General features: G+C 64.2%; 47 protein-coding genes, 2 tRNA genes and 5 pseudogenes (2 of these 54 cut by a window edge). 28 read left to right on the forward strand and 26 right to left on the reverse strand.

All coding sequences use genetic code 11. The features are described from left to right. From ACVWW1_RS30880 to ggt, 10 genes are all read right to left on the reverse strand, one after another. Window positions 1-131 carry the 5' portion of a hypothetical protein gene (locus ACVWW1_RS30880; RefSeq protein ID WP_456658482.1) on the reverse strand. It extends 664 nt beyond the left edge of the window, so only the first 131 of its 795 coding nucleotides appear in the window; its start codon is at window positions 129-131; its stop codon lies off the left edge, out of view. A 154-nt stretch (window positions 132-285) separates the two neighbouring features. Further along, window positions 286-1,200, reverse strand: coding sequence for a hypothetical protein (locus ACVWW1_RS30885; protein ID WP_456658483.1), 915 nt, complete (start codon window positions 1,198-1,200; stop codon window positions 286-288). 4 nt (window positions 1,201-1,204) lie between these two features. Continuing rightward, window positions 1,205-1,858 carry a hypothetical protein gene (locus ACVWW1_RS30890; RefSeq protein ID WP_456658484.1) on the reverse strand — a complete coding sequence of 218 codons (654 nt, stop codon included), beginning with the start codon at window positions 1,856-1,858 and terminating at the stop codon, window positions 1,205-1,207. A 43-nt stretch (window positions 1,859-1,901) separates the two neighbouring features. Next, window positions 1,902-2,561, reverse strand: coding sequence for a hypothetical protein (locus tag ACVWW1_RS30895; protein ID WP_456658485.1), 660 nt, complete (start codon window positions 2,559-2,561; stop codon window positions 1,902-1,904). Between the two features lie 46 nt (window positions 2,562-2,607). Further along, window positions 2,608-3,174: a hypothetical protein gene (locus ACVWW1_RS30900; RefSeq protein ID WP_456658486.1), complete on the reverse strand. Its 567-nt coding sequence runs from the start codon at window positions 3,172-3,174 to the stop codon at window positions 2,608-2,610. 142 nt (window positions 3,175-3,316) lie between these two features. Beyond that, entirely contained in the window at window positions 3,317-4,135 is an 819-nt protein-coding gene (locus ACVWW1_RS30905) for a hypothetical protein (RefSeq protein ID WP_456658487.1), read from the reverse strand. 18 nt (window positions 4,136-4,153) lie between these two features. Further along, complete coding sequence (locus ACVWW1_RS30910; protein ID WP_456658488.1) at window positions 4,154-5,164, reverse strand: hypothetical protein; 1,011 nt, start codon at window positions 5,162-5,164, stop codon at window positions 4,154-4,156. A gap of 123 nt (window positions 5,165-5,287) precedes the next feature. Further along, complete coding sequence (locus tag ACVWW1_RS30915) at window positions 5,288-5,575, reverse strand: hypothetical protein (RefSeq protein WP_456658489.1); 288 nt, start codon at window positions 5,573-5,575, stop codon at window positions 5,288-5,290. A gap of 341 nt (window positions 5,576-5,916) precedes the next feature. Further along, window positions 5,917-7,215 carry an MFS transporter gene (locus tag ACVWW1_RS30920; RefSeq protein ID WP_456658490.1) on the reverse strand — a complete coding sequence of 433 codons (1,299 nt, stop codon included), beginning with the start codon at window positions 7,213-7,215 and terminating at the stop codon, window positions 5,917-5,919. Window positions 7,216-7,388: 173 nt separating this feature from the next. Then, window positions 7,389-9,128, reverse strand: a complete 1,740-nt coding sequence (gene ggt / locus ACVWW1_RS30925; RefSeq protein WP_456658491.1) for a gamma-glutamyltransferase — start codon at window positions 9,126-9,128, stop codon at window positions 7,389-7,391. 126 nt (window positions 9,129-9,254) lie between these two features. Here ggt and ACVWW1_RS30930 point away from each other — a divergent pair, with 126 nt between their 5' ends. Beyond that, window positions 9,255-10,634 (forward strand): MFS transporter, encoded by a 1,380-nt coding sequence (locus tag ACVWW1_RS30930; protein ID WP_456658492.1) that lies wholly within the window; start codon window positions 9,255-9,257, stop codon window positions 10,632-10,634. A 47-nt stretch (window positions 10,635-10,681) separates the two neighbouring features. Here ACVWW1_RS30930 and purH read toward each other — a convergent pair whose 3' ends face one another. The 3 genes from purH to ACVWW1_RS30945 all read right to left on the reverse strand — a co-directional run bounded on the left by purH (window position 10,682) and on the right by ACVWW1_RS30945 (window position 15,749). Further along, window positions 10,682-12,274 (reverse strand): bifunctional phosphoribosylaminoimidazolecarboxamide formyltransferase/IMP cyclohydrolase, encoded by a 1,593-nt coding sequence (gene purH / locus ACVWW1_RS30935; protein WP_456658493.1) that lies wholly within the window; start codon window positions 12,272-12,274, stop codon window positions 10,682-10,684. Between the two features lie 239 nt (window positions 12,275-12,513). Continuing rightward, on the reverse strand, window positions 12,514-14,265 hold the full coding sequence (locus tag ACVWW1_RS30940) for a heparinase II/III family protein (protein ID WP_456658494.1): 1,752 nt from the start codon (window positions 14,263-14,265) through the stop codon (window positions 12,514-12,516). A gap of 137 nt (window positions 14,266-14,402) precedes the next feature. After that, window positions 14,403-15,749 (reverse strand): RsmB/NOP family class I SAM-dependent RNA methyltransferase, encoded by a 1,347-nt coding sequence (locus ACVWW1_RS30945; RefSeq protein ID WP_456658495.1) that lies wholly within the window; start codon window positions 15,747-15,749, stop codon window positions 14,403-14,405. Between ACVWW1_RS30945 and ACVWW1_RS30950 the strand changes: the two genes are divergently transcribed. The 3 genes from ACVWW1_RS30950 to ACVWW1_RS30960 are packed head-to-tail and all read left to right on the forward strand — an operon-like array spanning window position 15,748 to window position 16,811. Further along, entirely contained in the window at window positions 15,748-15,936 is a 189-nt protein-coding gene (locus ACVWW1_RS30950) for a hypothetical protein (RefSeq protein WP_456658496.1), read from the forward strand. The two genes, ACVWW1_RS30945 and ACVWW1_RS30950, sit on opposite strands and share 2 nt — an antisense overlap. Beyond that, window positions 15,929-16,162, forward strand: a complete 234-nt coding sequence (locus ACVWW1_RS30955; protein WP_456658497.1) for a DUF1674 domain-containing protein — start codon at window positions 15,929-15,931, stop codon at window positions 16,160-16,162. The genes ACVWW1_RS30950 and ACVWW1_RS30955 overlap by 8 nt, the downstream gene beginning before the upstream one ends. A gap of 40 nt (window positions 16,163-16,202) precedes the next feature. Further along, window positions 16,203-16,811, forward strand: a complete 609-nt coding sequence (locus ACVWW1_RS30960; RefSeq protein WP_456658498.1) for a thermonuclease family protein — start codon at window positions 16,203-16,205, stop codon at window positions 16,809-16,811. Between the two features lie 328 nt (window positions 16,812-17,139). Here ACVWW1_RS30960 and ACVWW1_RS30965 read toward each other — a convergent pair whose 3' ends face one another. Together ACVWW1_RS30965 and acs are read right to left on the reverse strand one after the other, a co-directional pair. Then, window positions 17,140-17,655 (reverse strand): L,D-transpeptidase, encoded by a 516-nt coding sequence (locus ACVWW1_RS30965; protein WP_097677248.1) that lies wholly within the window; start codon window positions 17,653-17,655, stop codon window positions 17,140-17,142. A 421-nt stretch (window positions 17,656-18,076) separates the two neighbouring features. Beyond that, on the reverse strand, window positions 18,077-20,023 hold the full coding sequence (gene acs, locus ACVWW1_RS30970) for an acetate--CoA ligase (RefSeq protein WP_456658499.1): 1,947 nt from the start codon (window positions 20,021-20,023) through the stop codon (window positions 18,077-18,079). An 816-nt stretch (window positions 20,024-20,839) separates the two neighbouring features. Here acs and ACVWW1_RS30975 point away from each other — a divergent pair. Beyond that, window positions 20,840-22,018, forward strand: coding sequence for a DNA topoisomerase IB (locus ACVWW1_RS30975; RefSeq protein ID WP_207834105.1), 1,179 nt, complete (start codon window positions 20,840-20,842; stop codon window positions 22,016-22,018). Window positions 22,019-22,192: 174 nt separating this feature from the next. On the opposite strand, the gene ACVWW1_RS30980 is transcribed toward ACVWW1_RS30975, so the two are convergent. The 3 genes from ACVWW1_RS30980 to ACVWW1_RS30990 all read right to left on the reverse strand — a co-directional run bounded on the left by ACVWW1_RS30980 (window position 22,193) and on the right by ACVWW1_RS30990 (window position 24,844). Then, the gene (locus tag ACVWW1_RS30980) at window positions 22,193-22,606 is read right to left on the reverse strand and encodes an EVE domain-containing protein (protein ID WP_456658500.1); all 414 of its coding nucleotides are present in this window, start codon (window positions 22,604-22,606) and stop codon (window positions 22,193-22,195) included. A gap of 96 nt (window positions 22,607-22,702) precedes the next feature. Further along, on the reverse strand, window positions 22,703-23,815 hold the full coding sequence (locus ACVWW1_RS30985) for an alpha/beta hydrolase (protein ID WP_176534464.1): 1,113 nt from the start codon (window positions 23,813-23,815) through the stop codon (window positions 22,703-22,705). 123 nt (window positions 23,816-23,938) lie between these two features. Beyond that, window positions 23,939-24,844, reverse strand: a complete 906-nt coding sequence (locus tag ACVWW1_RS30990; protein WP_456658501.1) for a LysR family transcriptional regulator — start codon at window positions 24,842-24,844, stop codon at window positions 23,939-23,941. Window positions 24,845-24,958: 114 nt separating this feature from the next. On the opposite strand from ACVWW1_RS30990, the gene ACVWW1_RS30995 reads away from it, so the two are divergent. Next, complete coding sequence (locus tag ACVWW1_RS30995; RefSeq protein ID WP_456658502.1) at window positions 24,959-25,723, forward strand: haloacid dehalogenase type II; 765 nt, start codon at window positions 24,959-24,961, stop codon at window positions 25,721-25,723. 65 nt (window positions 25,724-25,788) lie between these two features. Here ACVWW1_RS30995 and ACVWW1_RS31000 read toward each other — a convergent pair. Together ACVWW1_RS31000 and tsaD are read right to left on the reverse strand one after the other, a co-directional pair. Beyond that, window positions 25,789-26,777 (reverse strand): annotated as a pseudogene (locus tag ACVWW1_RS31000) (NAD(P)H-dependent glycerol-3-phosphate dehydrogenase). Between the two features lie 13 nt (window positions 26,778-26,790). Next, window positions 26,791-27,864, reverse strand: a complete 1,074-nt coding sequence (tsaD, locus tag ACVWW1_RS31005) for a tRNA (adenosine(37)-N6)-threonylcarbamoyltransferase complex transferase subunit TsaD (protein WP_456658503.1) — start codon at window positions 27,862-27,864, stop codon at window positions 26,791-26,793. 173 nt (window positions 27,865-28,037) lie between these two features. On the opposite strand from tsaD, the gene ACVWW1_RS31010 reads away from it, so the two are divergent. The 5 genes and pseudogenes from ACVWW1_RS31010 (at window position 28,038) to ACVWW1_RS31030 (ending at window position 34,992) form a co-directional block, all read left to right on the forward strand. Beyond that, window positions 28,038-28,766 carry a uroporphyrinogen-III synthase gene (locus ACVWW1_RS31010; RefSeq protein WP_456658504.1) on the forward strand — a complete coding sequence of 243 codons (729 nt, stop codon included), beginning with the start codon at window positions 28,038-28,040 and terminating at the stop codon, window positions 28,764-28,766. Between the two features lie 218 nt (window positions 28,767-28,984). Beyond that, entirely contained in the window at window positions 28,985-30,244 is a 1,260-nt protein-coding gene (locus ACVWW1_RS31015; protein ID WP_456658505.1) for a COG4223 family protein, read from the forward strand. Window positions 30,245-30,264: 20 nt separating this feature from the next. Then, a pseudogene (locus tag ACVWW1_RS31020) lies at window positions 30,265-32,032 on the forward strand (heme biosynthesis HemY N-terminal domain-containing protein). A gap of 107 nt (window positions 32,033-32,139) precedes the next feature. Continuing rightward, a tRNA-Thr gene (locus tag ACVWW1_RS31025) sits at window positions 32,140-32,215 on the forward strand. Window positions 32,216-32,691: 476 nt separating this feature from the next. Further along, window positions 32,692-34,992, forward strand: a complete 2,301-nt coding sequence (locus tag ACVWW1_RS31030) for a glycosyltransferase family 4 protein (protein WP_456658506.1) — start codon at window positions 32,692-32,694, stop codon at window positions 34,990-34,992. Here the strand turns inward: ACVWW1_RS31030 and ACVWW1_RS31035 are convergent. Beyond that, complete coding sequence (locus ACVWW1_RS31035; protein WP_456658507.1) at window positions 34,989-36,056, reverse strand: hypothetical protein; 1,068 nt, start codon at window positions 36,054-36,056, stop codon at window positions 34,989-34,991. The genes ACVWW1_RS31030 and ACVWW1_RS31035 overlap by 4 nt on opposite strands. Window positions 36,057-36,312: 256 nt before the next feature. Here ACVWW1_RS31035 and pdxR point away from each other — a divergent pair, with 256 nt between their 5' ends. Continuing rightward, a complete protein-coding gene (gene pdxR / locus ACVWW1_RS31040) occupies window positions 36,313-37,707 on the forward strand; it encodes a MocR-like pyridoxine biosynthesis transcription factor PdxR (RefSeq protein ID WP_456660715.1) in 1,395 nt (464 codons plus the stop codon). An 87-nt stretch (window positions 37,708-37,794) separates the two neighbouring features. Continuing rightward, on the forward strand, window positions 37,795-38,202 hold the full coding sequence (locus ACVWW1_RS31045; RefSeq protein WP_456658508.1) for a hypothetical protein: 408 nt from the start codon (window positions 37,795-37,797) through the stop codon (window positions 38,200-38,202). A gap of 269 nt (window positions 38,203-38,471) precedes the next feature. On the opposite strand, the gene ACVWW1_RS31050 is transcribed toward ACVWW1_RS31045, so the two are convergent. Next, window positions 38,472-39,533, reverse strand: a complete 1,062-nt coding sequence (locus ACVWW1_RS31050) for a polysaccharide deacetylase family protein (RefSeq protein ID WP_456658509.1) — start codon at window positions 39,531-39,533, stop codon at window positions 38,472-38,474. Between the two features lie 217 nt (window positions 39,534-39,750). Here ACVWW1_RS31050 and ACVWW1_RS31055 point away from each other — a divergent pair, with 217 nt between their 5' ends. After that, on the forward strand, window positions 39,751-40,041 hold the full coding sequence (locus ACVWW1_RS31055) for a hypothetical protein (RefSeq protein WP_207834091.1): 291 nt from the start codon (window positions 39,751-39,753) through the stop codon (window positions 40,039-40,041). Window positions 40,042-40,206: 165 nt separating this feature from the next. Next, a complete protein-coding gene (locus ACVWW1_RS31060) occupies window positions 40,207-40,422 on the forward strand; it encodes a cysteine rich repeat-containing protein (RefSeq protein WP_456658510.1) in 216 nt (71 codons plus the stop codon). 59 nt (window positions 40,423-40,481) lie between these two features. Here the strand turns inward: ACVWW1_RS31060 and ACVWW1_RS31065 are convergent, their stop codons facing one another. Continuing rightward, complete coding sequence (locus ACVWW1_RS31065) at window positions 40,482-42,161, reverse strand: MFS transporter (protein WP_456658511.1); 1,680 nt, start codon at window positions 42,159-42,161, stop codon at window positions 40,482-40,484. Between the two features lie 163 nt (window positions 42,162-42,324). On the opposite strand from ACVWW1_RS31065, the pseudogene ACVWW1_RS31070 reads away from it, so the two are divergent. The 7 genes and pseudogenes from ACVWW1_RS31070 (at window position 42,325) to ACVWW1_RS31100 (ending at window position 50,423) form a co-directional block, all read left to right on the forward strand. Further along, window positions 42,325-43,717 (forward strand): annotated as a pseudogene (locus tag ACVWW1_RS31070) (hydrolase). Between the two features lie 83 nt (window positions 43,718-43,800). Beyond that, on the forward strand, window positions 43,801-45,186 hold the full coding sequence (locus tag ACVWW1_RS31075) for a cytochrome P450 (RefSeq protein ID WP_207834086.1): 1,386 nt from the start codon (window positions 43,801-43,803) through the stop codon (window positions 45,184-45,186). 143 nt (window positions 45,187-45,329) lie between these two features. Next, window positions 45,330-46,739 (forward strand): adenylate/guanylate cyclase domain-containing protein, encoded by a 1,410-nt coding sequence (locus tag ACVWW1_RS31080; protein WP_176534446.1) that lies wholly within the window; start codon window positions 45,330-45,332, stop codon window positions 46,737-46,739. A gap of 170 nt (window positions 46,740-46,909) precedes the next feature. Beyond that, a pseudogene (locus tag ACVWW1_RS31085) lies at window positions 46,910-47,415 on the forward strand (tellurite resistance TerB family protein). A 227-nt stretch (window positions 47,416-47,642) separates the two neighbouring features. Beyond that, a pseudogene (locus ACVWW1_RS31090) lies at window positions 47,643-48,423 on the forward strand (SDR family NAD(P)-dependent oxidoreductase). 144 nt (window positions 48,424-48,567) lie between these two features. Beyond that, window positions 48,568-49,371 carry a glutamine amidotransferase gene (locus ACVWW1_RS31095; RefSeq protein ID WP_456658512.1) on the forward strand — a complete coding sequence of 268 codons (804 nt, stop codon included), beginning with the start codon at window positions 48,568-48,570 and terminating at the stop codon, window positions 49,369-49,371. A 242-nt stretch (window positions 49,372-49,613) separates the two neighbouring features. Continuing rightward, entirely contained in the window at window positions 49,614-50,423 is an 810-nt protein-coding gene (locus ACVWW1_RS31100; protein WP_456658513.1) for an enoyl-CoA hydratase, read from the forward strand. A gap of 113 nt (window positions 50,424-50,536) precedes the next feature. On the opposite strand, the gene ACVWW1_RS31105 is transcribed toward ACVWW1_RS31100, so the two are convergent. Next, a tRNA-Ala gene (locus ACVWW1_RS31105) sits at window positions 50,537-50,612 on the reverse strand. Between the two features lie 297 nt (window positions 50,613-50,909). Here ACVWW1_RS31105 and ACVWW1_RS31110 point away from each other — a divergent pair. From ACVWW1_RS31110 to ACVWW1_RS31125, 4 genes are all read left to right on the forward strand, one after another. Then, window positions 50,910-51,200: a YggT family protein gene (locus tag ACVWW1_RS31110; protein WP_021078230.1), complete on the forward strand. Its 291-nt coding sequence runs from the start codon at window positions 50,910-50,912 to the stop codon at window positions 51,198-51,200. Window positions 51,201-51,233: 33 nt separating this feature from the next. Next, window positions 51,234-51,557, forward strand: coding sequence for a DUF167 domain-containing protein (locus ACVWW1_RS31115; protein WP_092121274.1), 324 nt, complete (start codon window positions 51,234-51,236; stop codon window positions 51,555-51,557). 1 nt (window position 51,558) lies between these two features. Next, window positions 51,559-52,443: a bifunctional methylenetetrahydrofolate dehydrogenase/methenyltetrahydrofolate cyclohydrolase FolD gene (gene folD / locus ACVWW1_RS31120; protein ID WP_456658514.1), complete on the forward strand. Its 885-nt coding sequence runs from the start codon at window positions 51,559-51,561 to the stop codon at window positions 52,441-52,443. 237 nt (window positions 52,444-52,680) lie between these two features. Beyond that, window positions 52,681-53,982, forward strand: a complete 1,302-nt coding sequence (locus tag ACVWW1_RS31125) for an IS4 family transposase (protein WP_456658515.1) — start codon at window positions 52,681-52,683, stop codon at window positions 53,980-53,982. A 78-nt stretch (window positions 53,983-54,060) separates the two neighbouring features. Here ACVWW1_RS31125 and ppa read toward each other — a convergent pair whose 3' ends face one another. Both ppa and ACVWW1_RS31135 read right to left on the reverse strand, forming a co-directional pair. Next, a complete protein-coding gene (ppa, locus tag ACVWW1_RS31130; RefSeq protein ID WP_028343771.1) occupies window positions 54,061-54,591 on the reverse strand; it encodes an inorganic diphosphatase in 531 nt (176 codons plus the stop codon). Between the two features lie 165 nt (window positions 54,592-54,756). After that, the gene (locus ACVWW1_RS31135; RefSeq protein ID WP_176534441.1) at window positions 54,757-55,266 is read right to left on the reverse strand and encodes a GNAT family N-acetyltransferase; all 510 of its coding nucleotides are present in this window, start codon (window positions 55,264-55,266) and stop codon (window positions 54,757-54,759) included. Window positions 55,267-55,627: 361 nt separating this feature from the next. On the opposite strand from ACVWW1_RS31135, the gene ACVWW1_RS31140 reads away from it, so the two are divergent. Together ACVWW1_RS31140 and ACVWW1_RS31145 are read left to right on the forward strand one after the other, a co-directional pair. Continuing rightward, window positions 55,628-56,095: a DUF2269 family protein gene (locus tag ACVWW1_RS31140; RefSeq protein ID WP_176534440.1), complete on the forward strand. Its 468-nt coding sequence runs from the start codon at window positions 55,628-55,630 to the stop codon at window positions 56,093-56,095. Window positions 56,096-56,112: 17 nt separating this feature from the next. Continuing rightward, a protein-coding gene (locus tag ACVWW1_RS31145; RefSeq protein ID WP_456658516.1) for an SDR family oxidoreductase crosses the window boundary here: on the forward strand, window positions 56,113-56,959 show its 5' portion. The gene runs 482 nt beyond the window's last position; 847 of the gene's 1,329 nt are visible here — the first part of the coding sequence; its start codon is at window positions 56,113-56,115; its stop codon lies beyond the right edge, outside the window.

The following is a 56,959-nucleotide window of genomic DNA, read 5'->3' on the forward strand; positions in this document are numbered from 1 at the left end:
TTATCGACCCGTCGCCGCAGTTCCGGCCAGAACCAAAGTTCGAAGGCGTGGTTCCCTGTTACTTCGAAACCAGGAGCTTCGCCCTCGTTTGCTTCGAAGGGCGATATCGCATCCATATCCTTGATTAGCAAAGCGAAGCTCCCTGTTGAACCAATCGCGTCAGCGCAGCGAAGACGAGTAGCAGATGTCTGCAACTGGCGGACCGCGTGGGCCTAACCGTTGACGATGCGGACGGCGTCTACCGGCTTGGCTGGCGGTGATGCCGGAGAGATCGCACTCAGCGTTCTACTTGGTCTGTTTGCTTGACCTGAACCAAGCCCATACCCGTTGCCCTCGCGTAAGGCGAGGCTGAAAGCCACGGAGCCAATCGCCGTAGTCGTCGTCCTTAGGCATCAACCCCAACTTCTCGGGGTACGACCAATCCGTCTTATCTATCTTGGGTACTCTCAGGCGGTAGAACCATGAATGCTTCCATCTGAGCTTGTTTGCGTAGTCGGCCAAATCGTTGGCCAACACTTTTGCATAAAAGATACAAAAATCAGTCTGCAATGTAATGCCTGCGATGTTGGATGGAAAGCGTTCGTCGATCACGCCATTGGCCGTCTTCAGGCCAAGGAAGAATTCCAACCTCTCTTGATCATTCCATTTTGCAGTTCGGCGATCCTCTATCATCTCGTTTCGAGCGTTGATTGAAATGGCAAGGCCATCAATTGATCCAACCAGAGTAACCAATGCGGCGAGCGCACGGCCTCTAGCCAACGTTTTTTCGAAGATCATTCTCTCCAACGCCACATGTGGCGTTGCGGGGAGAGTTAGAGACCGCATATCCGCAATAAACTGGAACGGTGAAAGTTGCGTTCCAGCCTTGCGCATCGCTTTGTGGTTTGCATACGAAGTTCTTATGCGCTCGAAATCTTCGTTGAGTGGCACAATATGTTGCCGCTTGAGCGCCAGAATAACGTTGGCCGTGGCCACAGCTAACTCGTGCGCGGCATTTAGGGCATTCAACTCAGCAACGACGGTCCTTTTGTTATGCGCGCGGCTAGCAGCGACGGCACCAGCGAACGCACCGAATGCCGCAGTGAAAAACGTTCCCCAACCATTTTGAGGCGTATAGTTGCGCAGGAACTCAGAAAGAATTGACATCGTCCCACCCGAGATGGCTTTCGCCGCTCGCCCGGCCACCACCTTGGCGGCCATCAACCTATCGCGTAAGCCGTTTGCTCACTATCTCCACTAGTCGGTCATTTGCCGCGCTGTTCCTTGCGAGATAACCTCTCTGCACGTTCACAACAGGCGCGAACAACGTGCCGCGATATTTCCTACCCGTCTCCAATCCCCAAGAAGTCGCCGCGCGCATGCAGATGACGACGATCTCACCGCTTTCGGCTCGCGGAAACAATACGGTTTGTGCCCAGTTCAAAGATGCTCGGCTTGACGGCAGAGACATCAGCGCGCGCCAATCCTTCACTCGCGGAGAGTGGTATGCGCCGATGTTGAGCACAGCAATTCTTTGACGAATATCGTCGTAGTCGCCAAAACGCTTAGTAATGCTCCTAAGCCACTTACTTCCGTCGCCCACCGAGCGAAAAGGCTCCCGTCCTTTCCAGCGACGCATGTAGTAGTCTTTACCCTCGTTGGTCTTGGCGTCCGTGAGGTCAAGCTTGCTGCTCAATCCCGGTGACGCGAATAGCAAAACTACCTTTGCTGTCTTCAAGGGTCCGCCAAATGCCGCTGGCAGGCACCGCAGATCGAAACCGTGCTTCTGAGCATTGAGACGACTGAAAACCAGCTCGTCATCGGGATGAACGTGAGCGCCTCGCTCAATTCGCGACCAAAATTTGAAAATGTCGGTCATGATCGCTTCATCGGTTTACCCCGCCTCCACGTTTCGCTTCTGGTCAGCTCCCGTCCATCCGGTCTTGTATCCCACCCGGTGGCAACAAATCCAAAGTACGCAGAACTGCGCGACCGAGCGAGGTCAGCTCGGTGAATTCTCGTCCCGGCCGTCTTCCTGGGTGAACTCTAAGCAAATCTAATCGATGCAACCGATTGTGGGCCCATTCGAACAGCGCTGAACGTTCCCTAACATCGGGTGGAGAACTCATCGCTGGGGGTGGCGGTCGGACTTCTTGCAAACGGGACTGAACATGGTCAGACCCATATGCCTCCAATATGAGTATCTCCTGGTCATCTAGATCGCTCAATATTTTGAGAATTCGCCGCTTGCCGAGCTTTGACTCATCGTCGTCTGCTATACCTTTGGCGACGACCTTGGCAATGTAGCGCTTTCTGTCTTCCGTAAACGCGCGAACTGCTTGATAAGCACCGTCTTCGATTAGCTCGATATTTTCGGGCTTCTTCAGCTGGTCAAGCGAACACTTGACCGCGACCAGCTCGTCCGACAGGCGCTGAAAAAATCCTTCAAGGCGCTCAATTCGCTGGTCGGCAACCAAAGCAGTCACCATTGTTTGCAGCGCCTTCCCGATTGGCATTGTCGAAAGAACAGAGCTGGTTATTGTCCCGGCGTCATTCGGTCCATCGTTGGGCTCTTCGGACATCACATCGGAACCTTAACTATGAAGATGCGGACAGATTGCGCATGGTCTAGCCCGCGATCCCAATGTTGCCAAAGGTCAGCTTCGTCGCTTTCACATGTACTTGGACGACTGCGACCATGTCGAATTTATTGCTGGAAGGGCGAAGCAATCGGTCAGTTTCGACGGCCAGTTTGGTGACGAGAGCATCATCCTGAAGCAAGCAAAAAATAGGCTCAGACGCCGCTATCGTCTGAAATTCTCTGGCTTGTGCGTGAGGCGGTACAGACAAGGCGTCCAGAAACGTTTTCAGTCGGTTGTCTATGTCTCCGCCCTCACTAATCAGTTGGCCCGGAGCTTGCTGTCGTAAGAACGTAATGTACAGCTCGCAGTGCATGTCATTTCGCTTGGAGACAAGCGGTGCAAAGACGCGGTCACCACGCCTCTCCAGCGTCGCGTATCCGCCATCGCCTTCTTCTGGCTCTTTGAGCCACTTTTTCCCTTCGCTTGCCAGCGGTTCGAACTTCCATAGCTCTGCAATTTGTGGAGCGAGCCCAAGCCGGATTTCATGGATTTGCTTGAGTGTGCTTTGCGGACGCGGCGGAATGTCGCCTTCGAAGACTATCGTGAATTTCATAAATCCCTATCGCTCCCCCGGCCACCACTTCGATGGCGAACCGCCTGTCGAAATCTTCGTGGACCATAACGCTACTAGATGGGCTTGCTTGTAATGGATAACAGACGCGCACTATTCGCCGATTCGATGCCTTCATCCTGTCTTAGGCGAGCACTTGCCGCAAGCGCATGACTTGGCGCGCGAACGGCACAAACAGTTGCAGAAAGACGTAAACCTGTTCGCGCTCCGGATTTGCTGCCGTTGGGTGACCCGCTTCGTTCCTCGCAATTCGAAGCACTGACTGTATCATTGCAAAATTCGTATTCAAATCTTCCGTGGCTTCTTTCGGAAGCGCGTTCGCAAGCGGACTAAGGGCCGCTTGAAACTTGTCAATTTTCCGCCGAATGAAGAGCGGCTTGGACGCCGCCGCGAAGTTGGCGGCATATTTGCCGTTTGAAGCGACGTCGACTAGCCGAAGAAATTCAGCTTCCGCCGCGACGCCGAGCATCACGCAACTAGAAAGGAGGCATCCCGCGTAGAACGTCGCTACGGCCTCTTCCAAATATTCTTGGGCCTCACGAGAAAGGTCTGGTACCTCGCGCATTAGTAGTTGCAGGAAAGAGTTTGTGTCATGGAAACGGTACGGAGACTGCTGTGTGAGAGCTTTTTGGCCGTAGTGACTTAGCCGGAAGAACGGCCATGCAGGATTGGAGTTGTTCAGGCCAAGAGTGATAAATCCCTGTCGGAATAAATCCCAAAATATATCGCGCACTAGCTCGAGTTGGTGAGGTCCCAATGCCTGCCGATATGCTTGAGTGTCCCGATTGTGCCCCGCCCGTCGAGCGATGACCATTGCAACGTCTTGGGTTAGGATGTCCCATTGGCTAGGTTCAAAGTCCACCTGCTCCTTCCCAATCAAGATGTCGACAACAATCTCTCTTAGCTCCTCGTAACCGTACTGTCGTTGAGTCGACGTCGACATGACGATTTCTCCGTGTGCTCAGGGGCGCGTGGGCGTATTCCAGAAACCGAAGCGTTCCATCAATAGCCTTCGTGCCAGCAGCTGCACGTTGTATGCATCGCAGACGGTTAGGCTCGCACTTGTTTTTGTGAAACGATGCGTGGTGGTGGTGCTGCGAAGCCAACTCGCATAGGCTAAGGCGTCGACAATCGAGACCTCCCGGTCCCGGACCAGGCCGTAAGCCCACTTCGCCTTGTCGATAAAAGGAATTTGCCGCGAACGCTCGATACGAGTCTTGGGGCCTCTAACAGTCCATACAAACGGGTCATCAATATCGATTGTGGCCTTCCGAAGTCGCTGTTTAAGTTCGTTGAGTACAACAGGATTCCACGAGCCGTCCTTGAGCCTAGACGGGTTCTCTCGGCTGGCGCGCAGCTCAAGCTGCATCTCTTCGATAGCCGAGTACGCCAGCGTGACCGCATTGGCGATGTGCACGTGAGCAAGCGGTTCTTTCTGCACTCTGAACTCGTGCGGCGAGTAGCGCGGGTGCATATCCATATGATGTGCGCCCGCCGAGCGGTAGCTGTAAGCGAGCTTGTGCATGGCATAGGACAGGGAGGCCCTGCTTACGAGCGCCGCAAACCGGCACGCTGCGGTGATCCCGCTTGTTGAGAAGAACGATGGCGTATCTTGCTTCGCTCCACTGAGACGAATTTGAATGTCCTCCATCGGGTCGAAGTACCCCATCGCACTGCCGTGCAAAACGTCGATTGCCGAACACAGGAGAGTGACGGCTTGACGAGCGCGTTGTGTAGTTGTCGCGCGTATCATGATCTCCATGTCGAAGAAGACAGGATGCCCGTCGCCATAGTAGGCTTGTGACGGCGCATGACCGCGCTCCAACCGGATACGCTCGTTTTCGGCATGCAGTTCTTCGCCAGTACCCCGAAAGACGCCGTTTGCCTTTTCGTACTGCCATGCTGGCGCTACCGCCTTGAAGGCCGTGCCGGGGTAGTCCGCTGAGAAAATGGTTGAGTGATAGAGGGGCATTTATTGGCCCGGTCTGGTGGGCAATGTTTTTGTATCGCTACTGTCCGTGCGGATGGCCGACAACGCTGCGCCAGGCAGCGCTGGCAGGGATCAATCCTTATCTCTGCGAATGCTCTGCTCTCACTATTTCGGCTTCTCGTACAGGTCGATATCGTTGATCGCGTCTTGGATGAGATCGCGCAGGGCGATCAACGTGTCGCGTGCGCGCAGTGCTGAACGGCCAGCCATGTACGGACCGGCAGGCGGCAAATCACCTGCCATCGTCGCTGCAATGCTGCCACCGGTTTGACCAGTACTGATCTCGGCAATGCGTCCACCGTTCACCCCGAAATAGGCGGCGATGTCGTGCTGTCGATCTCCGCGAAACAGCATTCCCTTTACGGTCGCGATCTCTCCTTCACTCAGTGCCATTGGCCCTCTCTCTATTGCGAATCGGGAATGCTCACGCTGGCACAATGCAGGGTGGTAAATCGAAACGGGCTGGCTTCTTTCCCAGCTATTCACAGGCTGCCGCAGGGACCGGAGGGCATCTCCGAGCTGCGCGCCGGGAAAAGGCTCGGCAATGGCAGCCCTGCTGGCTTGGATTGATGCCCGCAGAGTTCAGAAGCTCTTCGGGACACTGCAAGGACACCGCACTCGGAAATACATAGCAAGTAATTGATTATACGTTATAAAAACCGTTCGCGCAGGGCGCGTGCCTCTCCCACAAGGGGAGAGGCAAAACTGAGCAAGCTGAGGGGTCGCGCTCAATGTTACCCACCCGCATGCAGCACGCGGCCGCGCGTTTCCGGCAGCGCGTAGGCGGCGATGAAGAACACGGCGTAGGCCGCCACCGCGAAGATCGCGATCGCGTTAGCCAGCGTGGTCGTGGTCGAGAGCGCGCCGACCAGGAACGGAAACAGTGCGCCGACGCCGCGGCCGAAATTGTAGCAGAAGCCCTGGCCGGAGCCGCGCAGCCGGGTCGGGTAGAGCTCGGTCAGGAACGCGCCCATGCCGGAGAAATAGCCTGAGGCAAAGAAGCCGAGCGGGAAGCCCAGCACCCACAGCACCTCGTTGGACAGCGGCAATTGGGTATAGAGCAGCACGATCGCGATGGCGCCGAGCGAGAAGATCAGGAACAGATTGCGCCGGCCGATCCGGTCGGCAAGCCAGGCGCCGACCAGATACCCGATGAAGGAGCCGATGATCAGCGTCGCGAGATAGCCGGTCGAGCCGACCACCGAGAGCTTGCGCTCGGTGGTGAGGAAGCGCGGCACCCAGAAGGTGACGGCGTAATAGCCGCCCTGCATGCCGGTGCCGACCAGCGAGGCCAGCAGCGTGGTCTTCAGGATCGGCCCCTGGAAAATCTCCCACAATGCGGCGGGCCCGCTGCCGGATGCCTGCTGCTGCGCCATCGTCGCGGCGGAGATCTCCGGCTCGGTGACATAGCGGCGCAGGTAGAACACCAGCAGCGCCGGCAGCGCGCCGATCACGAACATCCAGCGCCAGGCGTTCTCTGGCGGCAGGATCGAGAACAGGATCGCCTGCGCCAGCACCGCAAGGCCCCAGCCGATCGCCCAGCCCGATTGCACCGAGCCGACCGCGCGGCCGCGATATTGCGGCCGGATCGCTTCGCCGATCAGCACCGCGCCGGCCGCCCATTCGCCGCCGAAGCCCAGGCCGAGCAGCGCGCGGGCGATCAGGAGCTGGTCGAAATTCTGCACCACGGCGCAGACCAGCGAGAAGAACGAGAACCAGATGATGGTGAGCTGCAGCGTCTTGACCCGCCCGATCCGGTCGGAGAGATAGCCGCCGAGCCAGCCGCCGACGGCGGAAGCCAGCAGCGTCACGGTGCCGGCGAGGCCGGCAGTGCCGGCATCGACCTTCCACAGCGTGATGATGGTGCCGATCACCAGCGGATAGATCATGAAATCCATGCCGTCGAGCGTCCAGCCCGAGGCGCAAGCCCAGAACGTGCGCCGCTCCGGCAGGTTCATGTCGCGATAGAAGGCGAGGAGACTGGTGTCCTCGATCTCTGCGACTTCGATCGTTTTGGATTCGGCCATGCTCATGCGCGTTCCCCGGAGAAATCTTTCACCGGCTGTTTGCGATCCGCGGCCGGAGTTGCGCGGACCGCCAATCTATCGCGATGTTGCAGGCCGGGCAAAGCCGCGTTTGCCCATCTAGGTCTTTAGTTTGAGCATGATCTTTTCGAAAACCGCTTCGCACTTTTCCGGATCAAGCTCTAGTATCCGGCCGCCTCCGAGCCGCGTGTCCGTGGATCGGGCGCACCGAGCAGACCGCTGGTCGTGACGACGATCGAGTTCGCGGAGGAGTAGCCGAGCGGCTCGACCGGTTTGTGGCCCTTGGCGCGCAGCTCGGCGAGCACCTCGTCGGGAAAGCCGCGCTCGATCCGGACCTCGTCGGGCAGCCATTGATGATGTATGCGGGGCGCGGCGACCGCGGCCGCGATGTCCATCTTGTAGTCGATGACGTCGACGATGATCTGCGTCACCGCGGAGATGATGCGGCTGCCGCCCGGCGATCCCGTCACCAGCACGGGCTTGCCGTCCTTCAGCACGATAGTCGGCGACATCGACGACAACGGGCGCTTGCCGGGCCCCGGCAGATTGGCCTCGAAGCCGACCAGGCCGAAAGCGTTGGAGGCGCCGGGCGCGGCGGTGAAATCGTCGAGCTCATTGTTGAGCAGCACGCCGGTGCCGTCGGCGACGAGGCCGACGCCGTAGGGGAAGTTCAGCGTGTAGGTGTTGCTGACGGCGTTGCCGCTGGCGTCGACGACCGAATAATGCGTGGTGTTGTCGCCCTCGTGGGGCTGCTTGGCGTTGCGCACATCGGTCCAGGGCGTCGCGCGGGCAAGGTCGATGGTCGCGCGCTGCCTCGCGGCATAATCCTTGTCGATCAGCAGCTGGGTCGGCGCGTCGACGAAGGCGGGGTCGCCGAGATAGCGAGCGCGATCGGCATAGGCCCGCTTCATCGCCTCGATCATGACATGCAGCGAGGCGGCCGAGCCCTGCTTCATGTCTGACATCGGAAAGCCTTCGAGGATGTTGAGGATCTCCAGCAGCACGACGCCGCCGGAGGACGGCTGCGGCATCGAGACGATGTCGAAGCCGCGATAGGTACCGCGGATCGGCGTACGGATCACCGGCTGATAGGCTCTCAGATCCGCGAGCGTAAAGATGCCGCCGGCATTCCTGATCCCGCTGACAAGCTTTTCGGCGACCGCGCCCTCGTAGAAGCCACGCGGTCCCTGCTCGGCAATTGCCGTCAGTACGCCAGCGAGATCGCCCTGGATCAGGCGGTCGCCCTCATGCAGCGGCGTGCCGTCGGCATGCGAGAACGTCTTGGCCGAGTTCGGCCAGCGCGACATGCGGCGATACATGTCCGACAGCGTGTCCGACGTATCGTCGGTGACGATGAAGCCGTCGCGGGCCAGATCGATCGCGGGCTTGACGATCTGCGCCAGCGTGAACTTGCCGGAGCCGTATTTCTCCAGCGCCAGCGCAAGGCCCGCGACCGTGCCGGGAACGCCAATCGCGAGCGCGGAGTTGCGGGACTTGTCCGGCTCCGGCTTGCCGTCGGCGTTCAGGAACATGTCGCGCGACGCGGCCTGCGGCGCAGTTTCGCGATAATCGATTGCGACATCTTCGTTGCGGCCGGCGAGATGGATCACCATGAAACCGCCGCCGCCGATATTGCCGGCGCGCGGATAGGTCACCGCCATCGCAAAGCCGGTCGCGACCGCGGCGTCGACGGCGTTGCCACCTTGCCGCAGGATGTCGGTGCCAACCCGCGCCGCCAGCTTCTCCTGCGCCACCACCATGCCGTTTTCGGCGCGAATGCTTTGAATCGTATTGGTGGCTGAGGGCTCGTAAGCGCGCCGCTGCACCTGACCGAGGGCGGGTGTCGCGATGCCGATCAAGAGCAGAGCGGCAAACAGCCGTCGCGACATCGTTGGCGCCATCGAAATGTCCTGCCCTGTTCATCGCCGTATCAGCAAAATCGGCCCATGCTATATGGGAACGGATTGAAGCGGCGAAAGCCTGCCTGCGGTTCGAGTTGGGGAATATCTTTCGCGATGACGGCAACAATGCAGACGGGCACTGAACATGCGAAGGCCTGCACCAACGTCTATCCTGGCCGCGCAGCCGTCGTCAGCTGGATCTTCTTCGACTGGGCCGCACAGCCCTATTTCACGCTGATCACGACCTTCGTGTTCGCGCCATATTTCGCGAGCTTCGTTGCGCCCGATGCCGCGAGCGGGCAGGCGCTGTGGGGCTTTGCCACCGCAGCCGCGGGACTGGCGATCGCGCTGCTGTCGCCGGTGCTGGGTGCGATCGCCGATGCCAGTGGCCGGCGCAAGCCGTGGATCGCTGTTTTCGGCGCGCTGCTGGTGATCGGCTCGAGCGCGATGTGGATCGGCAAGCCCGGCAATCCCGACATCATCCCCGCGCTGCTGCTGGCCTATGCGATCGCGAGCATCGGCGTCGAGTTCGCGACCGTGTTCAACAATGCGATGATGCCTACGCTGGTGCCGCCGGACCGGATCGGGCGGCTCTCCGGCACCGGCTGGGCTACCGGCTATGTCGGCGGCATCCTGAGCCTCGTGCTGGTGCTCGGCTTCCTCGCCGCCAATGCCGAGACGGGCCGCACGCTGTTCGGCTTCACGCCGCTGTTCGGTCTCGATCCGGTCATGCATGAAGGCGACCGCATCACCGGGCCGCTGACCGGGCTGTGGTTCATCATCTTCGTGACGCCGATGTTCCTGTTCACGCCGGACTATCCGGCGAAGCGCCCGATGCGCGCGGCGCTCGGCGAAGGCCTGCGCGAGCTCAGGGAATCACTGGTGAGCCTGCCGAAGCAGAAATCGCTGCCGCGGTTCCTGCTGGCCAACATGATCTACACCGACGGGCTGGTCTCGCTGTTTGCGTTCGGCGGCATCTATGCCGCCGGCACGTTCGGCTGGGACACGATCCGGATCGGCACCTTCGGCATCATGCTGGCAGTGGCGGGGACGTTCGGTGGCTGGCTCGGCGGCAAGCTCGATGATGCGTTCGGGCCGAAACGCTTGATCACCGGCAGTCTTGTGATCCTGCTGTTTGCGATCGTCGTGATCCTCACGGTGAACAAGGATTCCATCCTGTTCATCCCGGTCGCGCCGCCGGTGCCGGGCGGTCCGCTGTTCGCGGGCGCCGCCGAGCGCGCCTATATCGTGCTGGGCTGTCTGATCGGCGCCACCGGCGCGCCGTTGCAGGCGGCGTCGCGCTCGCTCCTGATCCGCCTCGCGCCGAAGGATCGCATCGCGCAGTATTTCGGCTTGTTCGCGCTGACCGGGAAGGTGACGTCGTTCATCGGCCCGCTCTTGATCGGCGCGATCACGGCAGCGACCGCGAGCCAGAAATACGGCATGGCGGTGCTGGTGGGGTTCTTCGTGGTGGGGCTGGCGCTGTTGGCGAAGGTGCGCGGATAACTCGCCGCGGTCGTCCCGGCTTTCGCCGGGACGACCGTGCTGAGAGTTTAGTGCCTAAAATGCCGCACGCCGGTGAACACCATGGCGATGCCGTGCTCGTCGGCGGCCTTGATCACCTCGTCGTCGCGCATCGAGCCGCCGGGCTGGATCACCGCCGTCGCGCCGGCCTCGATGCAGGCGAGCATGCCGTCGGCGAACGGGAAGAACGCGTCGGAGGCGACCACCGACCCCTTGGTCAGGGGTTCTGCGAGCTTCAGCTCGGCTGCCGCATCGAGCGCCTTGCGCGCGGCGATGCGTGCGGAATCGACCCGGCTCATCTGGCCGGCGCCGATGCCGACGGTGGCGAGATCCTTGGCATAGATGATGGTGTTCGACTTGACGTGCTTGGCGACACGGAAGGCGAATTTGAGATCGCGCAGCTCGGCATCGGTCGGCGCGCGCTTGGTCGCAACCTTCAAATTCATGTCCTCGACGACCGCATTGTCGCGGCTCTGCACCAAGAGGCCGCCGGCAACGGTCTTGGCGGTGAGCCCGATCGCGCGCGCGTTCGGCAGCCCGCCTGCAAGCAGCAGGCGCAGGTTGCGCCGGCCTGCGATGATCGAGATCGCCTCTTCGGTCGCATCGGGCGCGATGATCACTTCGGTGAAGATGCCGATGATGGCGCGCGCAGCATCAGCATCGAGCTTGCGGTTGACCGCGATGATGCCGCCATAGGCCGAGGTGGAGTCGCAGGCGAGCGCGCGGGCATAGGCGGTCGCAAGATCCGGACCCTCGGCGACGCCGCAGGGGTTGGCATGCTTGACGATCACGCAGGCCGCGGTGCGCTGCGGATCGAACTCGCCGACGCACTCATAGGCCGCGTCGGTGTCGTTGATATTGTTGTAGGACAGTTCCTTGCCCTGCAGCTGGCGTGCGGTCGCAACGCCCGGCCGCTTCTCCGGCGTGGCATAGAATGCCGCGGTCTGGTGCGGGTTCTCGCCATAGCGCAGCGACTGGATCAGCTTGCCGCCGAAGGCGCGGAAGTCCGGCGCCTTGGTGTCGAGCTCCTTCGCAAACCAGTTCGAGATCGCAGCATCATAGGCCGCGGTGCGCGCATAGGCCTTGGCGGCGAGCCGCCGGCGCAGGCCGAGCGAAGTCGCGCCCTTGTGCGCGGCGAGCTCGTCGAGAACAGCTTGATAGTCGTTCGCCTCGACCACCACGGCGACGTCGTCATGGTTCTTCGCCGCGGCGCGAATCATCGCGGGGCCGCCGATGTCGATATTCTCGATGCACTCCTCGAAGCCGGCGCCTTTGTCGACGGTGGCCTCGAACGGATAGAGGTTGACCACCAAGAGGTCGATCGGCGCGATGCCGTGCGAGGCCATCGCCGCGGCATGTTCCTTGTTGTCGCGGATCGCGAGCAGGCCGCCATGCACCTTCGGATGCAGTGTCTTGACCCGGCCGTCCATCATCTCCGGGAAACCGGTGAGCTCGGAGACGTCCTTGACCTTGAGCCCGGCCGCCGCGATCGCCTTGGCGGTGCCCCCGGTCGAGACCAGCTCGACACCATGGTCGGAAAGCGCCTTGGCGAAATCGATCAGTCCGGTCTTGTCGGAAACGGACAACAGTGCGCGGGTCACGCGGCGAAGCTGTTCGGTCATCTGGGAAATCCCTGGCTGTTAAGGCAGCCGGGTAGCATGGTTTTGTGCCATACGAAACCGGTCCGTGGGACCGAATCCCCGCAAATTGACGATGATTCGGTATTCGTTCCCCGTCATCCTGAGGAGCCGCGAAGCGGCGTCTCGAAGGATCGACGGCCACCAGCCGGGCCGTGCATCCTTCGAGGCTCGCTCCGCTCGCACCTCAGGATGACGGTCCAGCCATGGACATTCAGCTCAGATTACAGCGGCAGTTCCGGCTCGCGGCGGGCGTTGCGGCGGGCGTTGGTGGCGGTGGCCGAGGTCGAGGAGCGCACGAAGCTCCAGCGGATGGTGGCGGCCTGCCTTGCGTTCTGCCGGATCACGATCTGGGAGGCGCGGCGCGGGCCGTCATTGCCGGCCAGGAACACGCTATCCTCGAGGTCGACCTTGTCGTCCATCGCCTCGAAGGTCCAGACGTCGCGGTTGGGCAGCACCAGCATGACGCCGCGGGCGTCCGACAGGCGGCTCGCCTTCACCGAGGGGTGCAAATGGAAGCGCAGCGCGAAATCGGCCTCGCTGCCCTTGATGCGGCCGCCGGGTGCCGGCGACAGCGAGTCCTCGCCCTCCATCCGGGTGCCGTCCTGGGCGATCATCAGCACGCGGCGGTGGATCACGCCGAAACGGGAGAGATAGCCGTCATGCGAGGCAGTGAGCACGTCGCCGTCGGGGATGGCTTCGCGGTAGCTCTCGACATTGCCGGGCCCGCTGGTGACCGGCGCGCCGCGCAACAGCCGTTTCATCGCCGACAGCTCGACGAACTGGCACGACGAGGTGTCGCGATAGGTCAGCGTCGAATGCGCCGCGGTGGAGCGCGCGAACGGCCGCCAATTGTCTCGCCCGGTGTTCGGCATGCCGCAATTGACGACGATGCGGCTGACCCCGGAGGACAGCTCGAACGACAGGCAGCCGGCATGCGCATCCTGGCTGACGCTGGCCGGCGGCGGCGGACCGGTATCGATGATCAGGGTCATGTTGCCGGCATCGAGGCGCTGGAAGCCGGTGTGCGGCATGCTCGCCATCGGCACGCCGCGGGTGTCGTCATAGGCGAGCAGCGTCGCGACGAGATCGGAGGGCGCGGTGCTCATGCCGTTGAACAGCGCGAAGCTGCCGTCGCCGTGCCGGAAGAAGCGCAGCATCGGCATCATGCGGTCGATGGCGTTGAGCAGCGCCGGCGGCGGCGCGATATTCCGTGCTGCAAAGGTCTGCCGCAGCGGCAAGAGATCGCTGAGCAGCTCGACCAGCGCACCGGGATTGCGCGAGATATGGCCGCCATCGGGCAGGATCTGGCGCTGCAATTCGTCCGACAGCCTGCGCGTGGCCGATTTGATATTGCGCGCCTGGTTGGCGAGGCAGAGCGAGGCATAGCACAGCGCGATCAGCACCTGCAGGCGCGGAACGCCGTCATTGTCGAGCGTCGAATGGCGCAGATAGCGGATCTCGCGCGCCAGCCCGCGCAGATATTTGCGGTAGAATTTTCCGTCGGTGTCGCCGAGCACCAATGGCGCCTGCGACAACAGCGAGATCACGCGCCGCGCGCGCACGTCGGCGCGCCGCTCCAGCGGCCGCTTGCGGGCCTGGTTGGAAATCCAGTCGTCGACCAGCGAGCGGGCATTGGCGCGGGTCAGCGCGGTGTCGGCGGCGCGCAGATGGCGCAGCCAGCCGAAGCCGAGCAGGGCGGCTTCCCAATCCTCCGACGGCGGCTCGAGATCGAAGATCGAGCGGCCGTGGCAGGTGACGATCTTGCCGGCGAACACGAATCGCCCGGCATAGATCTCGGCCGCGCGGGTGGCGTCGGCGGTCCGCAGGTCGTGCGGGGCGATGATCAGCCGGTCGGTGCGGCCGGGCCAGAGCCGCGACAGCGCCACCGTGCTCCCGCTGGCGCGTGCGAGCATGCTGCGGGCAAACCGGCCAGCAATCAGCGTCGAGATGCGTCTGCTTTGAGCGACCGACACGCCTAACCTTGCGGGGAGGGAATTTTCAACGAATCCTTATTTAATCCGGAAACGCGCCCAAGACACCTTCTTGATAAACAAGACACCCTCTTGATACCGCACGAATCACTTCGAGCTTAGAAGACTGAAGTTTAAAATCAGGATTTAACCAGCCGGGCGGCGTAAAAGCCGTCCAGCCCGCCCAGCCGCGGGTCGGCGTTGGGCAAATGGCTGGGCAGGGTGCGCAAATCGCCGTCGGCGGTGATGATGTCGTCGAGGCCGGCGACCTCGCTTGTCTCGACCGGCGCACGGCGCAGGCCTGATTCGCTCGCCAGCAGCGCGGCAATCGCGTGCTCGCCTTCCTCCGGCTCAAGCGAGCAGGTGCAGTAGACCAGGGTGCCGCCCGGCTTCAGCAGGTTGACGGCCTTATGCAGCAGCCGCTTCTGCAGGGCCGTCAGCGCGGCGATGTCGCCTTCCTGGCGCAGCCAGGCGACGTCGGGATGGCGGCGGATGGTTCCCGTCGAGGTGCAGGGCGCATCGACCAGGATAGCATCGAAGCTCGCGGCCTCCGCGGGCCATTCGGCGGCGTCGGCGACGACCGTCTCGGCTTGCAGCGCCAGCCGTGTGAGATTGTCGCGCAGCCGCGCGACCCGCGCCGGCGAGCGGTCGACCGCGGTGACCTGTGCGCCGGCCAGCGCGAGCTGGGCCGTCTTGCCACCGGGTGCAGCGCAGAGATCAGCGACCCGCTTGTCCTTGATGTCGCCGAACAGCCGCACCGGAAGCGCGGCGGCAGCGTCCTGCACCCACCATTGGCCTTCGGCAAAGCCCGGCAGCATGGTCACGGAACCCTGCAGCAGCGTGCGCACGGTTCCCGTCGGCAATATCTCGCCATGCAGGCGGCTCGCCCATTGCGGCGCGTCGGACTTCACCGTGAGATCGAGCGACGGCTCGTGGCCGAGCGCCAGCGCCATGTCGCGCGCGGTGGCTTCACCGTAATGCGCATTCCAGCGCGCCAGCATCCATTGCGGCAGATCCAGCGTCTGCGGGCTGATCTCGTCGATCAGGCCCTGGCCCTCGCGCGCGCAGCGGCGCAGCACGGCGTTGACCAGCCCGGCATATTTCGCCGCGCGGCGGTCGGACTGCACCAGCCGCACCGACAGATCGACCGCGGCATGGTCAGGCACGTCCATCCAGAGGATCTGCGCGGCGCCGATCAGGAGCGCGCTCTGCGCGCGCGGCGCATCGGTCGGGACGCCGCGGTCGAGCAGGCGCGACAGCAGATGGCCGAGCGTGCCGAGCTTGCGCAGGATGGTCGACACCAGGCGGCGCATCAATGCGCGGTCGCGATCGGCCAGCGATTTCAGGCCGGGATGCGCGCCGGCGCCGTCGAGCTGATCGTCGAGCGTGCGGTGCTTGTGCAGCACGCCGTCAAGGATGTCGGCCGCGATACGGCGCGCCGCGAGACCGGGGACTTCGGCAGGAACTGCAAATCTTGAAGGAGGCATGGAGCGGAAATATCTCGAAGATGCTGAGTTACATTCGGCTCATGCCATCAACTCGAAAACACCACTGGCATGCGAATATGCCAAATGTAAGAATCGTCTTGCGGGATTTCTTGTGATGCCGTCACTGAGCCAACACCAAGATAACTCGCAGGCAGAAAGTTTTGCCAAGAAGGCCCGCTATGTCTGAGAAATCGCCATCGCCATCGCCATTGCCGCCGGAACCCGCGCCGCGCAAGCCGCTGACGCCGGCCGCGCAGCGCGCGCTCGCCGAGGCTGCGGCGCGGCGCAAGGCTGCCGAGGAGGCCGCTGTGAAGGAGGCGGCCGCGCGGCCGAAGGAATTCCAGGGCCCGAAGGGACCGGAACCGACGCGTTACGGTGATTGGGAGACCAAGGGCATCGCCTCGGATTTTTGAGCGTCTTGCCTGACGATCCGACTCAGACCAGTCTGGGAATATGTCCCCATACGAGAGAATAAATCCTTATCGTGGGACGGGACGTCCGCCCTTTCGCCGCTCACCCTGGGGCCGCCGCGTCTCGGCAGCGTTGCCGTGGGTGTTCGTTCTCGGCATTGCCGTCGGCAGCATGCTGCCGATCCGCCGATGGGCGCCTCAATGGATACCCTTGCCGTCGCACTGGTCGTTGAGCCGGTCGCGCGATGCCGAAATGATCTGGCAGCGGGCCGGCGCGCCCGACGCTCGCCATTCTGTCGATGTCATCAGGACGATCGATGGCGACACGTTCGAGGCGCGGGTGCATCTCGCGCCGGGACCCGATCTGTACACGCGGGTCCGGCTGCGCGGCATCGATGCGCCGGAGCTGAAGGCGTCGTGCGCGCGCGAACTGCAAATGGCGCAAGCAGCCACGGTGGCGCTGCGCGATCTGCTCGGCCAGGGCGATGTCGCGATCTACAATATCGGGCCCGACAAGTATCAGGGTCGCGTCGTCGCCGACGTCGCGACGAAGAAGACCGACAACGTATCGTCGGCGCTGCTCGCGGCCGGGCATGCCCGCGCCTACAATGGCGGCCATCGCTTCGGCTGGTGCGGAAATTTTGCCCGCTAAAGCATGATGAAATCAGGTTGAGCTGGAACGGCGTCGAAAGTTCACCTCTCCCTTTGGGAGAGGTCGATTTGCACAGCAAATCGGGTGAGGGGTTACGGTCTAGCGAGAGAGCAAGAGCTCACCCGGATTGCACCGGACGATGCTCCGCATCGCCGGGAGCAATCCGACCTCTCCCCGACGGGGAGAGGTGAACCGAAAGCGCGGCAAGCCGATTCAACCAAATTCATCCCGCTCTGGGCGATAGCGTCATCGCTGCGACGGCACAGGACAGACAAATAAAAAGCCGCGCAGTGGCGCGGCTTTTCTTTCGGCGAATCGCTGTGTGCGATCAGCGAGTGACGACCACCGTCGTGCCGACCGAGACGCGCGAATAGAGATCAGTGATGTCGGGATTCAGCATGCGGATGCAGCCGTAGGAGACGAAGCCGCCGACCGAGCCCGGCACGTTGGTGCCGTGGATCGCGTATTCGCCGCCGGCCAGCGTCATCGCGGCGACGCCCATCGGGTTCGCCGGCGAACCGCCTGCGATCACGTTCGGGATGCTCGGCTTGTCGCGCTTGACCTCGGCGGGCGGCGACCAGGCCGGGTTGCGGTACTTGCCGTCGATCCGGGTCGTGCCGGCCCACTGCTTGCCCGACTTGCCGACGCCGACCGGATAACGCATCGCGTGACCGGAATCGAGAATGAGGTAGAGCCGCCGTTCGTTGGTCTTCACCACGATGGTGCCCGGCTCATAATTGTCGGCGTGTATTCCGACCATTTCCGGCCGCGCTTCGGCCGTCTGCGACATCACAACAACAGCACCAAGGGTGGCAGCCAGCGCCACCGCAAACTTCATCGACATCAACCTCTCCACTTCCCAACAGCTCCTGTGAGGGAGCCAAAAACGAAGGTGCAGAGCCCTGAAAAACCGGGCCCGCCGGTCTCGCGCACATAATATTAACCGCGTGTCTTAACCGGCTGGTTTCACACCGGCCGCGAGACACGTCCTGATGGCGGTGAGAAAAGGAAAAGTTCGGATTAAAGTAAATGACCTGAAAACAACACTTGGCCACAAACACGCCGCAATGGCGCCTCGCCTCTGACAATCCCGTAAAATGGTCAATCCGGGAGCATCTTCGAGCCAGGCCTGTTCCGCACGCGATGTAGGGCGGCCGCCGGTTCGCGGGGAGAAAGCGCGTCAAGACAACAAAAGAGAAAGGCCGCGGCGATGATCGCGCGGCCTTCCCTTGATTTTGCTGATATTGCCGCCGCCGGATTAGGGCCTACGCGTCCTTCTTGTTCTGCCGGTTCTGCACGAGGTCATCGACCACGGCGGGATCGGCCAAGGTCGAGGTGTCGCCGAGGCTCGACGGCTCATCCTCGGCGATCTTGCGCAGGATGCGGCGCATGATCTTGCCGGAGCGGGTTTTGGGCAGGCCGGGCGCGAATTGAATGAGGTCCGGCGAGGCGATCGGGCCGATATCCTTGCGGACCCAGGCGACCAGCTCCTTGCGCAAGGCCTCGGTCGGCTCGGCGCCCTTCATCAGCGTGACATAGGCGTAGATGCCCTGGCCCTTGATGTCGTGCGGGTAGCCCACCACGGCGGCTTCCGACACCGCTTCATGCGCGACCAGCGAGCTCTCGACCTCGGCGGTGCCCATGCGGTGGCCGGAGACGTTGATGACGTCGTCGACGCGGCCGGTGATCCAGTAATAGCCGTCGGCATCGCGCCGGCAGCCGTCGCCGGTGAAGTACTTGTTCTTGTAGGTCGAGAAATAGGTCTGCTCGAACCGCGCATGGTCACCATAGACCGTGCGCATCTGGCCCGGCCATGATTTAGCCAGGCAGAGATTGCCCGAGGTCTCGCCGTCCAGCGTCTTGCCCTCGGCATCGACGATTTCAGGCACTACGCCGAAGAACGGCCGCGTCGCCGATCCCGGCTTCAGCTTGGTCGCGCCGGGCAGCGGCGTGATCAGGATGCCGCCGGTCTCGGTCTGCCACCAGGTGTCGACGATCGGGCAGCGGTCTTCGCCGACCACGCGGTAGTACCACTCCCAGGCTTCGGGATTGATCGGCTCGCCGACCGAGCCGAGCAGGCGCAGCGATTTGCGCGAGGTCTTCTTCACCGGCCCGTCGCCGCCCTGCATCAGCGCGCGGATCGCGGTCGGCGCGGTGTAGAAGATGTTGACCTTGTGCTTGTCGACCACGTTCCAGAAGCGCGAATTGTCCGGGTAGTTCGGCACGCCCTCGAACATCAGCGTGGTCGCGCCGTTACAGAGCGGCCCATAGAGGATGTAGCTGTGGCCGGTGACCCAGCCGACGTCGGCGGTGCACCAGTAGACGTCGCCGTCGTGATAGTCGAACACGTATTGATGCGTCATCGACGCGAACACGAGATAGCCGCCGGAGGTGTGCAGCACGCCCTTCGGCGTGCCGGTCGACCCCGAGGTGTAGAGGATGAACAGCGGGTCTTCGGCATGCATGTGCTCGGCCGGGCATTCCGTCGTCACCATCGCGGCGGCCTCGTGATACCAGAGGTCGCGCGTCGGGTTCATGTCGATCGCACCACCGGTGCGCTTCACCACCACGACCCAATCGACGCCGCCGGTTTTGGCGATCGCGGCATCGACATTGGCCTTCAGCGGCACCTTCTTGCCGCCGCGCAGGCCTTCATCGGCGGTGATGACCAGCTTCGAGTCGCAGTCCTTGATGCGCTGGGCGAGGCTGTCCGGCGAGAAGCCGCCGAACACCACCGAGTGGATCGCGCCGATCCGCGCGCAGGCCAGCATGGCGTAGGCCGCTTCCGGAATCATCGGCAGATAGATCGTGACGCGATCGCCCTTCTTGACGTTCCGCGTGCGCAGGATGTTGGCCATTTTGCAGACTTCGTCGTGCAGCTGGCGGTAGGTGATGTGCTTGGATTCAGAGGGATCGTCGCCCTCCCAGATGATCGCGGTCTGGTCGCCGCGCTTCTCGAGATGGCGGTCGATGCAATTCCAGGCGACGTTCAGCACGCCATCCTCGAACCATTTGATCGAGATGTTGCCGGGCGCGAAGGAGACGTTCTCGACCTTGGTGAAGGGCTTGATCCAGTCGATCCGCTTGCCGTGCTCGCCCCAGAAGCCGTTCGGGTCCTTGACCGAATGCGCGTACATCTCGCGATATTTGGCGTCGTTGACATAAGCGCGCTTGGCCCAGTCGGCCGACACGTCATAAACCTTCTCGGACATCATTTTCCTCCACTCATTGCCGATCGCACACAACGCGCCGACAAGCCGTCTTGATCATTGCCGCGATTATGCGTTGCCACATTCCGGCCGGGCAAGGAAAAAGGCTGTCACTTTCGTCGCGTGGAAGCCGCCGGACATCCCATAGGCTTCCGCATCTGATTGGGCGGTTTACCGCGCTTCGTTGATGAGAGAAACCTATGCTCTATCGCCTGCTCCGGGTCACTGGTCTCTTGGTCGTAGTGATGTCGCTCTCCGCGCCGCGCCGTCACCGCAACAATGCCGCGCGCGACAGGATACGCAGACGCCAATTTTGACGGACCGCTTCAACCGCCATTGAACGAATTGCCGGACGTCGCCGCGATGATCTACGTCAACAATTGCTCGGTTGGAGATCTGGATGGCTTTGGTCGGGCCAGCCAGAAATCTGTCGCAAGGACGCCCGTTCGCGCCGCAGTCCCTGCCGGCCGGACAGGGGGGTCGACCAACCTGTAGCGTGCGGATGAGGCTGCGCGCCGCGCGTGTAAGGACATGGTCTCTGACCTGATTTGCGCCGGTCCGGCCGGCCTGATGAGGGCCCCCAAAGCCGGTTCCGGGCTGCGATCTGGCCATTTTGACCGATCCCGGAGCGACCAAAATCAAGGTTAGCGGGCGAATGGCACCCATGAAAGGTAATTAGGAACCGTCGATAACTGATTCGCGACTCGCAATGTCGGCCTCGACGCCCTAAATCGCGAAACCGAGGCCGGATGGCCCACCGGAACGAAGCCCGAAGCAACGGCATTACCGGGAGAACAGCGGAAAAGGCGTCTTGGAAGTATGATGGATCAGCAGAACATCGCGGCTGTGCGGCCCATGTCCGCCGATCCCGCTGTCGCCCTGGCGAAGGCGCTGGGCCAATGGCCCAAGCAGCCGCAGGCAAAGTTGCAGTCGCTCCGGGCGAGGCTCAAGCTTGAGGCGCCCGCTGTCATCAAGACCTCGGTGGAGGATCTGGCGCGCGATCTGGGCCTGCGGCTCGGCGACCAGAATGAGCTGACCATCCGCCGTATCAAGCGCGGCAAGAATTATTCGTTCGTTCGCGCCAACGGTTCGCGCGTCCGCGATGCGCGCACGATCCGCCGGCTGCATGCGATGGCGGTTCCTCCGGCCTATCGCCAGGTGCGCTATTCCAGCGATCCGAGTTCGCATCTGCAGGCGGTCGGCCGCGATGCCGCGGGCCGATTGCAGTACCGTTATCACGCCGACTGGGAGAAGGTCCGCGAGCAGCGCAAGGCGCATCGCCTGGCCAAGCTCGTCGCCGCGCTGCCGAAGATCCGGCGCAAGGTCTCGGCGTTCCTGTCCGGCGACGAGCCGACGCGCGAGTTCGCGCTGTCGGCTGTCATCGAGCTGATCGCGCGCACCGCGATCCGGCCCGGCAACGAATCCTACGCCCGCCTCAACGGCACCCGCGGCGCCACCACGCTTCTGAAGTCCAACGTCACGCTGGAGGACGATTCTCTGGTGCTGACCTTCAAGGCCAAGGGCGGCAAGGCCGTGCGCAAGGAATGCGATGCGGCCAAGCTGGTGCGTGCGATCGGCATTCTGCGCGGCGTCCCGGGCAAGCGCATGTTCCAGTATTACGACCGCTCCGGCATCGTCCGGGCGGCGTCGACCACGGCGGTGAATGCGTTCCTGCGCGAGCTCGCCGGCATCAAGATCTCGCTGAAGGATTTCCGCACCCTGATGGCCTCGGCCGTCGTCGTGGAATCGCTGTCGCGGATCACGCCGGCCGCCAGCCAGCGCGGCCGCAAGCGCCAGGTGCTGGACGCGATCCGCGCCGCCGCTGACCAGCTCTCCAACACGCCGGCGATCTGCCGCAAGAGCTATGTCCACGACACCATCGTCACCGCCTTCGAGGACGGCATCCTCGAACGCTTCGCCGCGACGATGGGCGGTTACCGGACCCAGTCCAAGCGCGAGCAATTGCTGGCGCAGGTGGTGATGGCGGCCGGGGCGTAAGCTCCGCATCCCCCGTCGTCGTCCCGGCGGAGGCCGGGCCCATTACCCCCAATCCTCATTGTTGAGACGATGCTATTGTTGAGACGATGCTGTGGCCACAGCGCGCTCCAACAATGCTCGCCTGTGGTTATGGGTCCGGCCTTCGCCGGGACGACGGTAGAGTTGGTCGGAAGGCTACAGCCCGCCCATCTTGCAGACGTATTTCCATTCCTCTGATGTCACCGGCTGCACCGAGAGCCGCGAATATTTCACCAGCGCCATGCCGGCGAGCTTCTTGTCGGCCTTGATCGCGGCCATCGTCACCGGCGTCTTCAGCGGCTTGTCGGCCTTGATGTCGACGCAGACGAACTTGCCGGTCTTGTCGGTCGGATCGGGATAGGCCTCCTTGATGATCTCGGCGATGCCGACGATCTCCTTGCCCTCGTTGGAATGATAGAAGAACGCCTTGTCGCCCTTCTTCATGTTGACGAGGTTCTGTCGCGCCGTGAAGTTGCGCACGCCGGTCCAGGCTTCGCCCTTCGCGCCCTTGGCGACCTGCTGGTCCCACGACCACGTCGACGGCTCGGATTTCACCAGCCAATAATTCATTGCGACTCACCCCAGTCTCGATCGTTCATCGCGCGGCAATCTACAGGCACCCGGGCGCCCGCGACAAGCGTGGGCAGCTGATCTTGACGACAGCGCTCACTGCTTCAAATATCGATCGAAGAATTTGGCAATGTCGGTGAAGGCTTCCTTCGTCTCGGGCGCATCGATGTTCATCTGGTACTGCGCGTGGGATTGCCCCTCGTAGACGTTGAGATCGGCGATCACGCCGGCGCGGCGCAATTTGCGGTGCGTGCGAACCGTGTTGCTGAGGAACAGGTCGCGCGTGCCCGATGTCAGGATGGTCGGCGGGAAACCCTTGAAGTCCCCGTAGATCGGCGAAATGTAGGGATTCTTCAGACTGGTCCCGTTGGCATAGAGCCTGGCCGCGCGGCCGAGCCATCCGTCCCAGGTCACCAGCACATTGTCGACCCACTCATTGCTCGCGTAGCTGTCGCCGATCTTGTCGATGTCGGACCATGGCGTACCCGGCGCGATGGCCGCAGGCAGCGGCAGCTTCTCATCCCTCGCACGCAACACCATCGCAAGCGTCATCGCGCCGCCGGTCGAGGTGCCGAAGATCGCCAGCCGGTGGCGCTCGTGCGATTTCAGGACTTCCTTCCAGACCGCCATCGCGTCGTCCATCGCAGCCGGATAGGGAAAGTCCGGCGGCATCCGGTAATCGACCGAGATCACCTTGTAGCCGCCAAAGCCGGCCATCATGATGGCTTCCGGCAACGCGGCTTCGCCGGGGCCGAACACGTAGCCGCCACCATGCACGTGGATCAGCAGGCGCCGCCGGTTCTCGAGCGCGATCTTGTTCGGCGTCACGATGTAGCAGTGCACGCCGGCAATCCTGGTTTCCTCGACCTTGACGCCGAGCTTCGCCTTCATGGCCGGAATGCCCGCGATCAGGAGCTTGGCGCGGCGGTCGATCAACTCCTTCCACTCCGCTGGGGTCTTCGGATCGGCGTTGAAATGCGGCGGGTAGGGCGCGCCGATCATCGCCTGCATCTCCGGGGAGACGTCACTTGAGGGATTGCCGATCGATTTGAGCGGGGCGACCCGCTTGCCGTCCTCGGCGTTCGCCGCAGCCTCGCGCTTGGCGAGTTCGTCGTACGGTACGGCCGTTTGCGCGCGCGTGGTGGCGCAGGAGGTGGCGACGGCAAACAGAATGCTGATCGAAACGATAACGCGACGCGGTTGACGCATGTACTTTCCCCAAGTTCGGTATCTTGTTGTTGGAACGGGATCCGACGGTCGCCGCCACGCTATCACAGTGCGCATGATCTCTGCGCGGAAGTCAGCGCCGTCAAGCGCGACAGCTGCAACCCGCTATAAATGGTCGAACGAGATCTGCGGAATCTCACCGGCGGCGAAGTCCAGGAAGGTGCGAATGCGCGGCGCCATCAGGCGCGCACTGGGATAGACCAGCTGGACCGGTATCGGCGCGACTTCATAATCCCTCAGCACGCGGACCAGGGACCCCGCCGCGAGTTCACCCGCAACCTGGTACGACAGCACCCGCGTCAAGCCCATGCCGTCACGCGTCAGTCCGATTGCCGTCTCGGCGCGATTGACCTCCATGCGGCTCGATACCTTGACCTTCTGCGGACCACCTTGTTTGTGCTGGAACGACCAGATCGCGGGGCTCGCCTGATTGACGAAGGTCACGGCGTGATGCTGCGCGAGATCGTCGGGTCTGCGCGGCCGGCCGTGTCGCTTCAAATAATCGGGGCTGGCGACGACAATGCGTCGGACTTCTCCGATGCGCCGGGCCTTCAGCGAGGAGTCCGTCAGATGGCCGATCCGCAGCGCGATGTCGATCCGCTCGTCGATCAGATCGACGAGACGATCCTCGAGCGCCAGTTGCAGCGTGATGTCAGGGTGGCGTTCAAGGAATGTGCGCACCAGCGGTGCGATGTGACGGCTGCCGAACAGCGTCGGCGCTGACAGCTTGATGTTGCCGCGCAGGCTTGCGGCCTCTCCGATCGCGCCGTCGATCGCCTCGTCATAATCGGCGAGCAAGCGGCGCGCCTGCGCGGCAAGCCGCGCGCCGGAGTCGGTCAGCGACAGCTTTCGCGTGGTCCGTTGCAGCAGCCGGGTGCCGAGGCGCCGCTCGAGCTCGGCAACGATCCGCGTCGTCGAGGACGGTGAACGTGCGAATTTGCGGCCGGCGGCCGCAAACTTTCCACTGTCGACGATCGCGAGAAACAGGCGGAGCTCCTCGAGCCGGTCCATCGTCATCCCCTCCCCTGATTGTTCTGAAACACGGAATGATCTCTGCTGAAATCGGGCGATTGTGCCAACACGCAATTGCGTGAACGCTGGCGGCTCGCAATGCGAGGAAACGACATGCTCCTGGATCGCCGGACGTTTACGACCCTGGCCGCGGCTTCCGTCACGGCCGCGACGGTGCTGCCCGGTCGGTCGCGCGCGGCAGGCCGCCCGCCGTTCCGGGCGGTCGCCTTCGACGGCTTCCCCGTGATCGATCCCCGTCCCGTATCCGCCCGGCTGGACGAGATGCTCCCCGGCATGGGCGCGCAGCTGAGCGCCGTGTGGCGAACCCGGCAATTCGAATACACCTGGCTCAGGACGCTCGGCGGGCAATATGCCGACTTCTGGCGGGTCACCGAGGACGCGCTGGTGTTCGCGGCGAAGGCGATGAAGATCTCGCTCTCGCCCGAGCAGCGCGACCGCGCGATGCAGAGCTACCTGGAACTTAAGGCGTGGCCGGACGTCGTGCCGGCGCTCGTGCAGCTTCGCGCCGCCGGCCTGCGCATGGCGTTTCTCTCCAACTTCACCGCACCGATGCTGGACGCGGCGATCAAGAATTCCGGGCTCGAGGGTCTGTTCGAAGATCACCTCAGCACCGACAAGGTCGCTGCCTTCAAGCCGGACGCGCGCGCCTATCAAATGGGTGTCGACGCGTTTGGACTGAAGAAGGAGGAGATCGTCTTTGCCGCATTCGCCGGATGGGACGTGGCTGGCGCAAAATGGTTCGGTTATCCGACCTTTTGGGTCAACCGCAGCAACGCGTCAGCTGAGGAACTCGGCGTGACACCCGACGGAGCGGGGCCCGGACTGCACGACCTCGTCGCCTTCGCGACGGCGCGGTGATGAGAACGCTCTTGAACGAAGCGGTCGCCGTCTCGCGTGGAGAAAACGCGCCAGTACGATCGGCTCTAGCCTTCGGCCTTGAACGGCCGCGTCAGCAGGCCTTCGATCGCGTCATCGATCGTCAGCCGGCCGCTCAGGATCGCGGCGACCGCGCTTGACACCGGCATATCGATCCTCTGCGCGGCGGCGAGCTCGCACAGCACCGGCGCGGTGAATGCGCCTTCGGCGAGCTTGCCGACCGGCGCCGCTTCACCGCGACCGAGCGCGAGGCCGAGCGCAAAATTGCGCGACTGCGCGGTCGAGCAGCTGAGCAGGAGATCGCCCAATCCAGACAAGCCGGAGAGGGTTTCGGTGCGCGCCCCGCAGGCGCGGCCCAATCGTGCGAGCTCGCTGAAGCCGCGCGTGGTCAGCGCCGCGAGCGCGGAAGCGCCGAGATTCCTGCCGACGACGATGCCGGCGGCGATCGCCAGCACGTTCTTGGCCGCGCCGCCGATCTCGACGCCGCGCACATCGGTGGTGTGATAGGGCCGGAAGGTCGCCGAGCCGAGCGCCTGGACGAGCGCGCGTGCCAGCGCCTCGTACCGCCCCCCCGGGTGGCCAACGTCACGGCCGTCGGCAATCCGCGCGCGACGTCGTCGGCAAAGCTCGGCCCCGACAGGATCGCGGGCACGGCGCGCGGTGCTGCTTCCGCGATCACCTCGGTCATAAACTTGTGTGTGCCGTGCTCGATGCCCTTGGCGCAGGCGATGACAGGTGTATCGGGCGCAAGATGCGGCGCAAGATGGCTGACCGCGGCGCGCAAATGCTGCGCCGGAGTGACCGCGAGAATGATGTCCGCGCGCGCGGCAGCGGCGATATCCGATGTCACCGCGATGTCGGGCTGAAGCTGGACACCGGCCAGCTTCGGATTGACCCGCGTCGCCTGGATCTGGGCGGCATGCTCGGCATTGCGCGCATACAGCGTCACCTTGCGTCCGGCGCGCGCCGCGACCTCGGCCAACGCCGTGCCCCAGGCGCCGGCACCGATCACGCTGACTGACATATGCGCGGGCATCGGAACCCTCAGTTCAATATCCGGCGCGGCTGTTGGCGTGGCCGGCCGGCGCCTTGGCGTTGGCATCGAGCAGCCAGCGCGCCCGCGGCGGCGCTTCCAGCGTGTCGGTGAGGCCGAGCGCCATTCGCTCGGCACCGGCCCAGGCGATCATCGCGCCATTGTCGGTGCAGAGCGCCGGCGGCGGGATGATCAGCGTGGTCTGCGCTTTCGCCGCGACATCCTGCAGTGCGCTGCGAATGGCATGGTTGGCGGCGACGCCGCCGGCCGCCACCAGCGCGCGCGGCGTGCCGAACCGCTCCTCGAACAACCTCAAGCCCACGGTCAGCCGATCCGCGGTCGATTCCAGCACCGCAGCCTGGAAGCTTGCGCAGAGATCGCTGACGTCCTGCGGCTCCAACGGCTCCAGCCGGCTGGCTTCATTGCGCACCGCCGTCTTCAATCCCGACAGCGAGAAGTTCGCATCGGGACGGCCGAGCATCGGGCGTGGAAACGCAAATCGCGTCGGGTCGCCACCGGCGGCTGCGCGCTCGACTTGCGGTCCGCCGGGATAGGGCAGCGACAGCATCTTCGCCACCTTGTCGAACGCCTCGCCCATCGCGTCGTCGACCGTGGTGCCGAGCCGCACATATTCGCCGACGCCGACCACGGCGACGATCTGGGTGTGGCCGCCCGAGGCCAGGAACAGGCAATAGGGAAACGCCAGCGCGCAGGTCAGCCGTGGCGTCAGCGCGTGCGCCTCGAGATGGTTCACGGCGATCAGCGGCGTATCGTGCACCATCGCGATCGCCTTCGCGGTGGTGAGACCGACGATCACGCCGCCGATCAGGCCGGGGCCGGCGGCGGCGGCGACAGCCGACAATTGTCCATAACCGACGCCGGCCTCCTTCATGGCGGAGGCGACGATACCGTCGAGCAGGTCGACATGGGCGCGCGCGGCGATCTCCGGCACCACGCCGCCGAAGCGGGCGTGCTCGTCGATCTGCGAGCGCACGACGTTGGAGAGGATCCTTGCCTGCCCGTCAGCCTGCCGCTCGACCACGGCGGCTGCAGTTTCATCGCAGGTGGTCTCGATTCCCAGCACCAGCATCGGTGGTTCGTGTCCCAATTTCGGCCCTTGTGCTACCAGCATGATCCGGACAGGCCGGAACCGGTTTCCGGCAAGATCATGTTCATCAAAATGTCCCCTCCGGGGTAGCATTGCGAGGTCTTGAAGTGCAATCGGTCGGCAAGGTCCAATTCGCAGCGCGGGAGACCCGATCCGTGACCATTCTTGTCACACGACCGCATCCGGACAACGAAACGACGCTGGCCACGTTGCGCCAACGCGGCTTTGAGGCCCTCGCGGCGCCGGTGCTGCGCTTCGAGCCGTTACCGTTCCGTGACGACGATGCGGATTATGACGCGGTCATCCTGACCAGCGCCAACGCGCCGCGTGCCATCGATCTCGCCGGCAGCCGGCTGTTGCGGCTGCCGCTGTTCGCGGTGGGCGCGCACACCGCCGACGCCGCGCGCGCCGCAGGCTTCGACAAGGTGATGGTGGCCAAGGGCGATGCGGTGAGCTTGCGCGATCTCGTGCTTGCGCGGGTCAAGGCCGGCGAACTGGCGGCGTCGGCCACATTGCTCTATCTCGCCGGCGCCGACCTGTCGCGCGATCTGGCGGGCGAGCTCAGCGAAACCGGCCTTACCGTCGTCACCCACACCACCTACCGCATGGCGCCGGTGGCCGGCTTCCCAACGGAGGTCAATGACGCCTTCCTGGCGAACCGGATCACCGCGGTGCTGCATTATTCCCGCCGCAGCGCGCAGGCGTTCCTGAATACGGTGCGGGCCGACGGAATCGAGATTTCGGCGCTCGCCCTGCCGCAATGCTGCATCTCGGCAGCCGTCGCCGCGGTGCTCCATGACGCCGGCGCCACCAAGGTGGTGGTGGCGGCGCGGCCAGACGAAAACGCCCTGCTGGAGGCGCTCGGCCGCACCCTGCGACCGTGAGCGGAATAATTCTTTCGTCTGACCATGATGTTAGGCAATGCTCCGTTTTTCGGATCGTGCTCTAAGAACCTGGGCCGATTCTGACGGAGCGTTTTCAAGCGAAGTGGGGACCGGTTCGCGTTAAGAAAACGCGACCAAAAGGATAAAAGCATGATCCAATTCAATCGGATAGGATCATGCTCTAGAATGTGCGCCCAGTAGTTTTGAGGACCCTCGCGATGGCTGAAGAAAGGCCCGACGACCCAGGACCTTCGCCGGATTCCCGGCCCAAGCGCGCGCCGCCGACCATCGACCTTCAGGCGACCGAGATCTCCAGCGAGCCGCCACAGGCCGAGGGGGGTGAGGAAGCCGGCAAGGATACTGACAAGGATACCGACAAGGCAGCGGAGGCGGCTGCGCCTGAGGCGGAGCCCCATCCCGATCCTGCTCCCCACGCCGAGCCGCAGCCCGAGGCCGCCGCCGCGGCGTCCGAGGCCGAGCCGTCGCGGCCGGTGTCGCCCTGGGTGGTGGCGCCGGTATCGGGCTCGGTCGCGGCAGCGCTGGTGATCGGGGTCGGCTGGCTGCTCGGCTGGCCCGCGGTGCCGCCTGTGTCCGCGCCGCAGCCGAGTGCCGCAACGATGGACGAACTCGGCGCGCGCCTGACCGCGCTTGAATCAAAGGCGAGCAGGCCGGTCGCGGCGGCCGCCGATCCCGCGGCAACCGCGCGGCTGGAGGCGCTCGACAAATCGATCGCCGCGTTGCGCACCGAGCTCGCCGCGACGCGGGCGCAATCCGACAAGCTTGCGGCGGCAGTCAATGAGGCGAAGGCCGCGCCGCGCGATGGCGTGGCTGCGCCTGACATCTCCGGCTTCACGGCACGCATCGACAGGGTCGAGGGTGCGGTGAAGGCACAGGGCGCCGCGATCGCGAAGCAGGATAGCAAGATCGCCGACACCAAGGCCGAGGCGAAGGCGGACGACGTGCCGCTGCGCCGCGTGGTCGCGGCATCGCTGCTCGACGTCGCGGTTCGTCACGGCGACCCCTATGCCTCGGCGCTCGAGGCCGCGAAAGCGATCACCGACAATCCCGATGTGCTGAAGCCGCTCGGGACGTTCGCGACATCAGGCGTGCCGAGCCCGAATGCGCTTTGCCGCGAGCTGATCGAGATCGTGCCGCAACTCGCACCGCCGCCGCCGGAAGCTGCGGCAGCCAGCGCCGGGCTGGTCGATCGTCTGCAGGCCGGTGCTTCCAAGCTGATCCGCATCGAGCGGACCGACGGCACCGGGACCGATCGCGGCAGCATCGTCGCGCGCGTGACATTGGCCGCCGTGCATAATGATCTCGCATTGACCGAGCGCGAATTGAAGTCGTTGCCGCCGGCCGATCGCACCGCGGCGCAAGCCTGGCTCGCCAAGGTGGACGCGCGCCGCGCCGCGCTCGACGCGTCGCGTAAATTTGCCGACAACGCCATGGCGGCGCTCGCCACGGTCAACCAGTAAGTCTTTGCAATAGGTTCTCGATGATCCGGATCATTCTGTTCCTGCTGCTGATCGCGCTCGCTGCAGCGGGTGCGGCCTGGTTGGCCGATCAGCCCGGCGATCTCGTGCTGAATTGGGGCGGTCTGCGCCTCACGTCCAAGCAGCCGATGTATTTGCTCGGCCTCGTCATCGTCGTCGCGATGGTCGCCGGTGTGATCCTGCGCGGCCTATGGAAGATCCCCGGCCATGTCCGCCGCGGCAGGCGCGAGCGGCGCCACGCGCGGGGCCGTCACGCCATCACGCAAGGCCTGCTCGCGATCGGGCACGGCGATTCGTCGGCCGCGCGCGTGCATGCCGAAGTGGCGCGGCGCCACGCCGGCGGCGATCCGCTGGCGCTGTTGCTGCACGCGCAATCGGCGCAGCTCGACGGCGATCGCGACGGCGCGCAGCGCGCCTTCCGCGCCATGGCCGAGCGGGCGGACACGCGGCTGCTCGGTTTGCGCGGCCTGTTCATCGAGGCGCAGCGCGCCGACGATCCGGTTGCGGCGGTGATGATTGCCGAGGAAGCGCTGAAAATGTCGCCGTCCTCGTCTTGGGCCTCGCATGCGGTGCTCGGCTTCTGCTGCGCCAAGGGCGATTGGGCCGGTGCGCTGTCGATCATCGACAATAACCAGGTCGCTGGGTTGATCGACAAGGCGACCTATCGGCGGCAACGCGGCGTGCTGCTCGCGGCCCGTGCGCTGGAGTTCGAGACCGTCGATCGCGACCTGTCGCGCGCGAGCGCGATGGAGGCGCTCAAGCTGGCGCCGACGCTGATCCCGGCCGCGGTGCTTGCCGCCAAATTCGAGAGCGAGGCGCATCAGGTGCGCCGCGCGATGCGTATCGTCGAGACCGCGTGGCTGGCGCAGCCGCATCCCGATCTCGCCGACGCCTATTCGCATGTGCGGCTCGGTGATGCCGCGCGCCAGCGCCTGGTGCGGGTCGAGACGCTGGCAGCGAAAACTCCGGGCCATATCGAAGGCGCGCTGGCGATCGCGCGCGCCGCGATCGATGCGACCGAGTTCGCCAAAGCGCGTGCGGCGCTGGAGCCGTTCACGGCGGCGCCGACGCAGCGCGTCGCGCTGTTGATGGCGGAGATCGAGCGCACCGAGCATGGCGACAGCGGCCGGGCGCGGGCCTGGACCTTGCGTGCGGTGCGCGCGCTGCACGATCCGGTGTGGACTGCGGACGGCTATGTCTCCGACCGCTGGCGTCCGGTCTCGCCGGTCACCGGCCGTCTCGATGCCTTCCAGTGGCAGACGCCGGTGGCGGCGCTGCCGTCCGACAAGGGCAATGCGATCGAGCCCTCGCCGTTCGAGGAGGCGATGCTGGCGCCGCGCCGGGTCGAGCCCCCCAAGGACGTGGCCAGCGAGCCGGCGGACGGCAAGCCGGCCGAGCTGGTCGAGGTAAAGCCGGTCGAGACGAAGTCCTTGGAGCCGGCCACACCGCCCGTGCAGGATAATGCCCCCCTGCCGGCAGCCATCGAGGCCGACCCGGCCCCAGTTCAGGCCGACCCGCCCGCATCGGAGCCGGCTCAGCCGCCGGCGCGCCGAATCGGCTCCCCCGGCCCCCGCCCCCTTGTTCCGTTCCCGGACCGACCTGCCGAAGGCGGCGCCTGCGCCCATTCCGGCCGTGATCCCGATCGTCCGGGCCCCCGACGACCCCGGGGTCGACGAGGACGGCACGGTGGACGAATTTGCGGAACAAATCGGCCCGCCCAAGGCCCAGGTAGGCGGTTGGCGCGGATTTCTGTCACGTTTGGGAAGCTAATTCGCGGTTAGATAACCGGTGTGTGGTTCAATAACCGCGTTTTCCTTGCCAATCGGGGTCATGCCCGATATCAGGTGGCGCGTTGTCAGGCCGTTGCCGAACGGTTCGCCGCAATAGCTCAGTTGGTAGAGCACGTCATTCGTAATGACGGGGTCGGGGGTTCGAGTCCCTCTTGCGGCACCACCCCTCAGGAACATCTCCCGCCTCGATGTGCAGCGGAACTTTGTTCGCCGGGATTCTCGCGCCGCACAATCTGCTCATGATCGCAATCGCGGCCAGTCCGCCTGCTGCGAGCCCGGTTGCCCGGATCCGATTGGCGACTGTGGTGGCCCCGGGGCGCGTCAGGACGCCGCACAACCCCCGCGTGAGATGCGAAAACACGAAGAAAACACCGAACGCGCAGCTCGCGTCGAGATGAACGCGGTATTCAGATGGGTGACGATGTACCTGGCGACGTAACCGCCCGAGCCGATCTGCAACACCCGGAACACATCCGCCGATAGCTCCAGCGCATGGCGAACCGCACCCATTGCGCAAGCCGACTAAATGATTGGTGAGATGAGGCGCGACATGGAGCAGAATAAACGCTGCGGAATCGGTGTTCGTTGATTGTGCATTTTCGCGCAGAAGTTTAATACCTGAACTACGATTGCCGGGGAATGACGTTGGTGCAGAAGGATCGTGATAGCGACTTTCAACTACAGCTTGCTTTCCTGAGGGAGTTCCAACGCGCCCACAATCGCCCGCTGCGCGTCCTGCACATCGGCAATATCGCGAACAACGCCTACAACAATGCTTTGATCCAGCGGCGCTTTGGAATCGAAGCGGATGTCATTTGCTATAACTACTATCACGTCATGGGTTGCCCGGAATGGGAGGCCGCAAGCTTCGACGGCAACGTCGACAACATGTTCCCGGATTGGTGGGCCACCGAGTTGAGCGGTTGGCGGCGACCGGATTGGTTTGTGCAAGGCCCCGTTCTCGATTGCCTCTCGTACCTTCGTGCGAAGGACGCCGGTGACAGCGCAGCCGCAGCATTCTTCTGGACGCTGCTGCAGGCAAGATATTGGGAGATGCTCGATGGCATCGCTGCCGCAGAGAGCCGGGTCCGTCCACCGATGCCGGAGCATCTGGCAGACACAATTTCAATTGCGCGCGAGTTTCAGGATTTCCAGGCAAGCACGGCAATCCCGCAGCCGCTCGATCAACCGACCATCGTCCTGCCGGGGGCGACCATAGGGCCTGAGTCTGCACTCTCCCCGATTTCGTCGGCCTCATCAAAGTTGGCCTCGCCAGATCCGCAGCCTTGGCAAAGCCGATCTCTCGCCAACGAATATCCAAATCCCGAAGCACCAGGCCGCCTCGTATCAACCTATCGCTCCTTGCTGGCGAAGTACGTCTTTGCTCATTTGCGGCGTGAGGCGGAAACCGGCGTTGTCGATGGGTCGAGCTTAGCGGTCGCAATCTGGCGAAGCCAGAGACGCAGCCGCGGCTTGCCGCGTTTTGGCTTCGAGTTTTCCGCCGATGTCTTCACGATGTCGAATCCTGACACCGCGCCGCCGGCTGCAAGTGAAGGCAATCAATATCGGACGTTCCGCGGCTCGCGGTCATCAAGTCCCAAAGGGCCAAGCCGTCTCGTATCAATCTATCGTTCCCTGCTAACGAAGTACGTATTTGTTCATTTGCAGCGTGAGGCGGAGACCGGCGTTGTCGGTGGGTCGAGCTTGGCGGTCGCAATCTGGCGAAGCCAGAGACGCAGCCGCGGCCTGCCGCGCTTTGGCTTCGAGTTTCCTGCCGATGCCTTCACGATCCCAAATCCTGTCACCGCGACGCCGACCACAAGCAACGGCGCGGCCGCTGACGTCGGTTCATCAGTCATTCCCGTGGTGACCCACCCGGACATCGTCGACCGCCCGGAGTTTCGCTATTTCGAAAAATACGGCAAGGGAGAGGATCGAAACGCTACGCAGCGCGCGGCACTTCTTGGTGACCTGCTGCGACAGTTCACGGATTATCCGGCAGAAGCCCTGGTCTTGGTCGAAGCCTTCGCATCCACCATTGCCAATGAATTCGCTGACGTATTGGAGCACTATGACATCATTCAGGGTTATTCGATCGACGGTTTCATTCCCTTCATCAACGGACTCAAGAATTACACATGTTACGAGCATGGCACGTTGCGGGAACTGCCTTTTGAGAGAACCTATAACGGCATTCTTTGTTCGGCGTCGTACAAGAATGCGGCTTTCTCCTTCGTGACCAACTCGGATGTGCTGCCGTCTGTGGCACGGCTGAAAGCGAAGAGGGAGCGGACGGTTTATCTTCCGCATGCCTTCGACGATGAAAAGATTTCAAGCTTTCGAGCGGGCCTCAAGCTTCCGAAGCGAGACTTCAAGGTCACCACATTCTTTAGCCCGTCGCGCCATCACTGGCACGCAGCACCTGTTTCGATGCAGAAGGGCAATGATCTTTTCTTGAGGGCGGCCGCGCAGGTTGCGCAGACGGACCGCGATTTTCGTATCATCCTGGTCGAGTGGGGTGTTGACGTTCACCGAAGCAAGGAACTGATTCAGGAGCTTCGAATCGAAGATATGGTTTCGTGGATACCGTCGTTGAACAAGGCGGAGCTTCGACAGCTGTACTGCTCGAGCGACGTCGTCGTCGATCAGTTCAGGATACCGGCGATCGGCGGCGTTACCTTTGAGGCAATGGCGCTCGGACGCCGAGTGATAACCAATCTAGATGAAACCCAATCAGCGGAGTTCTTCGGAGCGGCGCCGCCCTGCCTGGCCGCCGACAGCGTCGAGACGTGCGCGGCCCGGATTCTCGAGGTTCTTGCTGATCCGCTGGACGGCAATGGCCGCGGCGATGCCGCGCGTCTGTGGTTTGAGAAGTGTCATTCCGCGCAGCGCGTCGTCGCGCTTCAACTGGCCGCTTATCGAACGATTTGCGCCGCCTAGATCCGCGCGCCACACAGTCCGCTCATGATCGCAATTGCGATCAGCGCGCCGGCTGCGAGCCCGGTTGCCCAGACCCGGTTGGCGACCGCCGTCGCCATGCCGTGTGCGATCAGAACGCCGCGCAATCCTGAAGCGAGATGCGCGAGGACGAAGAAGACGCCGAGTGCGTAGTGCGGCACCAGGCGGATGCTCCAGGCGTCGTGGATCAGGCCGGTCGGTGCGCCGGACGCCCAGTCCCAATTGGTGTCGATGTGGTGCACGGCCCGCGCCGAGACGAACGCGGAATTCAGATGGGTGACGATGAACGCCGCGAGGTAGACGCCGGAGCCGATCTGAAACACGCGGAATGCGTCGGCCGGCAGTGAGCTCCAGCGCCAGGCAAGCCGTACCCCGACGGCGACCTGGAACAGCATCAAAGCGACAAGCACCGGCTCGACCACGGACGATCGATAGACCGTACGGCCCATCTTCATCACGGCGGCATGAACCTCGGGTCCGAGCAGGCCGAGCAGATGATTGGTGAGGTGAAACGCGACATAGAGAAGGATGACCGCCGCGGCGATGCCGTGCGTGACACGCCATCTGTCGATGGACGAAGCAATCGCGGCTGATGTTGCCGGCCGCTCTTGCTCGCCGGCGAGCAGCACATAGAGACTCGCGGCGAGCCAACCCGCGACCCAGACGAGCTCGTCGCTGACATGGATATGCAGCAATCCAAGACCGACGCCGGTCAACACGAACAGGGGCGGCGTACCGATGCTGAGATAGGCGAGCCGCCGGGCGCGCAGCTCGAACGACGAAACCGCTGGCTTGGTCATCCAATAGGCGCAGGCCAGACCCAGCAAGGGCGCGGCCGTTGCAGCCAGCAGAAGGAGTGCTGCCAGCGCCAGCCGCCCAAACGATATCGGATCGTCAGCGGGCGAGACCGCGAGATGAAATCCATCGAGCAGGAAGGGATAGGCGATCGCGCCGGCCGCCGGCGCCAGCCCGCGCAGCTTGTCCGCGACTGTTATCGCGAGGCGATCGTTGCCGCGCCGTATGCTGCTCTGTTCGATTGCACTCACCGATATCTCCGGAAGCTCGAGTTGAGGACGGCAAAGACCCCGGCGGTCAGTCCGTGGAACAGCGCGCCAAAGCGAACAGTTGACCGTGCTCCCATAAGTACACGCAGCTGTGTGCTGCGGCCGCCGGCACGCTCGGGCAATGTCGCTGCGCCAGGATCGGTGCCGATATGCCTGAACTAATCCCGCCGCCGGCCGGCAGACAGAGCCATTTTTCATCTATCCGATTGGGCCATCAGAGGGCTGGCACTTGGACGCCATGGAGATCGAGAAGGGTTCGAGTACGTCGATCCAGCAGCAGCTCTATGATCGCATTCGCGCGGCCATCGTCGAGGGGCGGATCCAGTCGGGAGAACGCGTGCCGTCGACGCGCAGCCTTGCGGCGCAGCTCGGCATCGCGCGCGGCACCATCGACATCACGTACGCGCGACTGACGAGCGAAGGATATCTCGTCGCACGCGGCCAGCGCGGCACCATCGTCGCGCCCGAGCTGCGCTCCGGCGCGATGCCGGCCGAGCCGCTCGCGCCACCGACATCGACAAGTGGTCCGGCACCGACCGAGATGCCGCCGCCGCTCCGGCTTGGCGTGCCCGCCCTCGATCTGTTTCCGCGCAAGGTCTGGGCCCGGCTCGCCGCGCGGGAAGCGCGCAAGCTGTCCGCGGCGCGGCTTTTCCACGCCTATCCGATGGGCGTGCCCGCGCTGCGCGAGGCGATCGCGGCCTATCTCGCTGTTGCCCGCGGCATTGTCTGCCGGCCGGATCAGGTCGTCGTAACGTCAGGCTATCAGGGCGCCCTGAGCCTGGTCGCGAGCCTGCTGCTCAAGCCCGATGATCAGGTCTGGCTGGAGGACCCCGGTTACGTCTTCGCACAGCAGGCGTTCGCGCAGCTTTCGATGCGCATCGTTCCGATTCCGGTCGATGATGAGGGGCTTCGCGTGGATGACGCGCGCGCGAGCCGTCCGGATGCACGGCTCGCGGTGGTGACGCCGACCCACCAGTTTCCACTCGGCATGCCGTTGTCGCCCCGGCGTCGCGCGGCGCTGCTGGCCTGGGCCGCCGACTGCGATGCATGGGTGCTGGAGGATGATTACGATTGCGAGTTCCACTATAGCGGCCGCAAGCCTGCGGCACTGAAGACCATCGATGCAGCGGATCGCGTGTTCTATGCCGGCAGCTTCAGCAAGACGCTGTTTCCGAGCCTGCGGCTCGGATATCTGGTGCTGCCGGCCGCGTTCGTCGCAACGGCGGAACGCACCTGCCAGATGCTTCATCGCGGAGCGGCGGCGTTCGAACAGTCGGTCGCGGCTTCCTTCTTGTCGGAGGGCTATTTCGCGCGGCACCTGCGGCGGATGCGCACGCACTATCGCGCGCGGCGCAAGGCGCTCGTCGATGAGCTGGAGCGACAGTTCGGCGCCGACGTGTGCATTTCGCTGCAGCCCGGCGGCCTGCATATCCTGGCGCGCTTTCCGAACCACGGGCCGGATGTCCGGCTGGCCGATCGGGCGCGGCAACATGGCCTCGCGCCGGTGGCGCTATCCGAACGGTCGCTCGCGCATCATGCGGGCGAAGGCTTGCTGATGAGCTTCACCAATATCGCGGAGCAGGACGTCGCCGAGGTGGTGGCGTTGTTGCGGCGGGCGATCACAGGGAGATGAATGCGGCACGCGATGGCTGCGTGAAGCAGCTCACACAGTCGTTGGTACGACTTGGCTAGTTTTCCGGCCACCAACGGGAGAACAACAATGCGCAAACTCATCCTGATCACGGCGGTGGTTTTGGCTTCCGCTTGCGCGCAGGCCGGCGAACGAAGCCTGTCGTTGGGCGGGGCAGGGGCGCTGCCGGCAGCAGCGTCGAATTCGGTCAATGCTGCCGCTGTCGAGCCGCCACCGAAGCCGCCGGAAGCGCCAAAATATGTCGAGCGCGCCGCGCCTGTCGCGACGCCGGCTCCCACTCCGCAGCCGCCCGCCCAACCGGCCGTGCAGCAGGCACCAGTGCAACAGGCCAACGTTCAGCCGCAGGCGGCGCCCGACGCCAGGCTGGCCGGCGAGCAGCGGGTGACTTCGCACAGGTCGAGCCATCGCCGCCACGCGCGGCGCTGGACCGAGGGCCGCATCATCGGCGAGCTGCATGGCCACGGGATTTACTGGTAGCCACCAGTTCAGTTTCGTCATGCCTGGGCAAGCGCGCGAGGGCGCGCCTTCAGGCAAAATGGCCCGCCCGCCAGCTACTTTGCATGGGGTTGATTTCGATATTTTGGTGGCAGCCGCAGCTGCCGGGCGCGATGGCGCCACTCTCGAAGGCGCATAGGCGTTCAAGGTCGCCCGGCCGTGTCGGACCAGCAGAAGGCGGTAGCGATCAGAAAGCGAAAGCGCCCCCGGACCGGATCCGGGGGCGCTTTGCGTTGAGCTTGTTCGCGGCGTTAGTCGGCGATCGTCTGCACGACGTTGCCTATCGGCCGGCCCGTTGCGATCGGCTTCTCGGTCTTCGCCATCATCGCGTCGTATTCCGGCAGCGTCTCGATCTGGGTCTTGGCCTTCATCCAGACCACCTTGTAGCCGCCCGCCTTCAGTTTGCGCAGCAGCGTCGGCAGCGCCTGCGCGGTGTGCTTCTGCAAGTCGTGCATCAGGATGATGCCCTTGTGCTCCTTGTCGAGCTTGGTCATCACGTTGTTGATCACTTCGTCCGAGCTCTTCGATTTGAAGTCGTTGGAGTCGACGTCGACCGAGAACATCGCGATGTTGCGGGTGCCGAGATAGGCTGTTGTCGCCGGCGTATGCGCCAGCGCCGGGAAGCGGAAGAACGGAGCGGGGTTCGCACCCAGCGCCAGCTTCACCGCGCTGAAACCCTTCTCGATCTCGTCCTTGGCCTGCTGCTCGGTGAGCTTCTTGCTCGCCAGATGCGCGTGCGACCAGGTGTGGGCACCGATGGTGTGGCCGGCGGCGGCGACCTGGCGGAGGATGTCCGGGTGATAGGTGGTGTGCAGACCGATCGGGAAGAACACCGCCTTGGTGCACTCGTCCGCCAGCGCCTTCAGCACGGCGGGCGTGGTCGGCCACGGACCGTCGTCGAAGGTCAGCACGACCTCATGGTCGGTCAGGAAGTCATACTGCTTGTACTGCAGGAAGCCGAAGCCCGGGCCGCCTGTGGTGTCGACCACGACGGTGCGGCTGATGCCGAGCGCGTCGGGATTGGCGCATCTGGGTGCGGCGGCAACCGGGGCCGGCGCCGGGGCGGGGGCAGCGGCAGCGGCCGGGGCTGCCGCCTGGGTGGCATCGGCGCGCCTCGACAGCGCGGCGGTCGTCTCGACATCGTCCTTGGCAGCCTGCTTTGCCGCTGCCGCAGGGAGCGGATCGGCCTTGGCTGCGGCAGTTGTCTGCGGAGGAGCCGCGTCGGCACGCGGGGAGGAGGTCCAGAACCACACGCCGGCGATCACGATCGCCGCTACAACACTGGCCAGCATCAGGCCCAACGCACTACGCATCGCTAACACTCTCTTGGAACTCGGGATACGCCACAGCCGCAACGAGCGATTAATGCCAACAAGGTCTTAACGCGATCCCAACAAGGCGCCGGAATGACAACAAAAAGCGGCTCTTACCCATGCGTGATGACCGTCACAGTCTTCAGACGCGCTGCCGTTCAGGATCGGATAATCGAACAACGGGCCCCGCCATTTGCGGCGCCGATGGGAGCCGATCATGACCACCGTCTTCAAAAGTCAGGTTCTAGGACGTGCAGTTCGCAGCGTCGGCGTCGCGTTGGCTTTTGCGGCCACCGTTTCCGTGCTGTCGCCGACGGCGAGCTTTGCCTTCAGCGCCGAGGCGCAGCAGATGTGCTCGGGCGACGCGTTCCGCCTGTGCAGCGCGGAGATCCCGAACATCCCCAGGATCACCGCCTGCATGGTCAAGAATCGCTCCCAGCTGAGCAGCGGCTGCCGCGTCGTGCTGGATCGCGATCTCGCCGCCCAGCGCAGGGCCGCCGCGGAGTGATTTTTGCGCGGCATCTGATGGGGGCAAACCTGCGGCGACGAGACGCAGGCCGTCTCCGGATGGTCATCTCCGGGCGGAACCTGCCGATTCGCCCTCGGTTTCAAGCTTCTTCGCGACCCTGAAACGCTATACAACCGGCGTTGCATTCCTTAGAGGCTTTGAGAGATGACCCGATTTCTGTTTGCCGTCGTTTCACTGGTTCTGTTGGCGTCGGCCGCCTCCGCACAGCAGCAGGGGCGTGATGCCTGCTCGCGCGACGCCTCGCGGTTCTGCCGCGCCCATCTCAGCGAGGGCGATCAGGTCGTGCTGGCCTGCCTGAAGGAGCACCGCAGCCGCCTCAGCAAGGCCTGCCTGCAGACGCTCATCGACAACGGGCAGTAGCTCCGATCGTCGTCATTCCGGGCTCGCGCTTCGCGTGTCCCGGAACGACGATTGAGAAACTACGTGCTGCTGCCCGCCGCGGTGGCGACCACCGGGATCACTTCCTTGGCGGCGCGGTCCGGGGTCTCGTCCTTCCAGCGCACCGAGCCGAACGGACGCTCCAGCATCCGGCGCACCCGGATCGGCTCCGCGCCGATGTGGAAGCCGGCCGCCTTCTGATGCAGTTCGCGCTCGATCTGGGTGGCGCGGTTGCGCTGACGCAGGAAATCGAGCCAGGTCGGGCAATGATAGCGCTCGGTCCACAATTCGGGATCGGCGATGTCGCGCGCGATCGACCAGCCATAGGCGCCGTTGCGCTGGCGGCTGAGCTGCACGTCCTGCATCACATTGTGGAACGCGCGGGCATTGTCCTGCGCCACCCGGTATTCGATCTCGACCACGAGTGGCCCGCTGCGCCCGGTCAGTTGCAGCCGCACCTCGGGATCGGCCAGGGTATCGGCCGCGTCCTCGTTGCGCGCGCCGACCGGCGGCATCCTGAGCCAGATGCCGAGCACCGGCGACAGCAGCATCAGCCCGGCGGAGATCAACAGCGCCATCTCGACGCCGCCGAGGTCCGTGATGCGGCCCCAGCACCAGCTTCCGATCGCAATGCCGCCGGCGATCGAGGCCTGGAAGGCCGCCAGCGAACGGCCCGCGACCCAGCGCGGCGCCGACAGCTGCACGCCGATATTGAACAGCGCGATCGCAAGCATCCACACCGCGCCGGCAACCACCAGCGCGGCGGCGGTGAGCACCGGTTGCCTGCTCACGGCGACGATCGCGATCGCGACGCCCAACAGCAGCGCGCAGGTGCGCACTGCGGCTTCGCCGCTGAGCCGGCTGCGGATCTCGCTGATGTTGAGCGCGCCGATCACCGCGCCCATGCCGAAGGCGCCGAGCATGATGCCGTAGGTCTGCGCGCCACCATGCAGCAGGTCGCGCGCAACCAGCGGCATCAGGGCCGAGACCGAGCCGCCGATGAGGCCGGTCACCATGGTGCGGGTCAGCACGATCCTGATCGACGGCGAATTGGTGATGTAGCGCACGCCGGAAACAATGGCGCGGTTCAGCCGTTCGCGCGGCAGCCGCGACGGCTCGCTGACGCGATTCCACAGGAACAGCACGGCGAGCAGCGGCAGATACAGCACCGCATTGGCGGCGAATGCCGCCACGGCGCCCGCCGAGGCGACCACGATGCCGCCGATCGCCGGGCCGAAGCTGCGCGCGATGTTGTAGCTGATGCCGTTCAGCGCGACCGCGGCGGGCAGCGTCTCCGACGGCACTTGCTCGCTGACCGAGGATTGCCAGGCCGGGCCGAACAGCGCCATGCCACTGCCGACGACGAAGCACAGCGCGAGCAGGATGTTCGGCGTCACCAGATTGAGCCAGGCCAGCACCGTCAGCGTGGTGGCGCCGGAGAGCGCGATCGCGAGCGACACCAGCGCCACGATGCGGCGGTCATGCATGTCGGCGATGGCGCCGGCCGGCATCGCGATCAGCATCACCGGCAGCATCAGCGCGGTCTGCACCAGCGCGACCTTGTCGGCCTCCGCGGTCATCTGGGTCATCGCCCAGGCGGCGCCGACGCCCTGGATCAGGATGCCGAGATTGGAGAGCAGGCTGGCGAGCCAGATCCGCCTGAAGATTGAATGCCGCAACGGTGCAGTGATACTGTCGGATCGATCAGGCGGTGCGGTCATATCCGGTTCCGGTTGGCCTGCTATGGCTTGTTGAATGATTCCGGCTGCATCAACTGATGCCCGCGAAACGCGTGTCCTGTCCAGCGTTTACGGTATCCTTACGGGCTGCAGGACACAGCTAAAGCACTGGAAGACCTGAGGAAGGCTCGGGGGAAGGGGACCAATGGCGCTGTCGCGGCGAACAATTTTGCAAGGGGCCGGCGCGCTGTCCCTGCTGTCCGGCCGTCTTGCCGTCCCGGGCCTGGCTCAGGCGGCCTTGGTTCGGTCGGCCTTGGCCCAGCCGGCGCCCGCCGGCGACATCCCGCCGATCCTGTTCGTGCATGGCAATGGCGATCACGCGGCGCTCTGGTTGACGACGCTCTGGCGGATGGAATCCAACGGCGTGCCGCGCGAGCGCATGGCCGCGATCAATTTCACCGATCCCTTGGCGCGCACGGACGACAAGGTCGAGCAAGCCAACCGCTCCTCGACCGAGGATCAGCGCCGCGAGCTCGCCGAGGCGGTCAGGGAGCTGAAGCAAAAGAGCGGCGCCGCGCGTATCGCGCTGGTCGGAAATTCGCGCGGCGGCAATGCGATCCGCAACTACGTCAAAAATGGTGGCGGCGGCGACATCAGCCACGCGGTGCTGTGCGGCACGCCCAATCACGGGTGTGTATGCCTCGGACGACGGGCTCGGCAACGAGTTCAACGGGCGCGGTCCGTTCCTGCGCGGGCTGAACGATGGCGACAGCGAAGTGACTGTCGGCACCGCATTCCTGACCTTGCGCAGCGATGGCCTCGACAAATATGCGCAAGCCGACGGCCGCTTCATCGGCAAGCCGGGCACGCCGACCAACGTCACGTCCGAAGGTCCGGCGTTGAAAGGCGCGACCAACCTGGTGCTCGGCGCCGTGGACCATCGCGAGACCGCGTATCATCCGCGCGCCTTTCGCGAGATCTACAAGTTCATCGCGGGGCACGAGCCGTCGCGGATCGAGATCGTGCCGGAGACGGTGGTGAGGCTGAGCGGCCTTGTCACGGGCACGCCCGGCGGCGTGCCGACCAACCGGCCGGTGCCGGGTGCCACGGTCGACACCTTTCGCGTGTCGGCGGAAACCGGCGAGCGCATCGGCGGCCCGCTGCACAGCTCGCAGACCGGCGCCGACGGCCGCTGGGGTCCGGCGCAGGTCGATCCGTCCTGGCCGCTCGAATTCGTGCTGACCTCGCCTGATGCAGTGACGACACATATCTATCGCTCGCCATTTCCGCGCTCGTCCGAGATCGTGCACCTGCGCGCGGCACGACCGCTGCTGCCTGCCGATGCCGGCGCGGGCGCCATCGTGCTGATGTCGCGGCCGCGCGGCTATTTCGGCCTGCCGCGCGATATCGTGCTGTTCGACGGCAAGGAACCGGCCGACGTCAAATCCGGCGTGCCGACCGATGCGGTGACAACGTTGCGGCTCGCCGCAGCCGATGTCGGCCGTCCGGTGGTTGCCGCCTTCAATCAGGAACGCATTGTGATGCGGGCCTGGCCGGCGTCGGAGAATCGGATTGCAGTCGCCGAGCTGACTTACTAGGTCTGGTAGAGGGTCCGCGCGCCTTCATGGCGCAGGGATCGCATAGCCGGATCGGCCATTGCGTGAGGCAGGAAGCGAGGACCATGAGCATAGCCGAAGTCCACGATATCACGGTCACGCGGCGTCCCCTGGTCCCGCCTGCGCCGCCGCGCGCGCCCGACGACATGGGTGCGTTCGAGCGGATGCGGGTGATGCGCAACTCGCCGATCGAGACCTGGGGCCAGCGCGCCTATGAGGACGACATCGTCCAGGGCCGCTTTCTCGGCCGCTCGAGCTTCATCCTCAACACGCCGGACGCGATCCGCCATGTGCTGGTCGACAATTACGAGAACTACACCCGCACGCCGGCCGGCATCCGCGTGCTGCGTCCGATGCTGGGCGAGGGACTACTGATTGCCGAGGGCCGCGCGTGGAAGCATCAGCGCCGCACGCTGGCGCCGGCATTCACGCCGCGCGCGGTGACGACGCTGGTGCCCTCCATGATCGCGGCGGTCGACGAGACCATCGCCAAGCTGAAGGCCGCGAGCGGCGGCCCGGTGGATCTGCGCGAGGTGATGCAGCGCATGACGCTGGAGATCGCCGGCCGCACCATGTTCTCGTTCGGCATGGATCGCCACGGCGCCGCGCTGCGCGACTTCGTGATGGAGTATGGCGACACGCTGGCGCGGCCGCATATGCTCGACCTGGTGCTGCCCTTGAGCTGGCCGACCCCGCAGGATTTCCGGCGCGCCCGCTTCCGCAAGCGCTGGACCGCGTTTGTCGGCCAGCTGATGGCCGAGCGCCGCGCCACCGGCAAGGATGACAACGCGCCGGCCCGCGACCTGTTCGACCTGATGGGCGCCGCGCGCGATCCTGAAACCGGCGAGGCTTTCACCGACGCCCAGCTCGGCGACCAGGTCGCGACGATGATCCTGGCCGGCCATGAGACGACCGCGACCGCGCTGTTCTGGGCGCTCTATCTGCTGGCGCTCGATCCCGAGACCCAGGAACAATTGGCAGCAGAAGTCAGGAGCGTGACGACGTCTGGCGCGCTCGACATCGAGCGGCTGAAATTCACCCGTGCGGTGATCGACGAAACCATGCGGCTCTATCCGCCGGCGTTCCTGATTGCGCGTGCGGCTGGTGGTCCCGACACCATCGCGGGCCGTCCGGTCAGGAAGCATGACGTAATCCTGATCGCGCCGTGGCTGTTGCACCGGCATGAAAAGTTGTGGCGCGATCCTAACGCGTTCGTGCCACAGCGTTTCATGGCGGAAACGCCGCCCGATCGCTTCGCCTATCTGCCGTTCGGGGTCGGTGCGCGGGTCTGTATCGGCGCGCATTTCGCGCTGGTCGAGGCGACGCTTGCGCTTGCGCGGATGATCGGCACGTTTCGCGTCGCGCTGGCGGATAAGGATCCGGTGCTTCCGATCGGCGTGGTGACGACACAGCCGAACCGCTCGCCGGTGTTCACGATCAAACCGCGCTGACCTTGCGTGACGGTGTCGCAATGCTCATCTTGAGCGGGATGATTCTTCGTCGAATCGTCATTCTGCTCTATCTCTTTGTTTTGAGCATGATCTTTGCGGAAAACCGCTACACGCTTTTCCGGATCATGCTCTAGGGGCTCACCATGAGCGATACGCAAGCCCACTTCGCAGTCCTCAGGCAGACGACCGATCCGGCCGTCGTCGATGCCATGCAGCAGCTGATCGCGGACGGCCATGATCGCGAGCTCAATCGCATCAACGCCCTGGATTTCTCGCGCCGCACCGGGCTGGAAGAGGAGAAGGTGATCTCCGGCTTCCTGCATGCTTCGCGGCTCGGGCTGTTCGACATGAGCTGGAACGTGCTGTGTCCGGGCTGTGGCGGCGTGCTCGACGCCCACACCACGCTGAAGTCGCTGCGCCATGACGACTATAATTGCGCGCTGTGCGCGGCCGGCTACGAGGCCTCCGTTGACGAGCTGGTCGAGGTTGCCTTCACCGTCAGCCCGCGGGTCCGCCACATCGCCGCGCACGATCCCAACACGCTGCCGATCTGGGAATACTTCCGCCAGATGTTCTGGAGTTCCGGGATCGAGTTCGACGAGAGCGCGGTGTCGACCCTGATCAACGAGGTGACGCTGGAGGGGCTCGAGCTGCCGCCCGGCGAAAAAGCGATCCTGTCGCTCAATCTGCCCAATCAGTTCGTCATCGTGTTCGAGCCGGTGACGCATTCGGCGCATTTTTTTGCCATCGAGGGCGAGCCGACCACCGAGCGTCAGCAGTTCTCGATCGCGTTCAACAAGTCCCATGCGCCGACCGGCACCTCGACGATGCGGCCGGGGCCGCTGCGGCTCTCGCTGGAGAATCATGCCGACGTTCGCGTATTGCCTTCGGTGTGGATCGCGGGCGATCCGCTGCACAAATTGCTCGGAAAGCGCAAGCCGATCCTCACTGCGAAGCGAATGCTGTCGAACCAGACCTTCCGCGACGTGTTCAAGGCCGACAACCTCACCGTCGACCAGCGGCTGAAGATCACCGCGCTGACCTTCCTGTTCACCGATCTCAAAGGATCGACCGCGCTCTATGAGCGGGTCGGCGATCTCGCCGCGTTCGACCTGGTGCGCGCGCATTTCCACGCGCTGCTCGAGATCATCGCCTCCGAACACGGCGCAGTGGTGAAGACGATCGGCGATGCCGTAATGGCGACCTTCATCCGGCCCGAGCATGCATTGTCGGCGGGCCTGCGCATGCGGGCCGCGATGAAGCAGCTCAACACCGAGCGCGGCAAGGAAGATCTGATCGTCAAGATCGGCATCCATGAGGGGCCGTGCCTCGCGGTGACGCTGAACGAGCGGCAGGATTATTTCGGCCAGACCGTGAATATCGCCGCGCGGGTGCAGAGCCTGTCGACGTCACAGGAAATCCATTTGACCCAGCCGGTGATGGAAGCAGCGGAGGTCGCGGGCATCCTCGATCGCGCGGCGATCAAGCCGATCCAGAAGGAAGCGGCGCTGCGCGGCATTGCCGACAAGCTCGTGGTGTACGAGATACCGTAGTCACATTGCCGACACGTAATGCTTGCTGAAACGTAATGCCGCAGCGGGAACCCGCGCGGATTGCGCCGGTTCTGCTTCCACGCCATATAGATTTCAACAGCGCATGGTCCGGCGGTTTTCCGGACAGATGCTCAATCAAAGCTTCCAGGCTTCATCCCACAGAGAGAGCGATGCTCGACGGACTCCGCCAATTCATTGCCGATATCGTCTCCCCCGATGCCCAGGCTGACCGCGCCTTCGATGACGGCGACTACCGCCTGGCGGCGACGGCGCTATTGGTGCATGTCGTCTCGCTGGATGGTGAGCCGACGCCGGCCGAGACGCGCAAGCTGCACAGCCTGATCGAGAGCCGTTTCCAGCTCGATCCCGGCACCGCCGACAAGTTGATCGCCTCCGCCATGCGCGTCGAGGGCGAGGCCGTGGATCTCTATCACTTTACCAGTGTGATCATGCGCTCGGTGAACGAGGAGGGACGGCTGCGCATCGTCGAGATGATGTGGGAGCTGGTCTATGCCGACGGCCAGGTGAGCGAGTTCGAGGACAATGTGGTCTGGCGTGCTGCCGATCTGTGCTCGGCATTTCCTCGCGCGACCGCATCGATCTCAAGCACCGGGTGGCCGAGAAGCAGGCGGAGCTGCCAAAGGGCCCCTGGGGCACGTCAGACGCGGCAATCTGACACGGCTGCCCGCGCAGGCGGACGCCCCCCTGCCGGCGTTGCGGATGACGAAATTTTAATGTCCGCCGCGATTGTGGGCGATCCGACTGAAAATCGGTCGTTTCGTCACGAAACCAGCGGCCCCGCCGCTATCCACAAGCCCATACGCGGCTTGCGTCACACCGCATCCCTATGCTCTCGTCGCCCCGTCGGGGACCTCACTAGAATTTGCAGTAAGAGTTTGAAACGTGACTGAGCGTGTGACGCTGATAACCGGGGCATCGGCGGGCATAGGCACCGAACTGGCGCGCGTGTTTGCATCGAATGGTCACCGCGTGGCGCTGGTGGCGCGGCGCGCCGATCGCCTGAAGACCCTCGCCGACGAGCTCGGCGCCAAGGGCGGCCCGGCGCCGATCGTGATTCCCTGCGATCTGCAGCAGACCGATGCCGGCGACAGGATCGCACAGGCCCTGACCGATGCCGGGGTCGAGGTCGAATATCTGGTCAATAATGCCGGCTTCGGCCTGTTCGGCCTCGCCGTGGAGCGCGACCGCGCCGAACAGCTCGACATCATCAACGTCAATATCCGCGCGCTGACCGACCTGACCCTGCGCTTTGCCGACCAGCTGATCCGCAACCGCGGCGGCATCCTCAATCTCGGCTCGATCGCCGGATTTCTGCCGGGCCCTGGCATGGCCGTGTACTATGCCAGCAAGGCCTATGTGCTGTCGTTTTCCGAGGCGTTGCGCTGCGAATTGGCGCCGAAGGGCGTGCGCGTCACCGTGGTTTGCCCCGGTCCCGTGCCGTCCGAATTCCAGGACCGCGCCGGCTTTGCCCCCGGCTTCGATTCCGCCATCCTCGACGTTGCGCCGGCCGAGGTCGCCCGTCAGGCCTATCGCGGCCTGATGGCCAACAAAGCGCGCCGTGCTGCCCGGCGCCTTCATCAAAATGGTGCCGTTCCTGCTCCGGCTGTTTCCGCGCTCCTTCATCCTGACCGCGGTCGGCGGGTTTCAGTTGCGCAAGCGCTAGCTTCACCCGAAAAAGCCCGTTCATCGCCGTTAAGGCTGTCTCTGGCCCGCGATTTGCTTCGCACGGGTGTGCGCAAACTCACACGATGTTAACGACCACTTAGCTATGATCGTGCCTTACGTGCCGAAACTTTAAGCAGAGGCAATGTCGTTCCGGTCTGACCCAACCCGTGTCGTGGTGCCCTTCGCGAGCCGAAGGTCGGCCGCGGTCACGCCGGCAGACCGGGCGTCGCTGCGGCCGGTGCTGGTGGTCCTGCATCAGGAGACGTCGACCCCCGGCCGGATCGGCAACGCCCTGCGCGCGCTCGGCTACCCGCTCGACATCCGTCGCCCGCGCTTCGGCGACGCGCTGCCCGACACGCTCGAGGCGCATGCCGGCGTGGTGATCTTTGGCGGGCCGATGAGCGCCAACGATCCCGACGACTATGTGCGACGCGAGATCGACTGGATTTCAGTGCCGCTGCGCGAGCAGCGTCCGTTCCTGGGCATCTGCCTCGGCGCGCAGATGCTGGCGCGGCAACTCGGCGCCAAGGTCGCGCCGCATCCGCAAGGCCGCGTCGAGGTCGGTTATTACCCGGTCCGGCCGACGGAGGCTGGCCGCGCGTTGTGCCCGGACTGGCCGGCGCGGGTCTATCACTGGCATGGCGAGGGCTTTCAATTGCCCACGGGCGCGGACCTGCTCGCAGCGGGCGATGATTTCCCGGTGCAGGCGTTCCAGTTCGGCAACGCCTTCGGCCTGCAATTCCATCCCGACGTGACCTACGCGATGATGCATCGCTGGACCACGCGCGGTTGCGCGCGGATGGATTCGCCGGGCGCGCAGCCGGGTCATCTGCACTTCGCCGAGCGCGCCGTGCACGATGCCGCCGAGCGCGCCTGGCTGAAGCATTTCATCGACGGCTGGATTGCGCGCGTGCCCCGGCCGGTCGTGCTGCAGGCCGCGGAATAGCCGCCGCGCGGAATTTCGCGCGTCACACGACACGGCTATTCATTTTCGCTTCTGTGCTAGAGCGTTTTCGAGCGAAGTGGACACCGGTTCGCGTGAAGAAAACGCGTCAAAACAAGAATCAAGAGCTTCGGTTCTGATTCAATCAGAACCGAAAATGCTCTAGTCTCGCAACGGCTGCGCGCGGCGCCGCATGGTCGCGCGAACTCAGAACAACAAGACAAACACAGCACAGGGAGATCGCCGTGAGCTACCAACACATCCTCTATGAGGTCAGCGACAGGATCGCGACCATCACGCTGAACCGCCCCGACCGCATGAATGCGTGGACCGCGATCATGGAGCGCGACGTACGCCATGCGATGGAGGCGGCGGCCAATGACGACAATGTTCGCGTCATCGTGCTGACCGGCGCGGGCCGCGGCTTCTGCGCCGGCGCCGACATGGAAGCGCTGAAGGGGATCGATCCCAATGAGGTCCGGCGCGGTGAAGGCGTTGCATTCGACATGAACCGTCGCGCCGACTGGCAGACGCGCTACGCCTACTACCCCGCCATCAAGAAACCCGTGATCGCCATGCTCAACGGCGCCACGGCCGGCATCGGCCTGGTCCACGCGCTGTATTGCGACCTGCGCTTCGCGGCCGACAGCGCGGTGTTCACCACCGCCTTCGCGCGGCGCGGCCTGATCGCCGAGCACGGCATCAGCTGGATGTTGCCGCGCATCGTCGGTCACGCCAACGCGCTCGATCTGTTGATGTCGGCGCGGCGCGTATCGGCTGCGGAGGCGCTGCGCATCGGCCTCGTCAACCGGCTTTCTCCGCCGGAGAAGCTGCGCGAGGAAACCTATGCCTATGCCCGCGACCTCGCCGATTTCGTCTCGCCGAGCGCGATCGCCGTGATCAAGCGCCAGGTCTACGACGTACCGTTCCAGACGCTTGCCGAAGCCACCATCGATGCCAACCGCGAAATGCAGATCGCGCTGAAGAGCAATGATTTCAGGGAAGGCGTCGCGAGTTTTGTCGAGAAGCGCCCGCCCCGGTTTACGGGGACATGAGGGGGGAGAGGGGACGATAAGGTCCGTCTTCGCCCTTTGGGCTTCGCCGGACACCACGCTTCACCCTTCGGGCTCTGCGCGGCTGCGCCACGCGTAGCCCGAAGGGCGAAGCGTGGTGGAGCCAGGCGGGATCGAACCGCCGACCTCGTCATTGCGAACGACGCGCTCTCCCAGCTGAGCTATGGCCCCATTGCGGCCGGGTATTGCTGAGTATCCCGGCCGTCAGTCGGGCGCCATTTACAGTCCCGCCCAAGGCCAAGTCAAGAACGGTGAAACAACGGTTTTCGGCCCGCCCCGCCGGGAACTTCCCTTGTTTGCGGGGGGATGAACCGATATTTAGAGCATGATCCGGACCCGGCGAGCCGCGCCAGCAAAAAGTGCGTCGCGGCTTTCTGAAAAGATCCTGCTCAAACAAGAAGCGCGCTGGCGGCCCAGTCCGGTCTCGTAGCGCTTCACCTGGTCGTCCCACCCGCGAGCCCCCATCACATGCGCGCTGTTCTCGACATCGTCATCATCGTCCTCGACCTCTATGTCTGGCTCTTGATCGCCTCCGCCATCCTGTCCTGGCTGGTCGCCTTCAATGTGGTCAACACGCGCAACCAGTTCGTCTCCGCGGTAGCCGAGTTCCTGTACCGGATCACCGAGCCGGTGCTGCGGCCGATTCGCAACGTGATGCCGAATCTGGGCGGGCTCGATATCTCGCCGATCATCGTGATTCTGATCATCATGTTCATCCAGCGGGTGATTGCCTATTACATTTATCCCAACGTGATCTGATCCCTCGCGACCCTTGCTGATGGAGCCCTGGCGATGGATCCTTGGCGCTATTCCACCGGGGGCATCAGCATCGCCTTGCGCGTGACGCCGCGCGGCGGCCGCGACGACATCGACGGGATCGAGACGCTGGCCAACGGCCGCTCGGTGGTGAAGGTGCGGGTGCGCGCGATCGCAGAAGGCGGCGAGGCCAACCGTGCGGTGACCGAGCTGCTGGCCAAGGCGCTCGGCGTGCCCAAGGCCAGGGTGAAGCTGTTGTCCGGCGCTACCTCGCGGCTGAAGCAGGTGGCGGTGGACGGCGACCCGAAAGGGCTTGGCGAAACGTTGAGGAAGCTGACCAAGCAGGAAACAAGGGACTGACATGACTGCCCGCATCATCGACGGAAAAGCCATCGCCGCCGAGCTTCGCGCCCGCGTCGCCGCCGAGGTCGCCCGCGTCAAGCGCGACCATGCGCTGACGCCGGGGCTCGCCGTCGTGCTGGTCGGCCATGATCCGGCGAGCGAGGTCTATGTCCGCAGCAAGCACACCCAGACGCAGGCCGCCGGGATGGCCTCGTTCGAGCACAAGCTGCCGGAGGACGTGTCGCAGGCCGATCTGCTGGCGCTGATCGCACAGCTCAACCGCGATCCCCAGGTGCATGGCATCCTGGTGCAGCTGCCACTGCCGAAATCGCTGCACACCGAGACCATCATCAATGCGATCGACCCGGCCAAGGACGTCGACGGCCTGCATCCGAACAATGCCGGCCGGCTCGCCGGCGGCCTTGTCGCGCTGTCGCCCTGCACGCCGCTCGGCTGCATCATCCTGACCAAGAGCGTGCACCCCTCGCTCGAGGGCATGAACGCGATCGTGATCGGCCGCTCCAATCTGGTCGGCCGTCCGCTGGTGCAATTGTTGCTGAATGAGAACGCGACGGTGACGATCGCGCATTCGCGCTCGCGCGATCTGCCGAAGCTCTGCGCCCAGGCGGATCTGGTCTATGCCGCGGTCGGCCGTCCGGAGATGGTGCGTGGCGACTGGCTGAAGCCGGGCGCGACAGTGATCGATGTCGGCATCAACCGCATTCCGGTGCCCGGCGGCAAGCCGAAGCTGGTCGGCGACGTCGCATTCCAGGAAGCGCTCAACGTCGCCGGCGCGATCACGCCGGTGCCTGGCGGCGTCGGCCAGATGACGGTGGCGTGCCTTTTGGTCAACACGCTGCGCGCCGCCTGCGCGATTGCCGGCCTCCCGGCGCCGGCGGTGTGATCTACTCCCTCGCCCCGCTCTTGCCTATCGCATTCACACATCTGGGTTGCGATTAGCGGTAAAGCGGGATTCTCTATCGGTAGGCAAGCCGGTGGAGGTTTTGATGGCCGGGGTGGCATATGGACTGGGACGATTTGGCGATCGTCGCCTGGAAAAAGGGGGGCGCGGCTGCATGCGGCGCTGGTGGCCCGACCTGGCTCGTGCATCCGCCGCCTCGGTGAGGACCGTGCGGGCGAGATGCAGTTTCGCCGGCTTCTTCACAATCCGTCGGTGACGGCCGCAGAGATGTCACGGCATGCCGGAGACCTCACCGGGCAGCGAGCGGCTGGTCGGCATGTTGTTGTCGCACAGGACACGTCGGAATTGATCTTGGGCGGCCGGCGGTCGCGACAATGCTACGGACCGGTCGCCAAAGGCAATGCCGCGGGTTTGTTGCTGCATGTGGCACTGGCGGTAGAGGCCGAGACGCAAGGGTTGCTCGGTCTGGTCTCGATGCAGGTTTGGAACCGTAACCGAGAGGAGTTGGCACCACGGCGCAAGCGGGCGACGGCGGCTAAGGAATCGCAACGATGGATCGAGAGCAGCGAACGGGCGGGTGAGGTACTGGCTGCGGCGGCCAGCGTCACGATGGTATCGGACCGCGAAAGCGACTTTTACGAACTGTTCGTGAAGCGTCCGCAAAACGTCGAATTGGTTGTGAGGGCCTGCCAGAATCGGCGGATCGAGGGGGCCGAAGAAGACCCGGATTTGCTGTTCACCTTCATCGACGCCCAGGCCGAACAAGGGCGCGTTGCCATGACGGTCCCCGCCGCACCAGGACGGCGCGCGCGCGATACCGAGTTCGCAGTGCGCTTCGCGCCGGTGGCCGTATGCCGGCCGCTCCATGGAGCCGATCCGACGTTGCCCGAGACGGCTCACCTGACGCTGGTCGATGTCCGCGAGGTATCGGAGCCGAAAGACGGTAGCGCACCTGTGCATTGGCGGCTTTTGACTACCCACGCTGTCGCTACATTGAACGACGCGCGTCAAGTGGTCGGCTTCTACCGGACGCGTTGGGTGATCGAGGAGTTCTTCCGTACGCTCAAGACGGCAGGCTTCGATATAGAGGAAGCCGATATCGGCGACCCGCAGGCCATGATCAACTTCGTCGCTGCTGCAGCCGTTGCGGCCATCACCATCAAGCAACTCGTCCAGGCCCGCGACGGCAACACGGATCAGCTCCTGAGCGATGCCTTCGAGCCAGACGACCAACCCATCCTCGAAGCCGTCTCCGCCCGGCTCGAAGGCAAGACCGAGCGGCAACGCAATCCGCACCCGAAGGGATCCCTGGCCTTTGTCGCTTGGGTCATCGCACGCCTCGGCGGCATGGACCGGCTACTACGGCAAGCCGGGTCCCAAAGTCATCCGCATCGGCCTTGCCAAGTTCCACGCCATCAAATACGGCGCCAATCTAAGGCTTCAGAATGTGTGAATCTGATAGCCGCTCTTGCGGGGAGAGGGTTGGGGTGGGGGGCTCTCTCCGCAAGTGCTGACGGCTGAGGGAACCTGTACCGCCTCACCCGGATCGCATCTTGCGATGCGATCCGACCTCTCCCCGCAAGCGGGGCGAGGTTAAGATTACTTCTTCTTTGCGCGCTCGATGCCTTCCAGGATCAGCTTGCGGGCTTCGTCGGCGTCGCCCCAGCGCAGCACCTTCACCCACTTGCCCTTCTCGAGGTCCTTGTAGTGCTCGAAAAAGTGCTGGATCTGCTGCAGCGTGATGTCGGGCAGGTCGTTGTAGTTCTGCACCTTGTCGTAGCGCTGGGTCAGCTTCGATGACGGCACCGCGATGATCTTCTCGTCACCGCCGGCCTCGTCCTCCATCAGCAGCACGCCGACCACGCGGACGCTCATCACGGCGCCCGGCACGATCGCGCGGGTGTTGACGATCAGCACGTCGCAGGGATCGCCGTCGCCCGACAGTGTGTGCGGGATGAAGCCGTAATTGCCGGGATAACGCATCGGCGTGTAGAGGAAGCGGTCCACCACCAGCGTGCCGGCCTCCTTGTCCATTTCGTACTTGATGGGCTCGCCGCCGACGGCAACCTCGATGATGACGTTGACGTCGTGGGGCGGATTTTTTCCGATCGATATGGCGTCGATACGCATGGATTGCTCCGCGTGGCCTTTGGAAGTTGAAAAGGATGTGATTTTTTGGTTGGCGCCGCCAGGCCGCGAAACAGCTTCAGGCCCGGCCTTGGGAGCCGGGCTGGCCGTCGCGCGCAAGCGCTCAGGCTGTTTAGCCTTGCTGCAGCTGCGAGAGAAGCAGGATTTTCAGTTGGACCAAGCGAAAGCGACCTTGTCGAGCGACTTCGGCCCGAACCGCTCCGAGGAGCGCGCCACCATGCGGCCGCCCAGGGCGCGGTAAAACTCGGTCGCCGACTCGTTGTCGGAAAGCGCCCAGATCACCATGGTCTTCAGGCCGCTCTGCAGGAGGTCGCGGCGGGCTGCGGCGAACAGGCGCCGGCCGAAGCCGAGGCCCTGGAATTCCGGCCGCAGATAGAGCTCGTAGATCTCGCCTTCAAAGTGCAGGCTGCGGGCGCGGTTGCGGCCGTAATTGGCGTAGCCCGCGATCCTGTCGCCGAACACCAGCACGCTGACGCGGCTGCCCTTGCGGATGGCACTGTCCCACCACTGCGGGCCACGGCGATTGATCAGCTTTTCAAGTTCGGCGCCGGGGATGATTCCCTGATACGCCGAGCGCCAGGCTTCGTCATGGGTAGACGCCACCGAGGCTGCGTCTGCAGCTTTGGCCGGCCGGACCTCGATCAGCGTTGTGCTCATGCTTGCAATCAAAGCAAGTCGGAGGGCCGCCTTCAAGGTCCATCGTTAATTATCGGTTAACCTGTGGATTTTTTGCATCAGTGTCATGAAAACTTGTTCCGAAAAAGGACACTTGCCGGGTTCAAGCGACCAATCGCTGGTCCGGGCCTGTGCAAAGCGTGAATCGCGCGCGCAATATGACACTGCCGTCGCTTGGAAAAAGCTCATTCGAGGCTGATTCGCCGGCACGATTTGGCGAGCGATCCAGACGCGATATGGGTACTCCCAGTGCGCCGCCGCAGTGGATTTTCGTGCACGCCCGGCCTATGGCAGCAGCGGTATCTGTGCGCGCCGAACCCGGCCCGATCGCGAGCGGACTGCAATGACGCTCTACTTCCTGATCAAATATCTGCATGTGCTCGGCGCCATCGTGATCCTCGGCACCGGGACCGGCATCGCCTTCTTCATGCTGGCTGCGCATCGCACGCATGATGCGGCTTTCATCGCGCGCACGGCGGCGACCGTCGTGATCGCGGACATGATCTTCACGCTGAGCGCCGTGCTGCTGCAGCCGGTGAGCGGCGGACTGCTGATGATGCTGTCGGCCACAAGCCTGACCGAACGCTGGCTGTTGGTTTCGCTGGCGCTCTACGCGCTGGCCGGCGTGTTCTGGGTTCCCGTCATCTTCATGCAGATGGAGATGCGCGACCTCGCGCAGGCGGCCGCCGACAAAGGTCTCCCGCTGCCGCCGCGCTACGATGCGCTGTTTCGCCGCTGGTTCCTGTTCGGGATTCCCGGCTTCGGATCGGTGATGATCATCCTGTGGCTGATGATCGCGAAGCCATTTTAGAGCATGATCCGACCCTCATGAGTGACGACGCATCACACAATATCCTCGTGCTCGGCGCGTCGGGCCTGATCGGGCGCACCATCACCGACGATCTGAGGGCGCGCGGCTTTCGTGTAATCGGGATCGCGCGGCATTTCACGCCGGCGCAAAAGATGAGCGCGGCCGACCTCGAACTTCCCGTGATGTCGATGGATGCGGCGGCGTTGACGCAGCTGCTTCGCACCCACGAGGCGGACATTGTCGTCAATTGCCTCGGCGTGCTGCAGGATGGTCCAGGCAGCGACACCCGCGCGGTGCATCGCGACTTCGTGGCGCGGCTGTTGGCGGCGATCAGCGACAGCCACCGTGCCATCCGTCTCGTCCACATCTCGATTCCGGGCACGGATAGTGAGGACCGCACGTCCTTTAGCACCACCAAGCGCCAGGCCGAACGGCTGATCGCGGCGTCCGGAATCGCACACGCAATCCTGCGCCCGGGTTTTGTCATCGCGCCTTCGGCCTATGGCGGCAGCGCCATGCTGCGTGCGCTGGCGGCGCTGCCGGTCGATCTGCCGGCCGACGAGGCCGCGACGCCGTTCCAGCCGGTTGCAGTCGAGGATATCGCCGCCACCATCGCGTGGCTCGCTTCGCGCGACGTCGCCGATGAAGCGGTGCGATCGGTGACATGGGATCTGATGCAGCCGCAACCCATCTCGCTCGGCGGCGTCATCGCCCAGTTCCGCTGGTCGTTCGGCACGGCGAAACATGTCCGCCTTCCGACGGCGCCGTTCCTGATCGATCTCGGCGCGCGCCTCGGCGATCTCACGAGCCGCCTCGGCTGGATGCCGCCGCTGCGCTCCAACGCGATCGCCGAATTGCGCCGCG

This window comes from Bradyrhizobium sp. JR3.5 (assembly GCF_054057015.1).

Excerpts from the sequence above, each read along its gene's own strand:
- ACVWW1_RS30885 (WP_456658483.1), bottom strand. The coding sequence starts at position 1,200 with ATGGCCGCCAAGGTGGTGGCCGGGCGAGCGGCGAAAGCCATCTCGGGT.
- ACVWW1_RS30890 (WP_456658484.1), bottom strand. The coding sequence starts at position 1,858 with ATGACCGACATTTTCAAATTTTGGTCGCGAATTGAGCGAGGCGCTCAC.
- ACVWW1_RS30895 (WP_456658485.1), bottom strand. The coding sequence starts at position 2,561 with ATGTCCGAAGAGCCCAACGATGGACCGAATGACGCCGGGACAATAACC.
- ACVWW1_RS30900 (WP_456658486.1), bottom strand. The coding sequence starts at position 3,174 with ATGAAATTCACGATAGTCTTCGAAGGCGACATTCCGCCGCGTCCGCAA.
- ACVWW1_RS30905 (WP_456658487.1), bottom strand. The coding sequence starts at position 4,135 with ATGTCGACGTCGACTCAACGACAGTACGGTTACGAGGAGCTAAGAGAG.
- ACVWW1_RS30910 (WP_456658488.1), bottom strand. The coding sequence starts at position 5,164 with ATGCCCCTCTATCACTCAACCATTTTCTCAGCGGACTACCCCGGCACG.
- ACVWW1_RS30915 (WP_456658489.1), bottom strand. The coding sequence starts at position 5,575 with ATGGCACTGAGTGAAGGAGAGATCGCGACCGTAAAGGGAATGCTGTTT.
- ACVWW1_RS30920 (WP_456658490.1), bottom strand. The coding sequence starts at position 7,215 with ATGAGCATGGCCGAATCCAAAACGATCGAAGTCGCAGAGATCGAGGAC.
- ggt (WP_456658491.1), bottom strand. The coding sequence starts at position 9,128 with ATGGCGCCAACGATGTCGCGACGGCTGTTTGCCGCTCTGCTCTTGATC.
- ACVWW1_RS30930 (WP_456658492.1), top strand. The coding sequence starts at position 9,255 with ATGCAGACGGGCACTGAACATGCGAAGGCCTGCACCAACGTCTATCCT.
- purH (WP_456658493.1), bottom strand. The coding sequence starts at position 12,274 with ATGACCGAACAGCTTCGCCGCGTGACCCGCGCACTGTTGTCCGTTTCC.
- ACVWW1_RS30950 (WP_456658496.1), top strand. The coding sequence starts at position 15,748 with ATGGAGCGGAAATATCTCGAAGATGCTGAGTTACATTCGGCTCATGCC.
- ACVWW1_RS30945 (WP_456658495.1), bottom strand. The coding sequence starts at position 15,749 with ATGCCTCCTTCAAGATTTGCAGTTCCTGCCGAAGTCCCCGGTCTCGCG.
- ACVWW1_RS30955 (WP_456658497.1), top strand. The coding sequence starts at position 15,929 with ATGTCTGAGAAATCGCCATCGCCATCGCCATTGCCGCCGGAACCCGCG.
- ACVWW1_RS30960 (WP_456658498.1), top strand. The coding sequence starts at position 16,203 with ATGTCCCCATACGAGAGAATAAATCCTTATCGTGGGACGGGACGTCCG.
- ACVWW1_RS30965 (WP_097677248.1), bottom strand. The coding sequence starts at position 17,655 with ATGTCGATGAAGTTTGCGGTGGCGCTGGCTGCCACCCTTGGTGCTGTT.
- acs (WP_456658499.1), bottom strand. The coding sequence starts at position 20,023 with ATGTCCGAGAAGGTTTATGACGTGTCGGCCGACTGGGCCAAGCGCGCT.
- ACVWW1_RS30975 (WP_207834105.1), top strand. The coding sequence starts at position 20,840 with ATGATGGATCAGCAGAACATCGCGGCTGTGCGGCCCATGTCCGCCGAT.
- ACVWW1_RS30980 (WP_456658500.1), bottom strand. The coding sequence starts at position 22,606 with ATGAATTATTGGCTGGTGAAATCCGAGCCGTCGACGTGGTCGTGGGAC.
- ACVWW1_RS30985 (WP_176534464.1), bottom strand. The coding sequence starts at position 23,815 with ATGCGTCAACCGCGTCGCGTTATCGTTTCGATCAGCATTCTGTTTGCC.
- ACVWW1_RS30990 (WP_456658501.1), bottom strand. The coding sequence starts at position 24,844 with ATGGACCGGCTCGAGGAGCTCCGCCTGTTTCTCGCGATCGTCGACAGT.
- ACVWW1_RS30995 (WP_456658502.1), top strand. The coding sequence starts at position 24,959 with ATGCTCCTGGATCGCCGGACGTTTACGACCCTGGCCGCGGCTTCCGTC.
- tsaD (WP_456658503.1), bottom strand. The coding sequence starts at position 27,864 with ATGCTGGTGCTGGGAATCGAGACCACCTGCGATGAAACTGCAGCCGCC.
- ACVWW1_RS31015 (WP_456658505.1), top strand. The coding sequence starts at position 28,985 with ATGGCTGAAGAAAGGCCCGACGACCCAGGACCTTCGCCGGATTCCCGG.
- ACVWW1_RS31030 (WP_456658506.1), top strand. The coding sequence starts at position 32,692 with ATGACGTTGGTGCAGAAGGATCGTGATAGCGACTTTCAACTACAGCTT.
- pdxR (WP_456660715.1), top strand. The coding sequence starts at position 36,313 with ATGGAGATCGAGAAGGGTTCGAGTACGTCGATCCAGCAGCAGCTCTAT.
- ACVWW1_RS31045 (WP_456658508.1), top strand. The coding sequence starts at position 37,795 with ATGCGCAAACTCATCCTGATCACGGCGGTGGTTTTGGCTTCCGCTTGC.
- ACVWW1_RS31050 (WP_456658509.1), bottom strand. The coding sequence starts at position 39,533 with ATGCGTAGTGCGTTGGGCCTGATGCTGGCCAGTGTTGTAGCGGCGATC.
- ACVWW1_RS31055 (WP_207834091.1), top strand. The coding sequence starts at position 39,751 with ATGACCACCGTCTTCAAAAGTCAGGTTCTAGGACGTGCAGTTCGCAGC.
- ACVWW1_RS31060 (WP_456658510.1), top strand. The coding sequence starts at position 40,207 with ATGACCCGATTTCTGTTTGCCGTCGTTTCACTGGTTCTGTTGGCGTCG.
- ACVWW1_RS31065 (WP_456658511.1), bottom strand. The coding sequence starts at position 42,161 with ATGACCGCACCGCCTGATCGATCCGACAGTATCACTGCACCGTTGCGG.
- ACVWW1_RS31075 (WP_207834086.1), top strand. The coding sequence starts at position 43,801 with ATGAGCATAGCCGAAGTCCACGATATCACGGTCACGCGGCGTCCCCTG.
- ACVWW1_RS31080 (WP_176534446.1), top strand. The coding sequence starts at position 45,330 with ATGAGCGATACGCAAGCCCACTTCGCAGTCCTCAGGCAGACGACCGAT.
- ACVWW1_RS31095 (WP_456658512.1), top strand. The coding sequence starts at position 48,568 with ATGTCGTTCCGGTCTGACCCAACCCGTGTCGTGGTGCCCTTCGCGAGC.
- ACVWW1_RS31110 (WP_021078230.1), top strand. The coding sequence starts at position 50,910 with ATGCGCGCTGTTCTCGACATCGTCATCATCGTCCTCGACCTCTATGTC.
- ACVWW1_RS31115 (WP_092121274.1), top strand. The coding sequence starts at position 51,234 with ATGGATCCTTGGCGCTATTCCACCGGGGGCATCAGCATCGCCTTGCGC.
- folD (WP_456658514.1), top strand. The coding sequence starts at position 51,559 with ATGACTGCCCGCATCATCGACGGAAAAGCCATCGCCGCCGAGCTTCGC.
- ACVWW1_RS31125 (WP_456658515.1), top strand. The coding sequence starts at position 52,681 with ATGCAGTTTCGCCGGCTTCTTCACAATCCGTCGGTGACGGCCGCAGAG.
- ppa (WP_028343771.1), bottom strand. The coding sequence starts at position 54,591 with ATGCGTATCGACGCCATATCGATCGGAAAAAATCCGCCCCACGACGTC.
- ACVWW1_RS31135 (WP_176534441.1), bottom strand. The coding sequence starts at position 55,266 with ATGAGCACAACGCTGATCGAGGTCCGGCCGGCCAAAGCTGCAGACGCA.
- ACVWW1_RS31140 (WP_176534440.1), top strand. The coding sequence starts at position 55,628 with ATGACGCTCTACTTCCTGATCAAATATCTGCATGTGCTCGGCGCCATC.